This window comes from Xanthomonas sp. A1809 (genome assembly GCF_017746015.1).
Classification (GTDB): domain Bacteria; phylum Pseudomonadota; class Gammaproteobacteria; order Xanthomonadales; family Xanthomonadaceae; genus Xanthomonas; species Xanthomonas euvesicatoria.
The window spans coordinates 170,716-227,368 of sequence record NZ_JAGHWZ010000014.1 but is presented as its reverse complement, the minus strand read 5'-3'; the positions used below and the strand labels follow the sequence as shown (position 1 = coordinate 227,368).

Here is a 56,653-nt window from a genome sequence, read left to right as displayed (position 1 = left end):
TGCGGGAAAACGACGTCGCGTGTGGCCATGTGGCTCTCCATCGAAGTGCATCAGAACGAAGGCACACGTTAGGCGGGTCTGCAGTTGCGATAAATCGGCAGCATCGACCAACACTGTTTGTAGAATCCAAACAATCTTGGCCGCGGGAGCAGTGGTGGATCGATTCGATGCAATGCAGGCGTTTGCGCGCGTGGTCGAGACCGGCAGTTTCACCAAGGCGGCCGAACACCTGGACATGAGCCGCGCCAGCGTGACCCAGCTGGTGCAGCAACTGGAAGCGCGCCTGCGGGTGAAGCTGCTCAATCGCACGACGCGCCGGGTGCAGGTCACTGCCGATGGCGCGGCCTATTACGAGCGCGTGCTGCGCCTGCTGGCAGACCTGGACGATGCCGAAACCAGCCTGTCGGTTGCAGCCAGCTTGCCACGCGGGCGCCTGCGCGTGGACGTGCCCAGCCCATTGGCGCGGCTGATCCTGATGCCGGCGTTGCCGGCATTCCATGCGCGTTATCCGGAGATCCAGCTGGACATGGGCGTGAGCGACCGCCGCGTGGATCTGATCGGCGAAAACGTCGATTGCGTGATACGCGGCGGCACCATCACCGACCAGTCGCTGATCGCGCGTCACGTGGGCGACCTGCAGGCCGGCGTGTACGCAGCGCCCGATTACCTGCAGCGGCTGGGTACCCCGACGCATCCAACCGAGCTGGAAAATACACGGCATCGTTGCGTCGGCTTCATGCGCTGGGGCAGCAGCACAACCGTGCCATATGTGATGCAACGCGGCGACGAGGCGGTGCGCGTGCATGGCCGCCACGTGGTGGCCGCCGACGATGGCAATGCCTATCTGGCCGCCGGCCTGGCCGGCATGGGTGTGCTGTGGCTGCCGGTGTATATGGCCAACGCGCATGTCGCCAGCGGCGAACTGGTGGCGATCTTTCAGGACTGGCAGCTGGAAGCGATGCCGCTGTCGATCGCCTTCCCACCCAACCGCCATGTCAGCGCCAAGCTGCGTGTGTTCATCGATTGGGTGATTGCGCTGATGGCCGAGCATGCGCCAGTGATGGCGCCCGCACCGCGGTGAGCGCCACAGGGATGCGCGGCGCTATTGCCTCACTTCGCGCCGCACCGGATACCGCCAGCCGCTGATCGCTGCATAGGGCGAACGTGCATAGACCCACTGCAGGCGCGCATCGCCATCGGCGCGGAACGCCGCATCGTTGGCCAGTTTTTGCTCGAACGCGCTGCGTAACGCGGCATCGCTGCGCAACATGCGTTCGCTGAATTCAACCAGCTCGGTGGCATACAGCCCGCTGTCGGGGCTGCCGGCATGGCGGAAACGTCCGCTGGCCAGCAACGAATCGCTGCTGCGCGGTTCCAGCAAGGCGGCGGCCAGCATGCGCATCGGTTGATCGGCCGGCACGCGGACGCTGCCGGCGGGAAAGACTTCTTCGACGTCGTGGGTGTGCGGAACCTGATCGCTGCCGGTCTTGCTGATGCGTATCTGCTGCACCGCGCGCCGGGCCGGCTGTTGCAGACGGTCGTAGCCGATGCCATGCGCATCGAGCAAGGCGAGCACATCGTCGTTGCCGGGCGGAATCCACCACGCCACCGGGTACTGCACCGCCTGCGTCTGCCGGTAGCCGATCACCGGCATCGTCCAGGTTTCGTCGCGGCCTTCCCAGCGCAATTCCGGCCGGCCGGACACCGGCGACAGGGCGCGGGTGTAGGTCACGCCCTTGAACGGAATATGGTCGATCGGCTGCGGCAGGCGTTCCCACGCCACCATCAATTCCTGCGGGCGCGCCGCGCGATCGGCACGCTTGGCGGCATCGATGGCGTGTGCATCGCGGCCGACCACGCGCAGGGCTTCTTCCAGCAGCACGTAATCGCCGAGCACGCGTTGCCGGTATGACTTCAGGCGGTGGTTTTCCACCAGCACGGTGGGGATGCCGGCGAAGTCGCCATAGCCGGTGGAATAACGCGGGCCTTCGGGCGAATAGCGCAAGCCCGAGCGCGGCGCGTCTTCGTCGATCAGGCTGGGATAGATCGCAGGTTCATGACCCTGGCGGCGCAGTGCGGCGTCGACGGCTGGCGTGAAGCGCTGCTGCAGCCAACCGGCCGTGGCGCGCGAGCGCGCGTAGGTGCCCCAGCCGGCGAAGGTGAAGGTGATGTCGTACTGATGATCGAGCCCACCGCTGACATGCAGGTCGATATACAAGGCGGGGTCGAGCGTGTGCAGCAGCCTGACGATCGCGCGCGTCTCCGGCGCTTCTAGGTTGAGATAGTCGCGATTGAGGTTGATGCCGCGCGTGGTGGTATTCCAGCCCATCTGCTGCGGGCCGCGCAATGCGGCGCCGATGAGCGGGCCGCGTTGTTCGTGCCCATCGCTGTTGAGGATGGGCACGAATACGAAATCGACCTCGTCCAGCAGATCGTCCTTGCCGCGTTGTGCAATATCGCGCAGCAGCATCAGGCCGGCGTCCTTGCCATCGATCTCGCCGCCATGGATGCCGGCCTGTGCCAGCACGACCGGTTTGCCGGGCTTGCCCTTGCGCGCGCGTACCAGCAGCAGATCGCGTCCTTCGCCGGTCTTGCCGAACACCTCCAGCGACAGCAGCGGCGAAGCAGCAACCAGCCGTTGCAGCCACGCACGCGTTTGCGCGTAGCTGGGCGTGCTGACAAAGTCGCTACGCTCGGCCGGCGTCATCCACGGATCGTCCGGTGCCACGATCAATGCTTCGCTGGCACCGTGCCATGCGCGGACCGGCGGCAACGGGGCGCTGGTATCGATGGTCTGCGCGTTGAGCTGTGCGGCAGCGAACAATGCGATGGCCAGCCCGTTGGCGAGGCGTCGGGTGCTGCGCGCGGTGTTGCAGGCCTTGGCGTCAGCGGGAGCGTGGCGGTCGAAGTCATGGAAAGCATCGGGCGAATGACAGCTGCGCGTTTCGAAGGTCATTGGGGTGTGAGGGTCTCGAGTGGTGGGCGACGGTGTCTGCTCGTGCGGGTCAGCCGTGTCGGCGCAGGCGCCTGGCTGGATGCTCACGCCGCAAGGCGCTGGCCGCAGGCGCGATGCGCGGCGCGGCGGTTATTAGTGCCGGCCGGGCTCCTGCCCGCGACGGCGGGCGGATTTTGGCGGTGCAAGCAATGTGATAACGTATCACTTCCTGATATGTCTGTGTCCACGCCCTTCAATTCTTCAATGACCCACGCGATTTCAATCTCCAACCTGTACGTGGCCTACCGTGGCCGCGCGGTGCTGCAGGGGCTGAACCTCGGCGTCGCGCCCGGCAGCGTCTACGCCTTGCTGGGCGGCAATGGCGCCGGCAAGTCGTCCACGCTGTCCACGTTGCTGGGCTTCGTCAAACCCGTCTCCGGCAGCCTGCGCGTGGACGCCGTGGACCCGGTCGCCGACCCCGGCAAGGCGCGCGCGCGCTTGGCCTATCTGCCGGAAAACGTGGCGCTCTACGAGCATCTGAGCGCATTGGAAAATGCCGACTATCTGCTTGCCCTGGCCGGCCAGCGTCGCAGCCAGGCCGCCATTGGCGAGGCATTTGCGGCCGCTGGCCTGCAGCGCGATGCCTGGGCGCAACGGCTGGCAGGGTTCTCCAAGGGCATGCGGCAGAAGGTGGCCATTGCCGTGGCCACATTGCGCGAGGTGCCGGTGCTGCTGCTGGACGAGCCCACCTCCGGGCTGGATCCGCGCGCCATCGCCGACTTCAATCGCCTGGTCGGCAGCGTGCGAGAACGCGGCGCCGCGGTGCTGATGGTCACCCACGATCTGCTCGGTGCGGTGGATGTGGCCGACCGCATCGGGTTTCTGGAAAACGGCCGGATTGCCGAAGAGATCGGTGCCGGCGACAGCGGCTTCGACGTGCGCACCCTGCATGCGCGTTTCGCGCGCCCGCAGGATCGCGCTGCGTGAGGCTGCACGTATGAGCCCGGTGTTGCTGGTCGCACGCGAAGAACTGCGCTATATGGCGCGCAACCGGTCCGCTGCCATCGGTGTGGTGCTGCTGATGTTGCTCACCCTGGTGGCGGCGTTGACCGCTGCGCACCACCAGCGCGAAGTGGCCGATTTCCGCACGCGGCAGCAACAGGCAGCGCAGCAGGCGTTCCAAGCGCAGCCGGACCGGCATCCGCACCGCGTGGTGCACTACGGCCATTTCATCTATCGCCCGTTGCCGGCACTGGCTGCATTCGATTCCGGCGTGGATGCGTTCACCGGCAACAGCATGTTTCTGGAAGGCCATCGCCAGAACACTGCCAATTTCGGCGATGTGCGTCAGAGCTCGTTGCTGGTGCGTTTCGGTCAGCTCACGCCCGCCTTCGTGCTGCAGGTGCTGGCGCCGCTGATGTTGGTCTTCCTGGGCTATGGCGCAGTGGCGCGCGAGCAGGAAACCGGCACCTTGCGCGCGCTGTTGTTGCAGGGCGCCACGCGCCGGCAGTTGCTTGGCGGCAAGTATCTGGCGCTGGCGACGGTGGCCGGCGCCTGCCTGCTGCCGGCCTTGATCGGCCTGGCACCGATCGCGTTGTTGCCAGGGCAAGCGCCGCTGGTTGCGCTGCTGGTGCTGGCCTATGGCGCGTATCTGTTGGTGTGGTGTGCGCTGGTGCTGGCGGTGTCGATGCGGTGCCGGCGCGGCCGCGATGCGCTATTGGTGTCGCTGGCGGTATGGGTGTGGCTGGCCCTGCTAGTACCGCGCGTGGCGCCGGACGCGGCCAATGCCGCGTACCGCCTGCCGACGCGGTTGGAAACCGATGTGGCGATCCAGCGCGACCTGCGCACGCTCGGCGACAGCCACAATCCGGACGACCCGCACTTTGCGCAATTCAAGCAGCAGACGCTGGCCCATTACGGCGTGCAGCGCGTGGAAGACCTGCCGGTGAACTACAAGGGCTTGCTGGCACTGGAAGGCGAGCGGCTGAGCGCAAGCCTGTTCGAGCGGTATGCGGGCCGCGATGCATCCATCCAGCAGCAACAGAACCTGCTGGTGCGTGCGTTTTCCTTGCTCAGCCCGACGGTGGCGCTGCGCGAGGTGTCGATGACGCTGGCAGAAACCGACCTGCGCGCGCATCTGCGGTTCCTGGCCCAGGCAGAGCACTACCGCTACACGCTGGTGCAGCAGCTCAACCAACTGCAGGCCGACGCGGTCAGCATGGCCGACGACACCGCCCAGGATGCAGGCGCCGATCGGCGCAAGCGGATTTCGTCCGAGCACTGGCATGAGATTCCGGTGTTTGCGTTCCAGCCGGCGCCGGCGACCGAGGTGATCGGCACGGCAGGTGCGGCGTTCGGCCTGATCGGGGCCTGGCTGCTTGCTGCGCTGTGCATGCTGGTGGCAGCCGGGCGAGGTGTGGGAGTGGCGCGCTGATGGTGCTGTGGAAATACGAACTGCTGTTGCTGCTACGCGCGCGTGCGGCGCTCGCCGGATTGCTGTTGCTTGCGCTGCTCACCGTGTGCAGCCTGCTGTCCGGGCAACATGTGATGGCGACGCAGCGCGACAACATCGCCAGGATTGCAGCGCTGCAGCGCGAAGACAGCGCGGCGGTAGAAGACTATGTGGCGCGTTCCAACGATGCCGGCAGCGCGGCTTATTACAGCTTCCACCCCACCTGGGACCCGCCATCGCCGCTGGCGTTTGCGGCGGTCGGCATGCGCGATGTCTCGCCGTATATCTTGCGCGTGCGCGCGCTGGGGCTGGAAGCGCAGATCCATGACGGGGACAGCTACAACCCCGAGCTCGCATTGGCTGGCCGCTTCGACTACGCGTTCGTGCTGGTATTCCTGCTGCCGCTGTTCGTGATCGCGCTGCTGTTCGATCTGCGTTCGGGCGAGCGTGAAGCGGGGCGTGCACGCATGCTTGCCGCACTGCCCGGTGCGGGCGCTGCGCTGCTGGTACGGCGCGTGGTGGTGCGTGCAGCGGCGGTGTTTGTGTGCCTGAGCGTGCCGTTCGTCATGTTCGCCACGTTCAATGCGGTGCCGTGGTTGCAGCAACTGGCGGTGCTGGCACTGGGCGGTGCGTACCTGTTGTTCTGGGTGCTGCTGTCGGTGCTGGTCGGGCGCCTCCAGTGGCGGCCTGCCGCGCATGCCACGGCGTTGGCCACCTGCTGGGTTGTGCTGGCGTTGGTGGCGCCGGCGCTGGCGCACGTGGCAATCAATCAGGCGGTGCCGGTCAACCAGGGTACCGAGATTGCGCGGTTGCAGCGCGAGGCGGTCAACCATGCCTGGGACATTCCGCGCCAGGACACCATGCAGGCGTTCTACGCGCGCAATCGGCAATGGGCCGACTCGGCGCCGCTGACCACGGCGTTCCACTACAAGTGGTACTTCGCATTTCATGAAAATGGCGACCAGCAGGTAGCGCCGCAGGTGGCAGCGTATCGCCAGGGGCTGCAGCGTCGCCAAGCGTTGGCGCAACGCGTGGCCAGCGTGCTGCCCCCGGTTGCGCTGCAGGCGGCGCTGACGCGCCTGGCCGACACCGATCTGCAGGCACAGCTGGCCTATCAGGATCGCATTCGCGCTTATCACCGGGCGCTGCGCACGTTCTACTACGGCTATCTGTTCCGCGACCGGCCGTTCACGCGCGACGATTTCGGGCGAGCGCCACGCTTCGAAACAACGGCCGGCCCCACTTCATAGCGGTATCTGCGTATCACCTTTTCCTTGCGTCTTTTACTTGCGCCCCGGATGCACTGCGCCGGGGCGCTTCAGGAGTTCTGCCCGATGCCCGTGTTCCCGCGCCACCGCACGCTGCGCGCGCTGCCCTTGCTCAGCCTGCTGGCCTGCACCTGCGGCACTGCCTGCGCGCAGGCTGCGCAGTCGCAGTCGCAGGCGCGCGACCTGGATGCGGTGCAGGTGCGCAGCCAGTACACGCCGTACCGCGCGCTGAGCATTACCGGTGCCACCAAGACCGATGCGCCGCTGCGTGACCTGCCGATCAGTGCGCGGGTACTCGACCGGACCTTGCTCGAAGATGCAGGCGTCACCGATCTGGCTGGCGCACTGGAGCTGGCCAGCGGCATCACCAAGGCCAACAACCTGGGCGGGCTATGGGATAGCTATTCGATGCGCGGCTTCACCGGCGACCCGAATTTCAGTTCGGATTACATGGTCAACGGCTTCAATGCCAGCCGCGGTTACAACGGCCTGCGCGATGCGGCCACTACGCAAAGCATCGAGGTGATCAAGGGGCCGGCGTCGGCGTTGTACGGGCGCGGCGAGCCGGGCGGGGCCGTCAACATCGTCACCAAAAAGCCGCTGTTTCAGCCGCAGCACAGCGTGGATGTATCGGCAGGCCGCTTCGACAGCTATCGCGCGGCCATCGATAGCACCGGCCCGCTGAGCGAGAACGTGGCGTACCGTTTGAATGTGATGCACAAGGATCAACACAGCTTTCGCGATACCGTCGCCAGCGACAGCACCTTGCTGGCGCCGTCGCTGTTGTGGATGCCGACGCCCGATACGACGGTGTCGTATGAGCTGGAAGCGGTGCGCCTCCACACGCCCTTCGATCGTGGCGTGACGGCCATCGGTGGCGATGCCAACCGGCTGCCGGCCTCGCGCTTTCTGGGCGAGCCGCACGATGGCGATATCGACCTGCATTCCACCGGGCACCAGCTGTTCGTGGTGCACGGCCTGGATCAGACCTGGTCGGTGCAGGGTGGGGCGACTTACCGCGACAGTGGCATGCGCGGATTTTCCACCGAGCCCTGGACGCTGCAGGCCGACCAGCGCAGCTTGCGCCGCGAACGCCGCTACCGCGACTACCAGGGCCGCGATATCGCAGCGCGTGCAGAAGTGCTTGGCAGTCTTCAGGCCGGCAGGGTCACGCACAATGTGTTGTTCGGCATCGATGGCAATCGCTTCGACGACAGCCGCTTTCAGCAGCGCGCCCGTTCCGCGGCCACGCCCTACAGCATCGATGTGCTGGCGCCGCGTTATGGCCTGGCACAGCCAGGACGGCTGTCCACCATCACCGATACCGACGAACGCCAGCAGGTGTGGGGTGTGTACGCGCAGGACCAGATCGACCTGGGCGCGCGCTGGAAGGCCTTGCTTGGCCTGCGCTACGACCACTATCGGCAAGGCCTGGACAACCACTTGCGCGGCACCACGCAGCGGTCATCCGACGGCGTGGCGAGCCCGCGTGCAGGCATGACCTTCCATGTCGACGATGCGCTGTCGCTGTACGCCAGTGCGGCGGCGGGTTTTCGCCCCAACAGCGGTGTGGGCGCCAACGGGCAAAGCTTTGCACCTGAGAAAAGCCGCTCGCTGGAGACCGGCTTGAAATACGTGCAGCCCGGCGATGGCCTGGAAGCCACCGTGGCCGCATTCCGCATCGACAAGAAAAACGTGTTGAGCCTGGACCCGGCCGACACCAGTTTTTCGCTGCCGGTGGGCCAGATGCGCAGCCAGGGCGTGGAGCTGGATCTGCTGGGCAGGTTGAGCCCGCACCTGGCCGCGTCGGTGGGCCTGGCCTATACCGATTCGCAGGTGACGCGCAGCAGTGCTGCTGCCGCCAGTACGGGGCTGGCTGAAGGCCGGCGGTTTCCGAATGTGCCGCGTTTGAGCGGTAACGCGTTCCTGAACTACGAGCAGCCGCTGACCGGCAAACGAAGCGCGGCGCTGGGTGTGGGCGTCTTGCATACCGGCGAGCGGCTGGGCTCGGTGGATAGCAACACCGATTTCGTGTTGCCGGCTTATACCGTGTGGCGAGCGGTTGGCCATTACGATCTGAGCCAGAGGCTACGCCTGTATGCCAAGGTGGAAAACCTCACCGACCGCCGTTACGCGGCGTTTTCGTACAGCGAGCAATGGGTGTATCCCGGTGCGCCGCGGAGTTGGACGGTAGGTGCGCAATTGCGGTTTTGAGCGATGCTCCACGACAGCCGAAGCGGCGATCGGCGCATGCGCCAATGTGGTGGATGCCAGCGTTACCGACGGCCGCCACGTTCCAGTTGAATACGCTTCGCGCTCGGGCGTGACTGCAGTGAGTGACTGCAACGCGCCGGCGAGTGCTTGCTGGACATCGTTGTGCGCTTGCATGCAGCTGCCGCTGCCGCGTGAGCAAGTGCAGCGCGGTTCGCAGCCAGAGGCGTGCAGTGACCTCATGCTCACGGCGGGTGACCTGCCACACGCGGTGATGGGCTGCATCTCCGAGATCGGAGCCTGCGTCAGTCGGCCCGACGTAGATCCGGACCGATCGAGGATCTAACTGCGTCGCTTCGACGGACTCTTGCTGCGTTTCTTGCCCGGCGTCGCCGGCGCAGCCTCCTCGTTGGCCAAGGCGCCGCCGGTGTGCAGCTGCTCCAGCCATGACAACGCATCCACATAGCCGAGAAAGTGCTGCAGATAGCCCGGCGAGCGCTCGCGCATCAGCGTGATGCAGCGATGCACCAGCACGCTGGAGTTGAGCGGGCCGGCGTCCTTGGGCGCATCCTGCAGCGACTGCCGCACCTGGCTGGCGGTGCGCACGGTGGTCCAGGTGCGACGAAAGTCGTCCAGCGCCGGCAGCTCCGGAAACAGCATGGCATCTGCGCTGGCAGTCTTGCGGCTGTCCACTTCCATCAGCGCCGCATGCCCGGCCATCTGCGCAGTGAGCGCACCCAAGGCGCTGGGCTGCGGCGACGCCGGCGTCGGGGAAGGCACTGCCCGGCTCCCGGCACGGCGACGCGCTGTCTGCTGCAGCGCTGTCGCATAGCCATCGACCATCGCGCCGAGCTTGTGTTCCAGCACCTCACGCACCGCATCGGCCTGCGCATCGGCACGCGCTGCCAACGCTTCCATCAGATGGAAGCGCACCGGATCCAACCGATCGGCGCCCTGGCTGCGCCAGCGCTCCAGTTGCGCGCGTGCGGGCAGTGCCGGCTTGCTCATCGCGGTGCGGCGGTTGCTGCGGGCGGCGCCGATGCGCCTGCGTGCGACGACGGACGCGCGATCGGCGCGATCTCCACGCGGCGGTTCTTCGCGCGGCGGGCTTCGTCGGCGTTGGAATCCACCGGTTGCTGCGAGCCGAATGCGGCGGCGAACACCGATGACGCCGGCACGCCTTCGGCGATCAAGGCACGGGTCACCGTGAGTGCGCGTTGTGCGGACAGTTCCCAGTTGTCGGCGTAGCGGCGATTGCCGCCCAGCACCGGGCGGTCGTCGGTAAATCCGCTGACCATCAGGATCTCGTCGCGCGCGCGCAGGTAGTGCGTCAATGGCGTGGCCAGCGACTTCAACACCTCGCGTCCTTCCGGCTGCAGTTCGTCGGAGTTGAACGCAAACAGCACATTGCCGCGAATGCCGATACGGCCATCGACCAGGGTCACGCGGCCGGCAGCCAACGGTGCGGCCAGTGCCTGTTCCAGCGTCTGCCGACGTTGCGCTTCGGCCTGGCGTTGTTTGACCTCCGCGTCCAGGCGGCTGGACAGTTGCAACTGCACGCCGATCACGCCGACCAGGATCAGCACGAACGCGCCCAGCAACACCGACATCAGGTCGCCGAATGCCGCCCAGATGGGCGTGCCCAGCTCGCCGTCGCTTTCGATCTCGTCGCTCATGCCGTTTCTGCTTGGCCGGGTTCGCCACGCCCGCGATCGAGCTGGCGCAGTTCTTCGATGATCTGCTTCTGCGAGAGCATGCTGAGGTCGACCACTTCGCGCGCCTGTGCCACGTAGTAAGCAAGTTGGTCGTCGCTGCGTGCCAGCGAGGCATCGAGTGCCGTGGCAATGTGCTGCAGGCGCTCATTGAGCTCGCTGGTGGCGCCGCTGAACAACTGCACCGCCATGCCGAACGCTTCGCCCAGGCTGGCCACTTCCACTGCGCTGCCGCTGACATGCGCGGCCACTGCGCCCAGCTTGCCGGTTTCGCTGCCGATCTGTTCGGTGAGCTGGCTGCCCACGCGCTGCAGCAGGTCGGCCGAGGTGGTCACCAAGGCATCCACCGCTTCGCGTTGTTCGGTGGAGGCGTGATTGACTGCGTTGAGCAAGGTGTCCAGGGTGGCAAGCAGCTTGCTGCGTTCTTCCAGCATGGCGGTGTCGCGCACCATGCTCTCGGACAGCGACTGGCGCAGCTCGGCCACGACATCGGCCGCGGCCTTGGGCGCTTCGGAGGCGATCTGCATCAGGCGCGACACTTCGCTGATCGTCGCGCTGGCCTGCGCCTGCGCCTGCGTGGACAGCTCGCTGGCGGTGCTGGCCAGGGTGTCGCAAATGGCCTGCTGTTGCCGGGCGACGCGTTCGCCGGTCTGTTCCCATTGTGCGGTCAGGGCCGTGCTCATCGCGCCGAAGCGCTCGCTCCACAGCGCCAGGCGCTGGGTGTCGCGCGCTTCCAGTGCCGCCTGCAGGTCGGTGTGCGATTGCTGCAAGGTGCCGACCAGGGCCGCCGCCTGCGCCTCGAAACTGGCGGTGGCGGCGGCAAGTGCGCTGTGGTGCTGGCTGGACAATGTGGCGCTGGCGTGTTGCTGCTGAGCCAGTGCATCGCGCCACGCATTGGCAGCGTCGGTGCTGGATTGCTGCATGCGTTGCGAGACCGCATCCACCAACGCGGCGGAGCGTGTCTCGAAGGTGCTGGCAAATTGCGTGAGCGTGTTCTGCAACTCCTGGGTGAGCGTGTGATTGGCGCGCTGCTGCTCGGCCACCGCAGCCGTCCAGGTGGCCGCTGCCGTGGCGGTGCTGGCTTCGAAGCCGCTGCTCAACCCGTCCAGCTGCTGCTGCACGGCCTGCTGCACGCCTTCGTGCAGGGCACTGGTCTGCTGCGTCAGTTGTTCGAGGGTGGTGTGCAACTGCGCGCTGTGCGTTTCGGTGGCACGCTGCTGTTCGGCAAGCACGGCCGCCCAGCTGGCGGCGCTGGCCGCGGTGGTGCTGGCAAAGCCATCGTTGAGTGCGCTCAATTGCTGCTGCACGGCCTGGGTGACGCTGTCCTGCACGGCAACGCTGCGCTGGTCGATCTGTTCCAGTGTGCCCTGCAACTGTTCGGCCAACGTGGCCTGGGTGCGTTCCTGCGCAGCCAGTGCCGCCTGCCAGTGCTCGGTCGCCGTGCGCGCGTTCTGCTCGATGGCTGCACTGACGCCGTGCAACTGCTGCTGCACGGCGCTGCTCACGCTGTCCTGCACGGCTACGCTGTGCGCGGCAATCTGTTCCAGCGCGGTCTGCAACTGCGCGTTGTGGGTCTGCTGCGCGCGTTCCTGCGCCGCCAATGCCGTGCTCCAGTGCTGCGCCGTGGTGCTGGCACTGGTCTGGAAGCCATGAGTAATGCCGTCCAGCTGTTGCTGCACGGCTTGCGTGACGTGTTCCTGCAATGCGGCGGTATCGCGTGCGATGCTGGCCATGGTGGCTTCCATCGCCGGCTGCAATGCCGCACCGACCGCCCGTGCGCTTTCGGCGACACCGGCTTGCAGCGCGTGCTCCATGGCCGTGGCCAGCCGCGCATACGCCGCTTCGCTTTTGGCCTGGAAATCGGCTTGCTGGGCGGCCAGGCGCTGCTCGGCAGCCATGCTGTGCTGTTGGATGCTGTGCACCAGCGTCTGCAGCTGGTCGATCAAGGCTGGCATCAAGGCGCTTTGCTGCTGCTGCAGCTTGAATGCTTCGCCACGTCGGTGCGCGTCCGAATGCGTGTGCAGTTCGGCAGCGATCTTCAGGTCCAGCCGTTGCACCACCTGCAGGCGCTCGCGCCGGCACAGCGCCGACAACAACCCCAGCATGGCCGATGTCGCCACACCGGCGATGGAGGTACCGAACGCGAACGCCAGGCCTTCCACCGGTGCTGCGAGCGAGCCGCGAATGGCCTGCAGGTCGGTGGCGCTCTGCAATGCAAAGCCGGTGCCCTTGAGCGTGGCCATCATGCCGAGCAAGGTGCCGAGCATGCCGAGCAACACCAGCAAGCCGACCAGATACGGCGTCAGCACCGGGGCCGGCAACGCCACGCGCTCGCCCTTGATACGCAGGCGCACCGCATTACGCAGGCCAGGATGAACAGTTTGTAGCCAATCGCCCAGGGCAGAAGGCGCCGTGGCCAGCCCATCGACTGCCGCTTCCAGCGTCGCCGTGGCCTGGCGGTAGCGATACAACTCCAGCGCGCCGGCCACATAGCAGGCACCGATCACCGCCGCGACACAGGCGCCGAGCGGGTTGGAGCCGAGATAACCGATGCCGACCCAGCAAACCGCCAGCAGGCCGACGAGAAACACACACACGTGTACGAGAGTTCTGAACATGACGTCCCAGTTAGCGGGTACGAAGCGCTGCAAGCAGGCCTTCGATCGGGTGAAAACGAACATCCAGTTCGGCGAGCAACACGCTCTGCATGTCCTTGCGGAAGACATCCAGCCAGCCATCGGGCACCGCGCGTGGCGCGGCATCGTCATCGGTCGGCCGGTGCTGCGCCTGTGCAGCATCGCGCAGGCGTTCGAAATGTGCGCCGAGCAGGCTCGGCACGGTGTTCAACAGGCTCTGCTCGCGCGGGCTCAGGGTGAGCTCCATCACCGCATCCACTTCGGCCAACCGCGCCATGTCGGTGGAGGCCAATGCGAGCAGGTCGCGCAGGCGCCCGCGCAGATCGCCGGTGGCGGTACGCATGGCGCGTTGCATGGCCAAGTAGTGCTGCCGGAATGGTGCGAAATCCGGCGCGGCGACGGGTGCGTCTGCGAGCGCGGCGTTGCGCGCCTCGGCACGCACGCGCACAACCAGCGCGTCCAACTCGGTCACGCTGCTGGCAGCAAGACCGGTGCGCACGCGTGCGCAAGCCTCCGCATCGAGCGGGCGCGGTTCGGGCAGGTCGTCGGTGTCGGGCAGCTTGCCGTCCAGCGCCTTGGACACGGCAACCGCGCGCGTCCAGTCGATCCACTGGCTCAGCCGGTCGGCCAGCGCGTGGTTGGACTGGGCGATGTGCGCGTCGCTGAGGCGAGCAAGCAGGCGAATGAACGCCGGGCCCGACAAGGGCGCCCGTGGAGCAACTTTCGCCATTCTTCCGGTCAAAAACCGGGCATTTTACACGGGAACGCATGCCGGTCGGCGCGTCAGGCGGCAGCAGCGAGCACGCTGCCGGAAGCTTGCGTGCTGGCATTCAGCCGGTCCGAGGCGGGCGGCAGGCCCGGGTATGGCGGACGGCCTGACCTGCGGCGCTGCCAGCCACCGGCGCACTCAGGAGGCAGCAAGCAGCCCCAACCAGACGCCCGACATGCAGTATCCGCCAGGCTTTCTAACCAATTCAGGTCCAGGCCTCCGGCCATCCGGCTGACTCGATTTTGTAAGGTGAACGGGTATAAGCTGCGGGCCGGGGAATCCCCATCGAGGTAACACAATGGACCGCTCCGACATGCAAGTGTCCGATCTGCTGGTCTTGGAGCTGCAAGGGTTCCACGATGCCTATGGCAATGGGCCCGACTTCTGGGACGCCTACCAGCGCATCATGGGCATCGCGGCGCAGGCCGGCGGCAACATGGTCGCCTTGGCCAACGAAATGGCCTCACTGGCACAAGGGCTTGGCGCGACCAAGCGCGCGCAACTGCTGTAACTGCCCATGTCCGTGCGGGCGGCGACGCCTGCGCGCGGTGCCTGATCTGTTGAGCACTGAGTCCGCGTGCGCTGACTGCCCAAGCAGCTTCTGCAGTGCGGCCCAGAGTTGCAGCTGCCCTGATCGCGTGGTTGAAGCTGATGGCCGACTACGTCGCATCGCGTCGGTAATGGCGGACGGATGCGCGTAGGCGCCCGCGAGGCATCCGTTGCTGTCTTACTCGGCCTCGGCTGCGACGGCCGGTGTGACTGCGGCGGCTGGCGCAGCCTCTGGCGTGCCGCGCTTTTTTTCGCGACGTAGCGGTGTATCGCCCAGGCGCTCGATTGCGCCGCCGGATTGCTGAAATGCCTGCAGATCGGCGGCCAACCGCTGTTCGGACAACCGCGGCTTGCCCGGCTGGTTACTGACGGTCATCGACTGGCGGCGGGAATGATGCATCGCAAATCCTCATGCGTTGTACAGCGTCAAGGGAATGCCCCGGCGGCGTTGATCGTCGTAGGTGGCACGTACGTCGCGGCAATACGGGCCGGACATGACGAAACGCCGGCAGATCGCCGGTCGCGTCTCGTAAATCGAGCAACACATGCGCGCAGCGTCGATGGCCACGCACCAGCCTTCCTCGTCGCGCGCCATCACATGCCAGCCTTGCGGCGTCACGCTGGTGAGATGGTGTGGGATACGGTCGGATGGATCGACCATGACGGTGAGCCGGCAGCAGACGGCGTCGCAGCGTTCGCAGAGATTGTCGATGGAAAGGGCCAGATGAAATGAGGGCGATACCGGATTCCGGCCGCCTATGCACCATACACCCTGGACGCGTGCGGATGTGAACCCAAGGCGCGTCGTCGCATGGCGGCTGTGCAGGTGCAACTGCGTGGGTGCCGGATGCCGCGTTCGGCGACACTGCTGGTCGCCACAGCGCTGCCTGACTTCATCTGCGCAAGCACAGGTCGCGCCCGGGCGCCGCGCGTGATCGAGAGGGACCATGGTTGCGCCGCATGGGAAGGAATGCGAGACCGCACCTAATGCACTGCATGGCCCGGCATGCACAGTGCAGCACATCCGTTGCCTTTGTCGTTGATGTGCGAAGACGCTTTTCACCTGTGCCAACGCAGCGCACCGTAGCGTAGTGGCTCGCATCACGTCGTAGGAAAACACATGAGCACATCCAACCAGATTTCCTCTGCAAACGACCACGCCGAACAGCGCGATCAAGCGCCGCACGACCAAACGCAGCACGACAAGAAAAAGCAGGACGCGCTGCAGGACGAAGCGGTGGAAGAGACCTTCCCGGCCAGCGACCCGGTGTCCCCGTTCGTGCCGGCCAAGCCGCTGGACTGAGTCTGTTGCCAACACTCAACAGCTATACAACATGCAGACGGCGCGGTCGAAGATCGCGCCGTCTGCGTAGATCCCACTCACGCTTTTACGGCGTGAGCACCACCTTGCGGCAATCGTCCTGCTTCTTGTCGAAGAGTTCGTAGCCACGCGCCGCGTCAGCCAGCGGCATGCGATGCGAAATGATCGAGCTTGGCTTGAGCTGACCATTGCCGATGCATTCCAGCAGATGCGGCATATGCTTTTGCACATGCGTCTGGCCCATCTTGAAGGTCAGGCCCTTGTCGAACGCATCGCCAAACATGAAGGCATGGATGAAGCCGGCATACACGCCGGGCACGCTCACCACACCGCAGCGACGGGTTGCGGCGATGCACTGGCGGATCGCCACGCCGCTGCTGCCTTCCAGTTTCAGGTTGGTCAGTGCGGTTTCGATGGCGCTGCCTTCGGACTCGAAGCCGACCGCCTCGATGCTGGCATCGACGCCCCGGCCATCGGTCTGCGAGACGATCACATCGGCCGGGTCGTCGACCTCGTCGAAATTGATCGGAATCACGCCATAGGTCCTGGACGCAAAATCGAGCCGGTATGCGTGCCGGTCGACCATGAAAATGCGCTCTGCGCCCAGCATGCGGCAGCACGCCGCGGCCATCAGGCCGACCGGGCCGGCGCCGAAGATGGCAACGGTCGAGCCTTGTTTGACGCCTGCATCGACGACGGCTTGATACCCGGTCGGCAGGATGTCGGACAGGAACAGCACCTGCTCATCGTGCAAGGCATCGGGCACCACCAGCGGGCCGACATTGGCCTTGGGCACGCGCACGTATTCGGCCTGGCCGCCGGACAATCCGCCATACAAATGGCTGAAGCCGAACAGCGCGGCGGGCGGGCGCATGTCCTTGTGATTGAGCGCCGCGCCCTTGCCGGTATTGGTGGTTTCGCACGCGGAAAATTCCTGCAGCACGCAGTGGAAACACCGCCCGCAGGCGACCACGAACGGAATCACGACCCGGTCGCCCGGCTTGACCGCCGTGACATCCGGGCCCACCTCTTCCACGATGCCCATGAATTCGTGGCCGAGAATGTCGCCGGGGCGTAGGTCGGGAATCTTGCCGCGATACAGATGCAGGTCAGAGCCGCAAATGGCGGTGGCAGTGACGCGCAGGATCAGGTCGTCGCGTTCGACCAAGAGTGGATCGGGCACGGTTTCCACTCGCACATCGCGTGAACCGTGGTAGTTGAGGGCAAGCATGTCTGTCTCCTGTGGGCATTTAGACGCGGCGGCACACTGCAGTGTTCGTGCAGCGGTGTTAAACCTGTCAGCACACTGCGTGGGCGCGGTGTGGACGCGCCCGATCGCCGACGCGGCGTTGATGCGCAGGTCACGTCTGGATAACCCCCGCGCTCGCAGGCTCATATGACGCGCTGGGACGCAGGCATGCCGCCTTCGCCGTCCCTGCGAACCCAACAATCAACGACCGCCAGACGCGATGAAAGATCGCGCTCAACAGGAGACAGCGATGGGACTTTTCAAGATGGTGACCGCCGGCGCGGTGGGCTATGTGGCGTACAAGGCCTGGCAGCGCCGGCAGGGGCACACGAGCGATCCGCAGGATCTACAGAGCAACGTAGCCACGGTGGTCGGTAGCACGCCGCCTCACGGCGACCCGTTGCGCGATAGCGTGGGCGATGCCCGCGACCGCAAGCAGGCGCTTGGCGCGCTGGCAGTGTTCAACGAGAACGAACGCACGCTTGCGCAACTGGCGGTGGTCAAGGGTGTGGAAGGCGAGGTGCTGGCCTTCGCACGCAAGATGGACGAAGCCCACAGCGCTGCGTTGACGGACCTCAGCCGATTTGCGCCGGATCGCAATGGCACGTTGGCCCAGGCCGCCACCGCGGGCGCCGAGGGCGTGCGCAAGCGCCTGCAGGACTTGCACGGGCAACAGTTCGAATCGCAGTATCTGCAAGCCAGTGTGGACAGCCACGAGCAGGCGTTGGCCCTGCTGGACACACAGCTCAGCAGCGAGCCGGGCTCCAGCGACCTGGGTAAAGAGTTGCAGCGCGCACGCGACACCATCGCCGAGCATCTGGAACACGCCAAGGCGCTGCGCGCCAAGCAGGGCCAGCCCCACTGACCACAGCTCGCCAGACAACGCGTCGATGCGGCAGCCGGCAAACCGTGCGAAGCGCCGGCGTCGCAGCCGGCTCACCAGCTGTCCTACATGGGAGATCGCCATGGGCGAACCACGGGATGCAAATCGTCAACCCATTGACATGCACAATGTAAGCATCAGCGAGGAATGGGAGTTGCAGTACTGGGCGCGCGAACTGGGGATGTCCGAAAACGACCTCAAACGCGCAGTGCAAGAGGTCGGCAACGTGACGACCAGGCTGCGCGACTATCGGCCACCGCATTGAGGCGTTGCGCAGGAAGTGGAACAGGCAGCCAGACGCTGCCTGTTTTTTTTGCGCGCCAGCGATCGCAAACGTGGTTGCTGCCAGGCCGGAAAGTACATCTCATGCCATGCTCGTCGCACTGGGCCAGCCGCTGGCTGCGCCTGCATCGCCGCGCATGACGCAAGGCAAGCAGCGCTTCTGGGCGCAGCCGCCTCACGGTGCTTCCGGTGCCGTCTCGAATCCGGCAGCCTGGCGCTGCCACAAACTGTCGAACACGCCACCGCGGCCGCGCAGTTCCGCAGGGCTGCCATCTTCGACCACACGGCCGTCCTGCAGCACCACGATGCGATCGAAGCCAATCACCGTGGACAGGCGATGGGCGACCGCCAACACGGTGCGGTCGCGCATCAGGTGATCCAGTGCGGCCTGGATCTCCGCTTCCGATTCGGTGTCCAGTGCCGAGGTGGCCTCGTCCAGAATCAGGATCGGCGCATCCTTGAGAAAGGCGCGGGCAATCCCCAGCCGTTGCCGCTGTCCGCCCGATAACATCACCCCGCGCTCGCCCACCTGGGTGTCGTAGCCTTCGGGCAATTGCCGGATGAAGCCATCGCAGAATGCATGCCGCGCCGCGTCGTGCACCTCGGCATCGCTGGCATCGGGACGTCCGTAGCGGATGTTGTCGGCGATGCTGCGATTGAATAACGCAGTTTCCTGCGGCACCACCGCAATTTTTTCGCGCAGGCTGTCCTGGCTGACCCCGCGGATGTCCTGCCCGTCGATCAGCACGCGTCCGGATTCCACATCGTCCAGGCGCTGGATCAGGGCAATCAAGGTGGATTTGCCGGCACCGGAGGGCCCCACGATGCCCACTTTCTGGCCGGCCGGAATATGCAGATTCAATCCTTCCAGCACCGCGGCGCGCTCGGGATAGGCAAAACGCACCTGTTCGAAACGCACATCGCCTTCGGCCGAGGCCAGCGGCACGTCCGCATCGACGATGGCGTGCGGTTGCAGAATGATCTGCAAGGTGTCGGCAATGGCGCCCAGTTGCTGGGTGGTGTCCACCAAGGTCAGCGCCAGATCGCGCGAGCCATGCAGGATGCGGAAGGTCAGCGCACTGACCAACACCACATCGCCTGCACTCACCGCTCCGGAGCGCCACATGCCGATGGCCCAGATCAGCATGCCGCCGGCCATCAGCGACAGGCAGATGTCGTGAATCACCCGCGCCTTTTCCACGTACATCCAGCTGCGCCGATGCGCCACGGCCTCGTGACCGATCTGTTCGGCCAGCCGCGCGCTTTCGCGATCGCGCGCGGCAAACGCCTTGATCGTCCACACGTTGGAAACCGCATCCACCAGCTCGCCACCCACCCGGGCGGCCTGCGCGGCAAAGCGCTGATGCTTGGCGCGGCCGCGAATGCCGAAGCTGGTGATGATGGCCGCCACGATCGCAATGAAGCCGACCAGCGTGGCGGCCATGCGCCAATCCACCGTCAACAGCAGCACGATGGCGCCGACGAAATCCACGATGGGCGGCACGATCTTCCACGCCAGTCCACCGAAGATCTGCCCGGCGGCGCTGCCGAGCGCGGTGATGCGGTTGCCCAGCGCACCGGCAAAATGCTCGGTGAAGTAGCGCATCGGGTGGCCGGTGAGATGGCGGAACAAATCCACGCGGATGTCCACCACGCTGGCCACCACGGTGCGGCAGCCCAGCCAGCCGCCCAGGCGCCACAGCAGGTTTTCCACCGCGATCAGGCTGATGAACAGGCCCAGCGGCAGCCACACGTTTGCCTGGCTGCGTTGATCGGTGGCCATCGCGTCCACCAGCATTTTCATGCCGTATTGCACCGACACCGCGCAGCCGGCCGCGCCCACGATCAGGAGCAGCAAGCCACTGAAATGCCACGGCCGTCGGCCCACGTAGTGCCAGAGAAAACGCGCCGGCGTGTCCGGCAGCAAGGTGGAGTGGGCGGACGTACTCACGGGGCGATATCGGCCAGCGCGAACTGCGGTGCGCGCAGACCGAAACGCGCGTGCTCGCGGCGCAGTTGGTCGGCCAGGCCTTGGTGCAGCGGTCGTTCGCCGTGCTCGTCCGCATAGCCGAGCACGCCGGTGGGGCAATGTCGGTCGTTGTCCCAACCGGGGTAGTCCAGCACCGGATACAGACAGACACCTTCCATCGCCACGCCGTGCTGCAGGGCCAGCGCAACCTCGCTGCCGACATGATCGAGCCAGGGGGCGCGTTGATCGGCTTCGGCACCGGTTTCGGAGACGATCATCGGACGGCGATAGCGCTGCCAGAACTCCAGCATGATGGTCGAGAACGGGCGGTGGTCGGGCGAGTCGCGCAGGATCGGCACGCCGCCCAGATACCACTGATTGTCCGAGTAGTAGTTGAGGCCGATGATGTCCAGATACTCCGGCGCCCCGCCGAGTCCTGGCCACTGCTTGCCGCAGATCATGTCCCAGGCTTCGAACTGCGCCAGCCGCAGGCGTTCGGCTTCGCGGCGCGGGCCGGGCCGGTCGTTGGATGGCACCACATGGATCGCTGGGTCCACCTGCAGGAAGCGGGCGCGCGGATCCACCTGGCGTATCGCGTCGATGGCGGCGATGGTGGCGCGGACCAATTGATGCTTGAGCTCGAAACCACGCCCGCGCGCCATCGGATGCATGCGGGCGTGATCGCCGCCATTCCATGCCCAGAACGAGATCTCGTTAAGCGGCGCGTAGAACGGCACGGCGTCGGAGGCGTCCTTGATGCACTGTGCGGCGGCGGCAGCAAAGCGCGCGAAGCGGTCGACGAACTGCGGCGTCCAGATGTCCACATCGTCCGGCCAGCCGTAATGGCACACGTCCCAGATCACCTGCGTGCCCACGCGGTTGGCCGCGTGCAGCATCGGCAGGAAACTGGACCAGTCGTAATGCCCCGGGCGTGGTTCGATCAGATGCCAGCGTAGGCCATCGCGCGCGGTGCGCAGGCCATGCGCCGCCAACGCCGCGTAGTCCTTGGCGGCCCAACGGTCATGCCCGGTGGCGGCAATCAAGTCGAGCCTGCGCCCGTCGCGGCGGCGATGGGTCGAACACTCGAACCCCGCCATAAAAAAACTTTCGAACAGTGTGGGGGTATGCATCCAACATCCTGCTGCGCGCGCCGCTGGGTTGCAGCGATGCGTCGATAACTGCCCTGCAGCCACGGTGCTGCAGGGCGGGGCGTGCGTTGTCAGACCGCCAGCTCGGCGCGCCGCGGCTCGGCGTCTTCGATGCGCTTGTACAAGGCCAACGCCTGGCCGACCACCTGATCCATGTTGTAGTACTTGTAGGTACCCAGCCGGCCAAGGAAGGTCACCTTGGGCGTCTCGGCGGCCAGGCGTTCGTAACGCCGATACAGCTCTGCGTTCTCCGCGCGTGGAATCGGATAATACGGGTCGCCCTCGGCCGAAGGATACTCGCGGGTGATGCTGGTGTTGGGATGTTGCTGGCCGGTGAGGTGCTTGTATTCGGTGATGCGCGTGTAGGCCACCGCTTCGTCCGGATAATTGACCGTGGCCACCGCCTGGAAGTGCTCCTGATCGAGCGTGCTGTGCTCGAACCTGAGCGAGCGGTACGGCAGCTTGCCGTAGCAATAGTCGAAGTATTCGTCCACCGGCCCGCTGTACACCAGCTGGTCGTACTCCAGCTCGTCGCAGATCTCGCGGTAGTCGGTATTGAGCATCACCTTGATGTTGGGGTGATCGAGCATGCGCTCGAACATGCGCGTATAGCCGTGCAGCGGCATCTGCTGGAAGGTGTCGGTGAAGTAGCGGTCGTCGTCGTTGGTACGGGTGGGCACGCGCGAGGTCACCGACTTGTCCAGCTGCGACGGATCCAGCCCCCACTGCTTGCGCGTATAGCCGCGAAAGAAGGTTTCATAGAGCTCGCGGCCCACCTGATTGACCACCACATCTTCGCTGGTCCGGATATCGGCCACCGGCTCGGCGCGGCTGGCCAGGAACGCTGCGGCCTGTTCTTCGCTGCTGAGTTGCAGGCCGTACAGGCGGTTCAACGTGGTCATGTTGATGGGGATCGGCACCTGCTGGTCTCCCACCTGCGCAAGCACGCGGTGCGCATACGGACGCCATTGGGTGAAATTGGACAGGTAATCCACGATGCGCTGCGCGTTGGTGTGGAAGATATGCGGACCATAACGATGGATCAGCACGCCGGCATCGTCATGGAAATCGTAGGCGTTGCCGCCGATATGCGGGCGACGGTCGACCACCAGCACGCGCTTGCCGAGGCCGGCGGCCAGCCGTTCGGCCAACACGCTGCCGGCAAATCCTGCGCCGACGATGAGGTAATCGAAACCACGCCGTGCATTGCCGCGCGTGCGACGGGCGGCGAGCGGCGCGGCGGCCGGCGGGGTCATTGCGTCCAAGAAAGCGTCTCCTTCATCAGGTCGTAGGTGTGGTCCCAGGACATGTCGCCCAGCACGGCATCGGCGCGGTCGAGCAACTGCGCGCGATCTGCACTGTCCTGCAGTGCGGCTTCGCACGCGGCGACGAACGCGTCGGCGGTCGCGGCAATGCGCACCACGCCGGTGTCGCCATAGGTGCGCACCACATCGTGGATTGGCGTGGACACCACTGGGCAGCCGCCAGCGAGGTATTCGGGTGTCTTGGTCGGGCTGATGAAGCGGGTGGAGGCATTCATCGCAAACGGCATCAACGCCACCTCCCAGCCGGAGAGATAACCAGGCAGTTCGTCGTAGGTCTTGCCGCCCAGATAGTAGATGTTGGTGGCCTGCGGCAGCTCGGAGGGGTCGATCTTGACCACCGGGCCAATCATCACCAATTGCCAGTGCGGCCGCTGCGTCGCGATCGCGCGTAGCAGCTCGACGTCGAACCGCTCGTCGATGACACCATAGAAACCCAGCCGCGGGTGCGCGATGCCGGCCTGGTCGTCAGGCTCCTGCTGCGGCGTGCGCGCGGCGGCGAAGTGCGCCACGTCCACGCTACTGGGGAACGCGTGTGCATTGGCGTGCAACGCGCGCTTGGCCTCCCAAATGCTGTAGCCGCCGGTGAAGACCACATCGGCGCGCTGCAGCAGTGCGCGCTCGCGTTGGACCAGCTCCGGGGGCGCGCCACGAAAGGCCGACAGCTCGTCCATGCAGTCGTAGATGACCATGCGCGCACGCAGATGCGCACTGAAGCTCTGGCTCATCGGCGTGTAGTACCACAGCAGCAGGTCGCGTACGCCAAGCTCGGCCAGGTAGCCGTCCAGCAGGCGCCGTTGCACCTGCACGGCCTCCTCGCCCCCGCACCCGACGGGCAGGCGCGGCACCAAGACGTGCACGCCGTGCTCTTGGCCACCCACCTCCAGCCAGGGTTCGGCTGCATCGCAGGCGATGGGCTCCTCCCAGAACAGCACATTGGCATTGCGTGCAAAGCGCGACATCAGGTGCTGCGGGCGCTGATAGACAAAACTCCAGCGCAGATGCGACAGACACAACAGCGTGGGCCGCGCCGGATCGAACTGCGGCGTGCTGTCGGATGGAACCGCGCGGCGGGTCTTGCCGATCGCGTATTGGAACTGGCCAGCCCAACTCATGGAATGCCCTCGTAGGAAAGAAACGGGTCGTTGCGCATTACGCGCCGGAGAAACCATCGGCGACCGCCAGCGTGCGTACCGGCTCGCTGCGACGGCGCGTGTCCGGACCGGGCGGTCGCCGGCGCGGTGATGTCGGCAGCTCGCGCGCACTGTCGCGTTCGGGCACGGCCGCCGCGGAGCCCGGGCGCGGAAGACGCGAACCGGCGTAGCCATCCGGGTGCATCGATTGCCAGCGCCAGGTATCGCGGCACATGCGGTCCAGGTCGTATTCCGCGGTCCAGCCCAGCAGCCGGTTGGCCAGCGCAGTGCTGGCGAAGTACACCGCCACATCGCCATCGCGACGTGGCGCAATGCTCAGCGGAATGCGCCTGCCACTGGCGCGCGCGAACGCGGCCGCCACCTCGCGCACGCTGTAGCCGCGCCCGGTGCCCAGATTGACCACCAGGCCCTTGCGTTCGCGCTGCAGGTAATCGATGGCATCCACATGCGCGCGCGCCAGATCCATCACATGCAGATAGTCGCGCACGCCGGTGCCGTCGTCGGTGGGATAGTCGTCGCCGAAGACCTGCAATGCCGCGCGACGCCCCACTGCCACCTGTGCGATGTAGGGCATCAGGTTGTTCGGTACGCCTCGCGGATCTTCGCCCAGATACCCGCTGGGGTGCGCACCCACCGGGTTGAAGTAGCGCAGCAACGCCGCGTTGAAATCCGGCCACGCGGCGCTGAGGTCGCCGATCATTTCTTCCATCATCAGCTTGGTGCGCCCGTAGGGGTTGATCGCCTTCAGCGGCGCGCTTTCGTCGATCGGGCTGCGGTTGGCGTCGCCATACACGGTGGCCGACGAGCTGAACACCAGGTTGCACACCTTGGCAGTCCGCATCGCGCGTAGCAGCGCCAGCGTGCCGGTGACGTTGTTGTTGAAGTACAGCAGCGGCTCGCGCACCGATTCGCCAACGGCCTTGAGTGCGGCAAAATGCAGGACGGCGTCGATGCGCTCGCTGATCAACAAGTCGGCAAGCTCGGGCGCACGCACATCCATGCGATGAAACTCCGGGCGGAACCCCATCAGATGCTGCAGATGGTCGAGCACGCGCTCGGAGGAGTTGCTCAAATTATCGACAATGCACACGTCATGACCGCGCCGCGCCAGTTCCACGCAGGTGTGTGAGCCGATATAGCCGGTGCCGCCGGTGACCAGAATTCGCATTGTTGTCTGCCTTATGGGGGCGCTACTGCGCTGGCCTGCCAATGGCGCGGATGCATCACGCCGCATGCGTCGATGCATGGGGGCGATGTCGTTGCGCCAGCAGTGGGTTCGCGCCTGCGCCACGCAGGCGTGGCGGGCAGCACTGTTTGGAGAGGTGTGGTGCATCACGTTCCAACGCCACCTACGGTAGGAGGCCGACCGTGAGAGCAATCGCAGGAACGGGTGCGTGCCACGCGAGCGCAACGTTGACCGGAAACTCACCTTGGCTGTGCGTTTTTTGCGCGCTGTCGCAATGCGCCCGAACGACTGCACGGGCAAGCAGACGCGACGTGGCATGCGCTGGTGAGCGCTGAGCGTTCACCTAAAAGATTGAGCCAATAAAAAGCCCGCGTCGCTCGATCAGCGACGCGGGCGTGGCAATAATGCGACAGCGTTACAGCGTTACAGCGTTACAGCGTTACAGCGTTACAGCGTTACAGCGTTACAGCGTTACAGCGTGACTGCGCCGCCAGAAATGGTCAGCAAGGTGCCCGATGTGTAACTGGCCGTGTCGGCCGCCAGCATCACGTAAGCCGATGCCAGCTCGACCGGCTGACCTGGACGCCCCATGGGCGTCTGCCCGCCGAAGTTTTCCACCGACTCTTCATCCATGCCGGAGGGAATGAAGGGTGTCCAGATTGGGCCCGGCAGCACCGCATTGACGCGGATGTTCTTCTCCGCCAGCACGCCGGCCAGGCCGATGGTGAGGTTGGCCAGCGCACCCTTGGTCGCGGCGTAGGGCAGGATGTTGGGCGTGGGTTTCTTCGATTGCACCGAGGCGGTATTGATGATGGAGCCGCCATCGGTCATCAACGGTACCGACAGGCGTACCAGATTGAAGGCCGCATGCACGTTGGTGTCGAAGGTCTTGCGCCATTCGTCCAGGGTGATGTCTTCGAAGGTCTCGAAGTACTTCTGGTAACCGGCGTTGTTGACCAGGATATCCAGGCCGCCCAGCGTGCTGTTGACCTTGTCGATCAAGGCCGCTGCCTGGCCGGGGTCGCTGATGTCGCATCCCACCAGCAGCGCCTTGACGCCGGCCTTTTCGATCAGCGCGCCAATGCGCGCTGCATCTTCCTGCTCGTCGGGAAGGAAGGCGATGGCCACGTCTGCGCCTTCGCGTGCATAGGCGATGGCAACCGCAGCGCCGATGCCGCTGTCGCCACCGGTAATCAATGCGCGCTTGCCCTTCAACTGGCCGTGGCCAACGTAGCTGTCTTCGCCATGGTCCGGGCGCGGGTCCATCTTCTCGGTGCGTCCGGGAAAGCTCTGCTGCTGTGGCTTGAAGGGGGGGCGTGGATAGTTGGGTACGGGCATCGTGGTCTCCTGGCAGTGGAAGTCGTTGGTTGCACGCCAGTGTGGTCGCGCAAACGTAAACGTCCGGGCTAAACGATGTGCGCGTGGTGTGTTGCGGGTTGCGCCCTGTGCGTGGCAGTCAGCCATCGCGCGGCATGCGGAACAGCGCGGTTGCACGCAAACTTCATGCGGTTTTGCCCAGGACGCTCGATACTGCGCGCATCGTCAGGAGGTCATCCATGTTCTTGCGTCGTAACGGGCTGTCGTTGTGTCTGCTTGCGTTGACCATCTTCTTCATCGGTTGCCAGATCTATGCCGGGTTGCATGCATACAACGACGAATTGCGCGAGCAGGGGCAGCCGACGCTGCTGCTGTCTGCGTATCTGCACAGCCCGCATTTCATGTCGGCACTGTTCGAAAACTGGGAGAGCGAGTTCCTGCAGATGGGCATGTACGTGTTGCTCACCGTGAAGTTGCGGCAGGTGGGCTCTGCCGAATCGCGCCCGCTCGATCCGGCTGAAGAAAGCGTTGAGATCAAGCCTGGCACCACGCCCTGGCCGGTGCGTGCCGGCGGGATATGGCGACGGCTGTACGACCATTCGCTGGCCATCGCGTTCGGAGCGCTGTTCCTGATGAGCTTTGCGCTGCATCTGGTCGGCAGTTGGCGACTGGAGGTGGTGGAACGTGCGCAGAAGGGCTTGCCGCCCATCACGGTCTTGGAGCATTTCACCAGCGCAGCGTTCTGGTTCGAATCGATGCAGAACTGGCAGAGCGAGTTCCTGGCGGTGTTCTCGCTGGTGGTGTTGACCATCTGGTTGCGGCAGAAGGATTCGCCGCAGTCCAAGCCGGTCGAGGCGCCGCATTCGCAGACCGGCGGGTAACGCGGCTTGAGCCCTTTGCGAGGCGGCGAAGGGTACGCAGCCGGAGCCTGTGCTCTCCGGTGCGGGGAGTACATCGCCACACGCACTTCACGCCACCACCGGGCTTCGTTCACCACCTCGCAATGCCTGCGCGCCTAGCGTTGGGTCATGACGACCACGCAGGAGACGAGCATGAGCAGCGAACCGAAAAAACCATGGGGCCCGGAAGACGATCAGAAAAAGCCGTTTACGCCACAGGAGCGTCGCAACGAGGATGTCGAATGGAAGGTGCACGACATGCCCGACGAAGATCCCGAGGTCAACAAGGCCGACCCCGAACACGACTACGAACGGCCGGACGGATCGGAAAAACGCTGAAGCACACCGCCCGCAACGCGGGCGCTGTTGGGTTGTCTGAAGACATCTGCCGCAACGCCTCGCATGGTGCACACGCCTGCGTGCCGCACTCTCGCTCAGTGATGATGGTGATAGCCCACATCGGCGGTGATCTTGCCGCGGAACACGCGGTACGACCACACCGTATAGCCGAGCACCAGTGGCAGCAGTACCGCCAGGCCCACCATCGGAAAGATTTGCGAAGAGGGTGGCGAGGCCGCCTGCCAGATCGTGTAGCTCGGTGGCACCAGATACGGCCACATGCCCAACACCAGGCCGATGAAGCCCAACACGAAGATCGCCAGCGTCAGCAGGAAGGGCCACGCATCGCTGCGCGAGCTGTCGCTGCTGCGCCAGAGCGCAAGCGCTACGGCTGCGGTCATCAGCGGAATCGGCGACAGCCACCAGAAATTGCCATGTTCGAACCAGCGCGCCATCACATGCGAGCTCAGGAACGGCAGCCACGCGCTGACCAGCACGACGAAGGTGACCACCACGCCCACCAGCGGCTTGGTCAATTGCCGCGCCAAGGTATGGGTGCGCCCATCGGTCTTGAGGATCAGCCAGGTGCTGCCGAGCAGCGCATAGCCGAACACCAGCGCAGCACCGGTGAGGATGGTGAACGGGCTGAACCAGCCGAACACGCCGCCGGTGTAGCGCCCGTTGTCCAATGGCATGCCTTCCACCAGCGCGCCGAGGATGATGCCTTGCGCGAAGGCGGTCAGAATCGAGCCGGCGATGAACGATAACGTCCACAATCGACGCGAGCGCTGCGCCTTGAAACGGAATTCGAACGCCACCCCACGAAACACCAGCGCCATCACCATCAACAGCACCGGCAGATATAGGCCGGACAGGATCACCGCATACGCCGTGGGAAACGCAGCGAACAGGCCGGCGCCGCCAAGCACCAGCCAGGTTTCGTTGCCGTCCCAGATGGGCGCGGCGGTGTTCATCATCAGGTCCACTTCCTGTTCGTCGCGCGCGAAGGGCGCCAGCATGCCCAGCCCGAGCACGAAGCCGTCCAGCACCACGTACATCAGCACGCCGAAGCCGATCACGCCAAACCACACCACCGGCAACCAGTAGTTCAGTTCCATGGCGTGTTCTCCTGTTCCAGTGATGTATCTGCCGCGGACAGCGGGCGTGCCGGCGTGTGTTCGCCGCCGGCCACATCCGGCCCGTCGCGGCTGGGTTGCGGCCCGGCACGGACCAGCTTGGTCAGATAAAAGATTCCGAAGCCGAATACGAACGCATAGCCCAGCAGATACACCAGCAGCGAGACCGCCACTGTCGCAGTCGATTGCGGGCCCACCGCATCGGCAGTACGCAACAGCCCGTACACCACCCACGGCTGGCGCCCGATCTCGGTGACGAACCAGCCAGCCACCAGCGCCATGAATCCAGCCGGCAGCATGAGGTTCCAGGCCAGGATCAGCGGCCTGGCATGCAGGCGTCCACGCCACCAGGCAATGGCCGAGATCCACGCCAGCAACAGCATCGCCATCCCCAGGCCCACCATGATGCGGAAGGCAAAGAACACCGGAGCCACCGGCGGGCGTTGATCGCGCGGCACCGACGTCAGCGGCGTAATGTCGCCGTCTGCACTGTGGGTCAGGATCAGGCTGCCCAGGCGCGGGATGGCCACCTCATAGTCGTTGCGCTCGGCCTGTGCGTTGGGCAGCGCAAACACCACCAACGGCACGCCGGCGCCATCGCTTTCGCTGTGCCAGTGCGCCTCCATCGCGGCGACCTTGAGCGGTTGATGCTCCAATGTGTTGAGCCCGTGCTGGTCGCCTACCAGGACCTGGATGGGCAACACGATGGCGGCAAATGCCACCGACAAGCGCAACATGCGGGCGCCGGCATCCACATGCAGCCCTTTGCGCAGGTAGTAAGCGCCGACGCCGCCAACCACAAAGCAGGTGGTGATGAACGAACCCAGCGCCATATGGACCAGGCGATACGGAAACGACGGGTTAAAGATGATCTGCAGCCAGCTGACCGGCTGCACGATGCCGTTGACCATCGCGTAGCCACGCGGGGTGTGCAGCCAGCTGTTGGACGACAAGATCCAGAACGTGGACACCAGCGTGCCGATCGCCACCATGCAGGTGGCGAAAAAGTGCAGGCGTTCGGAGACCCGGCCCCAGCCGAACAGCATTACCCCCAGGAAGCTGGCTTCCAGGAAGAAGGCAGTGAGCACTTCATAGCTCAGCAGCGGGCCGATCACGCTGCCGGCAATGCGGCTCAGCTCGGGCCAGTTGGCGCCGAACTGGAAGGCCATGACGATGCCGCTGACCACGCCCATGCCGAAAGACACCGCAAAGATCCGCAACCAGAAGAAGTACAGCCGCTTCCAGGCCTCGTCGTGCGTGCGCAGCCAACGCCATTCCAGAAACCCGAGCAGGTTCGCCAGGCCGATGGTGAAGGCCGGAAACAGCACATGGAACGAAATGACGAAGGCGAACTGGATACGGGACAGCAGCAGCGCTTCCACAGGTTTCTCCTATGCCTGGCGGTATGCGGCGGCGCCGACACCACGGCCGCGGCATGCGGCGCAGGCCGGGCAAGCGCAGCTGGCACCTGCAGCGTGCGCGAACAACGGGCACCTGGGCACGCATGCCGCCACCGCGTGCAGACGCGTGGTGCCAATGACAAGCCTGCGCCCATCACGCGCGAAAAAGAGTGAACTGACGCACCGTGCGATACCTTGCAGGCCCGAAGAGCCCCTTCCAAGCACGGCAGGCGTGCACCGCACCAATCAAGCGGGCCCAACCTGTAGCTGCATCACGCTTGGCGGAGGTGGCGCAGGCAACGCGGCGCCAGCCAATCGGCGAGCACGGCATTCATCGAGCCGGGAGTCAGGCACAGCGCATCGCGCACGGCCTTGACCGCTTCTGCATCGGTCAGGTCGGGGCGTGCGTTGTATGCCGCGCAGACCGCCCGGATCGTGCCTTCGGGAATGCCGTCGAAGGCGTGATAGCCAAGCTGGCCCCGGCGGTGCTCGCCACGCCAGTACTCCAATTCGGTTTGCACATCGGCCTGCACGGGCGCCGAGACTGCGTGCATGGGACACCTCGCTCGCTGGATCGAGCGAGTGTTCGCCGCACCGTGGAAGGAACGCGTGAGTGCGTTGTGCACGCCCTCTCCACGAGCGGTGCGTAGGCTGTGGGTAACCCAGTGGACCGATGCAGTTTCCTGACGGGTTCATGCGGCGCCATGGTGGCGTCGGGTTACGTCAGCCCCGGCTGGTATCCTGGCTCCGATGCAGGCACGCAAGCGAGCTCAGCCAGCGCTCGATCAAGACCGCACCCGTCGGTGGACCGGCGGCTGCCGCGGCAAACCTTGCACTCCTTGGCGTTTCGGCATTCTCGAAGCGGCGACCGACCCAGAGCGTGACGCTTGGCACTGGCGCAATCGAGCGCTTCCATGCGTACTTCGCCCACAGCCGTCAGGGCGGGCTCGACTGGGGGAAGAGCGCCGCACCACAGAACGTGACAGCAGCAGGCAATTTCCGATGTGGTGTGTCAGCGCATTTCGCGCGGCCGTCACAATTCTCAACTGAACATGTATCAGTCATTGCGGACAGAAGCGCTCATGGACCGTCTTTCCTGCGCCATCATCGACGACGACGTGGAGTTTTGCGATCAGGTGGTTGAACTCGCCACCGATAGCGGCTTCCGTGCCAAGGGCATCCACACCCTTGGCGAAGCCAGCCGCTGGCTGGACAGCAACTTTCCCGACCTGTTGGTGGTGGATGTTGGCCTGCCGGACGGCAGCGGTTTCGACCTGATCGAGCGGCTCGACCCGGACCACACCCCGCAGATCGTCGTGGTCTCGGGCGATTACGCGCGCGAAACCCAGGGTCGGGCGCAGCAGTTCGGGGTCAGCGAATTCCTGACCAAGCCGTTCGCGCCCGAACGCCTGGAGCGGGTGCTCGGGGGACTGCGCGAAGCGCAGCAGGGCAACCTGGGCATCGTTGGCAACAGCGACAGCATCGTCATGCTGCGCAAGGACATCGTGCGCGTGGCGCCGACCGATCTGAATGTACTGGTGACCGGCGAAACCGGTACCGGCAAGGATCTGGTGGCGCGCGCCATCCACCGTGTGTCCGGTCGCCGCGGCCGTTTCGTGCCGGTCAACTGCGGTGCCATTCCGGAAGAGTTGCTGGCCAGCCAGTTGTTCGGCCACGAGCGCGGCAGCTTCACCGGCGCCGACCGTCGGCATGCCGGATTCCTGGAGCAGGCCGCAGGCGGCACGCTGTTCCTGGATGAAATCGGCGAGATGCCCAAGCGGCTGCAGGTGTATCTGCTGCGGGTGATCGAATCGCGCAGCTTCATGCGCGTGGGCGGCAACGAGGAAATCGCACTGGATGCGCGCGTGGTGGCAGCCACCCACCAGCACGTGCAGCGCGAGCAGGCGGTGCTGCGTGAAGACCTGTTCTACCGTCTCAATGAATACCCGATCCAGGTGCCGCCGCTGCGCGAGCGCCGCGGCGATGCGCGCCTGCTTGGCTTACGCGTGATCGACGAGCTCAACGTCAAGTATGGCAAGCGCAAGTTGCCGACCAAGTCGTTGCTGCGCTACTTGGCATACCATGCCTGGCCAGGCAACGTGCGCGAACTGCGCTCGTTCATCCACTACCTGTATCTGCGCTCCGATGGCGATCTGTTGAGCGCCCCGGATGTGGAGCAGACCGTGCCGCAGGCCGACCAGGACGGCTTGCTGATTCCTGCCGGCTGGACCATGCGTCAGGCCGAAGACGCGATGATCGAATCGGCACTGGCGCGCACCCGCTTCAACAAGAAGGCCGCCGCACGCGAACTGGGCATCAGCGTGCGCACCTTGCACAACCGTCTCAGCGACAAGGGTGCGGAGTGAGCGAGGCACCGCGTGGGCAGCGGCGTGAGCTGCTGCACCAGTTGCGCAACCGGCTCAACGTGATGGGTTTTGCGTTGTATGCGTTGCGCAACGAAACGTCTAAGCCGCTGGAGACGCTGCGCACGGCGCATCAGTCCGCCGTTGAACTGCTCAACCAGCTTGGCGAGCAGGAGCGCGCCTTGCAGCAGCCCGGCGTGGAACCGGGCGAGAGCGCCCAGCCCGCCTGCACCGATCAGTGATCGGCCAACTCGGTCTGGTGGCTGAGCAAGCTGGTGATCGTGCGCGGGTTGTAGGGCTTCATGCAGTACGACAGATGCGCAAAGCGCTGCGGCAGCGTATAGCGGTCGTAGCCGGAGCAGAACGAAAACGGCACGCCGCGCTCCATCAATGCATCGGCGACCGGAAACACCGCCTGGCCGCGCACGTTGACATCCAGCAAGGCACCATCGATGGCCTGACCTGACGCTACCAGCGAAAGCGCGTCAGGCACACTGCCGACCGGCCCCACCACGTTGATGCCAGCTTCCACCAACAAGTCGTTGAGCGATTCGGCCAGCAAGTAATCGTCCTCGACAACAAGAATGCGGCGGCCGGCAAGTGCAGTGTCGTGCATGACAGGCTCCAAAGCAGTGGCGTTTCGGACAACACGCGTGCGCATGGTGCTCGCACTGCAGGTTAACGCCGCGCGCAAGCAGACGCTTCCAGGACCGGTCTCTGCAATGTGCGCACGCGATGACGCATGTGCTGCATGGTAGTCCGCCGCGCTTTACGCGATCATGGCCGATTGCGCTTGAATCCAGCATTGCAACGATAGTGCCGCCATGACCGACGACGAAACTTCCAACAACGACATCGCTACGGATGCGAACACGCAGCCGCCCTTGTTCGTGCTTGGCGTGGGCGCCGCCGGCATGGACGCCGATCGCCTGGCAGAATTGCTCGATGCGATTGCTGGCGCGTCGAATCTGGCCATCATGCTGCTGTTGCGCGACCGCCAATTATTGGATGAGGCACGCCTGCGCGAACTGCTTGGCAGTCAGGCCACCCTGCTGTCGGTACCCAGCGATGGCGACCGGCTGCAACCGGGGCGCTTCTATCTGCCGCCGGCCGATACGGTCGTCACGCTGGAGGAAGGGCGCATCCGTCTGCGCGCCTTGCCCGGTGGGGAGAGCGACCACGGGTTGATCGACAGCTTCTTCGTCTCGATGGCGCACGATCAGGACGGCAATGTGATCGGCCTGATCGTGGGGCGCTTCGACGGCGACGGCACGCTGGGGACCGCGGCGATCCGTGAGTGCGGCGGTCTGGCGCTGGCCGTGGACGATGCCGCACTGCATGGGCTGGACCTGCGCAGTGCCAGCAACCCGGCCGCCATCACCGACGACATCCTGCCCCTGCCACAGATCGCCGCGCGTATCGCGGCGCACATGCAACGCCATCACGGCTACGGTCATCCGGTGCCGACCGGCGTGCGCAATGGCAGCGAGAGCGACAAGCTCAGCCAGGTCGCCGCCATCCTGCGCAATACCACCGGCCACGATTTTCATGGCTACAAACGCGCCACCTTCCTGCGCCGCGTGCAGCGGCGCATGCAGGTCGCGCAGGTGGAAACGCTGGAGCAGTATCTGGAGGTGTTGCGCAATCGTTTCGACGAACCGTTGCAGCTGTTCAACGACCTGCTGATCGGCGTGACCAAGTTCTTTCGCGACCGCCGCGAGTTCGAATTCCTCGAGCAGCAGGTGATTCCGCGGTTGTTCCAGGGCAAGCACACCGGCGACAGCCTGCGCATCTGGGTGCTGGGCTGCTCCACGGGCGAAGAGGCCTATTCGCTGGCGATGCTGCTGCGCGAACACGCCGAAACCCTGGACACCGCGCCACGCATCCAGATCTTCGCCAGCGATATCGACGGGCGCGCACTGGCCACTGCACGGGTGGGGCGCTATGCCTCCAGCATCGTCGGTGAAGTTGCACCCGAACGGCTGCGGCGCTGGTTCGTCAAGGAAGGCGACACCTATGTGGTGAGCAAGGAGCTGCGCGAGCTGTGCGTGTTCTCCCAGCACAGCATCGTCAAGGACCCGCCGTTTTCGCGGCTGGATATGGTGTCGTGCCGCAATCTGCTGATCTATCTGGATGCCGAATTGCAGAATCGGGTGATCCCGATCTTTCATTTCGCCATCCGTCCGGGCGGCTACCTGTTCCTGGGCAATGCCGAAAACGTCTCGCGGCACGCGCAGTTGTTTACGCCGGTCGAGCGCAGCTTTCGGGTCTTCCAGCGCATCGATGCGCAGAGCAACGTGCATGCAACATTCCCGACCATGCAGCCGGCTGCGGCCGCCAGGGTGCCTGCACCACCGCAGCGGCAGCGCACGTCCAGCAATGCGTTGGTGCGCGCCGGCGAGCGCATCGCCGACCGTTATGCGCCGGCGTATGCGGTGCTGGACGAGCAGTTCGAGGTGCTGCATTTCTCGTCGCAGGCGGGGCGCTTCATCCGTCCTGGCGGCGGCACCCCCAGCCTCAACCTGCTCAACCTGATCCATCGCGATTTGCGCCTGGACTTGCGCAGCGCGCTCAGCCGCGCCGAACGCGACCGCTCACCGGTGCACGTCAAGGGCATCCAGGTGCACGAAGATGCGGCGACCTGGGCGGTGAACCTGTTCGTCGAGCCGACCGCCGACTCGGAGGTGCCGCGCGGCTACGTGGTGCTGTTCCAGGAAGTGGAAGCGCGCGAACCGGTGGAGCTGCCCGCCCCACACGACAGCGTGCACGACGATGGGCATGTGCAAGTGCTGGAGAACGAGCTGCGCATCACCCGCGAGCGCCTGCAATCGATGATCGAAGAGCTGGAAAGCACCAACGAGGAGCTCAAGTCTTCCAACGAGGAATATCAGTCGCTCAACGAAGAACTGCAGAGCGCCAACGAGGAGCTGGAAACCTCCAAGGAAGAGCTGCAATCGGTCAACGAGGAAGTGACCACCGTCAACGGTGAGCTGGCCCATCGCGTGCAGGAGCTGGCGCATGCCAACAGCGATCTGAAGAACCTGCTGGAAAGCACCCAGATCGCTACCGTGTTTTTGGACAACGAATTGCGCGTCACCAACTTCACGCCGGCCGTCACCGACATCCTGCCGCTGGTGGAAAGCGATATCCATCGCCCGATCAGCCACATCAAGCTGCATGTGGATTACGACGAACTGCAAGACGATGCGCGCCGGGTGATCCGCACCCTGGCGGTGCTCGATCGCGAGGTCGAAAACCCCACCACGCATGCGCGCTACATGGTGCGCGTGCTGCCGTATCGCACCGTGGACAATTTCATCGGTGGTGCGGTGCTGACCTTCATGGACGTCACCCCGCTCACGCGCGCCGAGCGTGCGCTACGCAGCAGCGAGCAACGCCTGCGCACCTTGATGGAAGGCATCCCGCAGCTGGTGTGGCGCTCGCTCGATGGCGGCCGCTGGACCTGGTCCAGCCCGCAGTGGTCCAGCTACACCGGCCAGGGCGATGCCGAAAGCCTGGAGCTGGGCTGGTTGCAGGCGGTTCACCCGGACGATCGCCAGCCGACCATGAATGCCTGGCTGGGAAGTGCGTCCAGCGGCGGGCTGGATATCGAACACCGCCTGTTCAATGCGGCCGAACAAGGTTACCGCTGGTTTCATACGCGCAGCGCTCCGGTACGCGATGAACGCGGCCAGGTGCTGGAATGGCTGGGCACCTCCACCGAGTCGGACAACCTGCGCCGCCTGCAGGAAGAACAGCGCGTATTGGTGGCCGAGTTGCAGCACCGCACGCGCAATCTGATCACGGTGGTGCAGTCGGTGGCCAAGCAGACCGTACAGGCCAGCCAGAGCATGCCCGAGTTTGCGGCCAAGTTCGAAGACCGGCTGGCCGCGTTGTCACGCGTGCAGGGGCTGCTGTCGCAATCGGACAATATGCCCACCACCATCGGCGCCTTGCTGCGCATGGAACTGGATGCGCTGGGGGCCGAGCCGGATCAAAGACGCATCGTGGTGGAGGGACCGAACGTGGCGTTGCGCAAATCCGCCGTACAGACGCTGGCATTGGCGTTGCACGAATTGGCCACCAACGCGCTCAAGCATGGCCCGCTGGCGGTGGAGACCGGCACCTTGTCGATCCGTTGGGAGGTCGTCTCCGGCGGCGATACGCCTGCGCGCCTCAAGCTGTTGTGGATCGAAGAAGGCGCCAGCCAGCAGCTGCGCGGCGACCGTGATGAGGCCGGCGGCTTCGGGCGCCGGCTGATCGAAAATGCCTTGCCCTATAGCCATGGCGCGCAGACGCGCTACGAGCTCAGCGACACGCGCCTGGAATGCGAGATCCAGTTGCCGCTCAATCCGGTGAACGGGTGAGTTGGACCGCAGACCTCGGGCCTGCGGGGACATGGCCGCTGGGGTGAGCAGCGGATGCACATGCATCGCCTGCCCACGCTGCAATGCGCAGGTCTGAGTGCCGGGCACGCGCCCTCGCGACGATGAAGACGTGCGCGACCATCGAAACCGCCAGTGAAAGAGCGCTGTGCTGCACGCAAGACGCCCGTGCAGTGCACATGTGCGGTTGACAGCAAACGCTGCTGCACGTGCATCTGCATCCAACGGCGTTGCCGCGCGCTGTACACGCGCAGCCAACGGCAAATACTGCGCGATGGTGCAGAACCTGCGACCGATTCGGCTTTCGTAGTGCATGTTGCGCAACTGAAGCCGCGTCAAACGCTTGCAGCACCGACTTTTGCGAACGTCAGAAAGTTGGCGCGCATTGTGCGTAACCACCTATGTCATCGAGATGCACATAGTGGAGTAGGCATGATTACGCGCATTCTTCAGTTGTCCGCCCGCATGGCGAGCAACGCATGGGTCGAAGTCGGGGTGGGCGCCGATGCCGACATCTTCGTCGCCGACCGTGGCGGCAAACGCGAGGAGCGCGCGACCTTCGGCCGCCGCGCACCGGGGCAGCAGCGTTCGATCCATTTGCAGGAGCCCGGCGGATTGGGCGGCGTGGATCTGGCCATCTGGGAAACCCAACGCTGCGCCATTGCGCTATGCGGTTTCGTCTGCACTGCATCGGCCGATGGCACCACCGCCGCGACCTGGTTGAGCCAGGATGGCAGCGCGGTGTATGCCGCCGGATTGCGCAACGTGATGGACATCGGCGGACGCCTGCAGATGGGATTCTCGCTGCTCGTCGCCTCATCGGCGAGCATGCCCACCTACCGGCCGCTGTGTATCGACGCGGACCTGAGCAAGTGGCTGCACATGGGCGGCGCCGAAGCCATGCGCCATCTCACGCCCTGGCGGCTGGAACGCTGCGCCGCTGCGGCAGGCGTACGCCCGGAGTGGGCGAGCGAAGGGGCCCCGGCACCGATTGCGCGAGCATAAGCGCGTGCGCCATGCAGCCCACAAAGAAGGGGCCCAGCGGGCCCCTTCATCGTTTCGGTAGTGTGGGTCGATCCTGATCGCTGCCTGCCAACGATCGCGCCGCGAACAGGTCAACCCACCGACGGCAGGCTCGCAATCGATCAGTTGTCTTCTGCTTCCTCGGCGCTGTCGTCCAGGGCGCGTTGCTGCGCGTCGATGTGTTGCTGCTTGCCGTAAGTGCCGCTCTGGCCGAAGTTGGGTTGCGTGCTGCCGTCACGTTCCGGGTGGCCGTCGGGTTCGCCTTCGCCCAAGGTGCCGCCGCGGCCATGACCGCGTTGATGCAACGCTTCCGGCGCGTCGTCACGCGGCGGCAGTGCATCGCGGGTCTGGACAGCCGATGGATCGTTGCGGCCCTGGCCATCCACCGATGCGTCGGTACCGTTCCCGCGATAGGCCGATTGGCGTTCGTCGTGTGTGTCGAGCGTGGATTTTTCGTTCATGGCAACTCCTGTGCAGTGCAATGAAAAAGCCCGGAGCGTACTGGCTCCGGGCTGGTGATGGGTGCAGCTGCACCCATCAGGTCTAACGCTGGATATCGCCGGTGGTGGAACCGGCGCCCGGGCCCGCACCCAGGTCAGCGCCGGTCACGCGGTCCAGCTCGGGATTGGAGAGCAGCCGCTCGGACATGGCATCCAGTGCCGCGGTTTGCGTGGCATCCAGCGCGACCGTGGCAGAGCCGTCGCCACCATCCACGGCGGCCTGCGCCTCGCGGTCGGCCACCACTTCCCACTGCTCGCCGGCATTCCACGGACCGATCATGTCGCCCTCGCCCTGGGAGGTGTTGTAGTACTTGTCGGTGAAGCGCGGATCGCCCGGCAGCTTACCCGGCGGGAAATTCGGCTCGATCGAGTACAAGGCCTTTTCGAACGACTTCTGATGCGCCACTTCGCGCGTCATCAGGAAACGCAGCGCATCCACGATCCCCGGATCGTCGGTGACGTTGATCAGGCGCTCATACACCAGCTTGGCACGCGCTTCGGCCGCGATATTGGAGCGCATGTCGGCCGTGGGGCAACCGATGCTGTCGACATACGCCGCCGTCCACGGCACGCCGCTGGAATTGACCAGGGCCGGGCCACCGCCATACAGAATCTGCTGGGTATGGCTGGTGCTGTTCTGGGTCATGTTGCGCATGTCCATGGCCTCTTCCATGCCCTCGGAGAGCACCGCCTTGGGCCCCTTGTTGAGCATGGCGATGATCGAGCCGATGATCTCCAGGTGGCTGATCTCTTCGGTGGCGATGTCGAACAGCAGGTCCTTGCGGCCCGGATCGTCTTCGCCCAGTGCCTGGGTGAAATAGCGCATTGCAGCGGCGAGTTCGCCCTGCGGTCCGCCGAACTGTTCCAACATCAGCGTGGCCAGATCCGGATTGGGCTGGGCGACGCGGACGGTGTACATCAAACGCTTGTTGTGCATGAACATGGGTGGTGCTCCATGGCTGACGCCCGGCAACTACGACCACTCAGCGAGCGGGCAGAAACGTGGGGCTTTGGCTTCGGGGGGATGCCCGCAGGGATGCAAGCAACGCAGGACGGCAGTGCCGTCCTGCGCGGTGACTCAGGCGGCCTTGCTGGCCTTGGATGCCTTCTGGTTGCCGCCTTGCTCGGCGAGCAGGGTCAGCTTTTCGTCGGTGGCCTTTTCTTCTTCCAGCGTGGCCAGCAGCAGCGGCAATGCATCGGCATAACCCAGTTGCTTGGCCATGGCGGCAATGGTGCCGTACGAGGCGATTTCGTAATGCTCCACCTTCTGCGCGCCGCCGATCAGTGCAGCGTCGCGCACCGGGCCGGCCTCGATTTCGTCGATGACCTCGCGGCTTTCTTCGACCAGGCCTTCCATCGCAGCGCACTTGATGCGCTTGAGCTTGATGCCCAGTGTCTCCACGACCTGATCGATGCGTTCGATCTGGCCCTGGGTCTCTTCCAGGTGGGTTTCAAAGGCCTGCTTGAGTTTCGGCTCGGTGGCCGCGCGCGCAAGACGCGGCAGCGACTTGGTCAGCTGCTTCTCGGCGCTGTAGATGTCCGACAGTTCGTGGATGAAAAGTTCTTCGACAGTCTTGATCGCCATGTGTGGCTCCTTGGGGTTGGTCAGAGGATGGGTTGCTGCGGTTGGCCATGTTGGTGGCGATGCCTTGATGAGCTCGCGTTGCACGCCTGCGAACAAGCGTGCCGATGCAGCACGTGCGACAACTCCGAAATCGTCGTGGTGCGTGTCACTCGCCTGCAGCGCAGGGTCGTGCGCACTTCACCTGACGTTCTTCGAAGTACACCGTGGTCATCGCGTCGATCTCCAGGCAGTACCGCGTGGTCGCTACGCTAGCCCTGCGAGTGTTAGCGGGATTGGTGGAAACGGTGATCCCGATGCGATGGCGACCTGTGCTGTGGTGCAGGCCGCGCTCGCTGCGCCTGCAATGAAGGGGTGCAATGACGCGCCTGCTATGGCCATCAGCTCGGCGCCGATGCGGCTAGGCTTGCGCATCGCTGCACTCCAGCATCGATCCACGTCGATGCGGTACAACGACGATCGAACCTTTTGCGAGACCGTGCGATGACGCCGCTGGACAAACCCTTACGTCGCGAACTGCAGATCGGCGATCAGGCATATACCTTGATCATCGATCCGCAAGGTTTGAAATTGGTCGAGAAAGGCAGGCGCAAAGGCGTGACCTTGCGCTGGGAAGAACTGGTCAGCGGCGACGCTGCGCTGGCCAGTGCATTGCAGGCTTCGCTTGAAGATCGTTAGCGTGGCGGTGCCGAGCAGCGTGTGAAGCGCGAATGGAACAACTGCGCGCACTGCCTGGCGGCTGCGGCTGGTGACCGTGCGGTCGCGCGTCCCCCGCGGTTCGCCTGCGCCGTCCATGCCGACCTGAGGCGTGCTTGATGGTTGTCGACGCTGCGCTTGGCGTGGCTCGACCTTCCAACGACCAACAAGTGCACTGCTGGTTCGGCACGACCACCTGCAATGCTGGCGTCCGGTAGAGGACTTTGCATGTCATTGCCAGCACCGATGCGCTCTGCAATGCACGCAGGCCACCACCGCGCTCGCGTCGCTCAGCGTGTGGCAAACAGCCGCGCCAGTTCGCGCACCGCCGCTTCCGTTGCGGCGCGGTCGGGCATGGCGTCTGCGTTATTGAAGTCGTGTGCGCCTTGCGCCTGCACCAACAACCCGTCGCGTCGCGGCACGACGTTGAGATTGTGGCCGCGCCAGACCAGGCCATAGGTGACTTCCGGCTGCGGGATCAGGCGTGCGGTCTGGCCGCGCACCGGAATCACGCTGTCGTCGCCCAGCAAGGCGCGCGCCCCGTAACCGGTGGCGTTGATCAGGATCTTCTCGCGCAGATCGCCGAATTGGCGCGGATGCTCGAACTCGCGCGTGTAGAGCTCGCCGCCTGCCTGCAGGAAGTCATCCATCAACAAGCGCGCATACGCGCTGAGGTTGAAGGTGAGCTGGCTGTAGCGGCGCACGAACGCCACCGGAAATGGATGATCACCGGGCGCCACCGGCTGCGAGCGCGGGCCCAGATCATCGAGCAGTTCGCGCTCCAGCGGCGGATAGTCCGGCTCATGCGCTTCGGCAGAGGCGACAGGTTGATCGAAGGGCACGTCCGAGAGCACGTAGCCATCGCGCCATTCAATCGGCTCGCCGGGCAGGCCCAGCAAGGTCTGGTAGCGGCGAAACGACGTGCGCGCCATTTCTTCCCAGCGCCTCTTGAAGTCGGCAGTGGCGTGGTCGCTGGTGCACACGCGCGAATCCGGCGACCACACGCCGGTGGCATAGAACGAGCGCACATCCGGCAGGCGCTCGCGCGCGTAGATGCGCACACGCAGGCCGGCGCGTTGCGCCACCAGGGCAGTGGTCAAGCCGATCGCGCCGCAGCCGATCACCGCCAGCGTGCGCGCGGCCGGGTCGGCGGCACGCACCAACCGTAATGCCTGTTCGGCGGCACCCCACGAGAGCGACCACCCGCTGCCGCCATGTCCATAGTTGTGCACCACCGTCTTGCGGCCGATGCGCTCGGCTTCGATCCGCGGCCCCTGCGCGCGGAACGGACGCGTGCACCCGTTGATGGCGATGATGCGATCGACCGAGGCGCGCATCGGCGCCAATGGCGGGGCAGCCGCGAACGGCGCAGGCAGACCACCCGGCAGCGCGACCGGCTGGGTGGCGGGCGGGACGGCGAGCGCCTTGTTCGTTGCTGCCCAGCTCGCGGTGGAGGCGGCCGCCAGCGCAACACCGGCGCTGCGTAGAAAATGACGACGGTGCATGCAACTCCCTTACAAGGTGTGGTGGGTGATGGGGTCGCCATGATGCGGCTCCCCACGCCTGCGCGGAGGCATGCCGAGGCCATCTTCAGATGCTGTCTGCCGCGTGGCAGCAACCGAGCGCGGCATGCGCAGCGCAAGCGTGCATCCAGCATAGCGCGCGCATCTGCCGCGGCCATGGCCCGGCACCAGGGTTTCGCACCGCAATCCTGACGTTTGATGCCGCGCTGGCGGCCATTCGTCGCCCGGGGCTTTCGCAGTGGCGCGCGCCGGCTATGCTCGCTCCCGTCCCATCCCAACGAGCTGCCCACCCGTGTCTGCCAGTGTCTTCCTGATCGTGCGCATCGTGTTCGCCTGGGCCGCCGCGTTGGTGGTGGCAGGGATCATGTGGACGCAGTTGTTCGGCTCCATCGGCCCGATCTTCGCGCTGGCCTGCATGGTCTTGCTGACGCTGGCGTTGATGAGTTCGGTCACCCATGTGCGGCGCGTGCGCCTGATCGCCGATCGGCTGGACCACACCACCTTGTCCACCCGCCAGCGCCGCCAGATCGAAGTACCGCTGGATGTGCAGGCCAGCTTCGCGGTGATGGAAGAGGCGGTGCGTGCGCTACCGCGTGTGCAGGACATCGAATGCGCGCCGGGCAGCCTGCTGATTCGCGCCAAGGTGCGCCGCATCGACCCGTACGCAGGTCGCCAGCCCTCGCGCTGGAACCTGTTCGCGCGCTTTGCCATCACCCACAACCAGATCCTGGCGACGATCGCGCCGGGGCAGGGCACCAGCAGCGTCACCGTGTTGTGCGAGCCCGACGCTGGCGCCTGGGTGGATCTGTTCGCGGTGGACGAAGGCAGCAACTACGAAAACGCCGAGGCGATCAATCGCGCGGTGGTGCGCCGGGTCGGTGAGCAACGTCGTGACGAACAGGCCGCCGCCGAGCAATCGGTCATGGAAAAGGAACTGGCCGTGGCGCGCCTGAATCTGCTGCACGCCCAGGTCGAGCCCCACTTTCTTTACAACACGCTGGCCAGCGCGCAGGTGCTGGCGCGCACCGACCCGCCGCGCGCCGAGATCATGATCGGCCATCTGATCCAGTACCTGCGCAGCTCGCTGCCCAGCGCCGACGGTGCCATCGCCACCCTGGGCGAGGAACTCGAACGCACCCAGGCGTATCTGGAGATCCTGCGCATCCGCATGGGCACGCGGCTGGCACTGCAGGTGGAAGTGCCCTACGAACTGCGTGCGTTGCCGCTACCGTCGATGATGTTGCAGACCTTGGTGGAAAACGCCATCAAGCACGGGCTGGAAGCCAAGCCCGGTGGCGGCACCGTGTGGATCCTGGCGCGTCGCCACGATGACCATGTCACGCTCACCGTGGCCGACGACGGCCAGGGCTTCAACACGCACAGCCACGGCACCGGCATTGGCTTGAAGAACCTGCGCGAGCGGCTGAAGCTGATTTATGCCGACAAGGCGAGCTTTGCCATCGTGTCCAACTTCCCCAGCGGGGTGGCGGCCACCTTGAGCCTGCCGCTGCCGACGCAGTTGGGTGCCGCGCCACCGCCGCCGCCACCGTTGCCCGTTGCGGGCGCACAGGCCGCACACGCCGCACAGGTGCGGGCATGAGCGCGCTGCGCGCCGTGGTGGCCGAAGACGAGGCCTTGCTGCGGCAGTCGTTGCTGACGCTGCTGGCCGAGGTGTGCCCGCAGTTGCAGATCGTGGGCGACTGCGAGGACGGTGCCAGCGCGTTGGAGACCATCGCCGCGCAGCAACCGGAGGTGGTGTTTCTGGATATCCGCATGCCCGGCCTCACCGGCATCGAGGTGGCGCGTGCGATGCGCGAGGTCAGCCCGCGCAGCCAGGTGGTGTTCGTCACCGCCTACGACCAGTACGCCATCGATGCGTTCGAACACGGCGCGGTGGATTACCTGCTCAAGCCCATCGGCCGCGAGCGGCTGCAGGCCACCTGGCAGCGCGTGCAACAACGCGCTACTGCCGGCCAGCCGGATGGCGCGCTGCTGGAGGCTTTGCTGCAGCGTCTGTCCGCGCGCCCGGCCGCTGCCAGCCACACGCCGCCGCTCGCCTGGCTGACCGCCAGCAGCGGGCGCGAGACGCGCTTGATCGCGCTGGACGAGGTGGCGTATTTCCAGGCCGATCAGAAGTACACCACGGTGATGACTGCGGCCGGCGACGCGGTGTTGCGCACGCCATTGCGCGAACTGCTGGATGTGCTGGACCCGCAGGTGTTCAAACAGATCCACCGCTCGACCATCGTCAACATGAAGGCAGTTGCCTCGGTGGTGCGCGAGGACACCGGCAAGGGCCGGCTGGCGCTGCGCGGCCGCAGCGAAACGCTGACCGTCAGCCAGCCGTTCATGAGCCTGTTCCGCGGCATGTAAGTGCGACCTGCAAGACATCTGGCGTAGTCCCGGATGGATGCGACAGCGCGCATGGAACCTACGTATGCGCGTGAGTGCCACAGCGTTCCGATGACCGACAACCGCTGCCTGACGCGCTGCAGCCTGCTTTGATTCCCCCGTTTGCATCGACTGAAAGGACTGTCTCCATGCGCCTGATCGCCTCCCTGGTGTATTGCCTGCTTGCCCTGGCCGGCTGCCATGAACGCAATGGCACCACCTCGATCACCCGTGCCACCCGCGATGGCCACGATGTGATCTTCAGCAAGACGCTGATCACCGCGAGCAGTACCAGCGTGCATTGCCTGGCCAGCGATACCGGCCATTGCTACTACCTGATCTTTGAGGAGCAGTGCGGCGCTCGCGGCAGCGGTGATGGCGCAAGCGCACCGACGTGTGCCCGCAAGACCTTGGACAGCTTTGTGCTGGTGCCAGGGCAGGTGCGCGAAGTGCGCGGCGTTCCCGGCCAGGCGCACACCTGCGTGGAGACCACCGCACCGCAGGCCGATTGCCGCGGCTGAGGAAGGCGCACGCACGCACCGAGCTGTGGTTGGGCGTGCGTGCGTGTGCGTAGGCCACGCGCAGAAGCCTTAGTGCCCATCGCGGGTGCCTGCGGGTTCCGGGCACCGGCGGGGCCAGCCTGGCGGCTGTGCAGGCACTGCTGGTCGCTGCTGCAGACAACGAGCCCTGGCGTGCGTGGATCTGCCGCGCACTGCCGGATCGGCAGGATGTCGGCAGCGACGCCCCGGTCGTGCCTGAATACGCACTGACGGCAAGCGGTCGCTTCTGCGATCATTACCGGCTTGTTGCCGGTTCACGGCGTCCTCACTGCCAGGCTCCTCATGTCCGAACACTCGCTACGCCGCGACGTTGGCCCCTTCGCCCTCATGCTCACCGGCCTGGGCTCGATCATTGGCTCTGGTTGGCTGTTCGGCGCCTGGCGCGCGGCCGGCCTGGCCGGCCCCGGCGCGATCTGGGCCTGGGTGCTGGGCGCGGCGATCATCACCACCATCGCGCTGTCGTATGCCGAGCTGGGCGCCATGTTCCCCGAATCCGGCGGCATGGTGCGCTACAGCCATTATTCGCACGGCTCGCTGGTGGGTTTCATTGCCGGCTGGGCCAACTGGATCGCCATCGTCTCGGTGATCCCGGTCGAGGCCGAGGCCTCGGTGCAGTACATGGCGTCCTGGCCATGGGCCTGGGCGCAGGGCTTGTATGTGCAGGCGCCTGGTGGGGCAGGCGAGCTCTCTGTGCCCGGCCTGCTGATTTCCGCGGTGCTGGTGCTGGTGTATTTCTTTCTGAATTTCTGGAGCGTCAAGCTGTTCGCACGCTCCAATACGCTGATCACCGTGTTCAAGCTGGTGGTGCCTGCCGCCACTGGCGTGGCGCTGATCGCCAGCGGCTTCCATAGCGAAAACTTCAGCGTCGGCATCCACGGCGATTCGCATGTGCTCGACCTGGCTGCGGTGCTCACGGCGGTGGCCACCGCCGGCATCGTCTTCAGCTTCAACGGCTTCCAGAGCCCGGTGAATCTGGCTGGCGAGGCGCGTAACCCCGGCCGCAGCATTCCGTTCGCGGTGCTGGGTTCGATCGCGCTGGCCACGGTGGTGTACGTGATCCTGCAGGTGGCCTACATCGGCGCCGTGCCGCCGGATCTGCTGGCCAAGGCCGGCTGGCACGGTATCGATTTCCGCTCGCCGTTCGCCGAGCTGGCCATCATCGTCAACCTGCATTGGCTGGCGATGCTGCTCTACATCGATGCGTTCGTCAGCCCCAGCGGCACCGGCATCACCTATACCGCGACCACTGCACGCATGGTCTACGGCATGGAAAAGAACGGCACCATGCCGGCCGTGCTGGGCAAGCTGCACCCGGTCTGGGGCGTGCCGCGCATGGCGATGTTCTTCAACCTGGCCGTGTCGTTCGTGTTCCTGTTCTTTTTCCGCGGCTGGGGCACGCTGGCGGCCGTGATCTCGGTGGCCACCATCATTTCCTACCTCACCGGCCCGATCAGCGCGATGGCGCTACGCCGGCACGCGCCGGAACTGCACCGCCCGCTGCGTATCGCCGCACTGCCGGTGCTGGCCGGCGTGGCCTTCGTGATGGCCACCGAACTGCTGTATTGGGCACGCTGGCCGCTGACCGGCGAGATCATCCTGCTGATGGTCGTGGCGCTGCCGGTGTACTGCTATTACCAGGCCAAGCAAGGCTGGCCGGATCTGCGCCGCAACCTCAAGGGTGCGGCCTGGATGATCTGCTACCTGCCCACCATTGCACTGGTCTCGTGGGCCGGCAGCACCGATTTCGGTGGACATGGCTACCTCAGCTACGGCACCGATCTGGTCGTGGTCGCAGTCGTGGGCGCGGTGTTCTACGTCTGGGGCGTGCGCAGCGGCTGGCGGACTCCCTCGGTGGAGAAGGCGGTTGCGCAGGCGTGAATGCTCACAGGCGCTAGCCGGCGCCGACTCCCGGCAACCGGCTGGCGGTCACCGCTGGGAATAAACAAGAACGGCCGGCGCAGTGCGCACCGGCCGTTCCTGTTTGCAGCCGAATCATTGCTGCAGGTAGCGTGTTTCTCGGTCAACGCGTCGCTGCATCGCCACGGGGGGCCTGGTCAGGAATTGACCACCAGCCGTGGCGCGCCATCGAAGCGGTCGAGGTCGCGCAGCAGTTCGGTATAGCGGCGTAGCCGGCCCATTTCGCGCATGTTGACGATGTCTTCGTGGCGCAACTCGCGCTTGGACGTGACCTCCTGCTTGTAGCGCAGCACCTCCGGGTAGCGGCGCGTCATGTCCAGCGCGTCGGCAACGCATTCGACCGAGTCGGCGTCCGGCGTCACCCGCGCGCGGCTGTTGAAGGCGCGTAGCCAGCGTTCGAAACCGGCGCTGTGGTCGAACAGGTCGGCGATGTACCACATCACGAACAGGATCGACGCCCACGAGGTGAAGATGATCACCACCCGGCTGAAGGTCAGGTGGTAGTCGTTCTGCCACAGCTGGTGCGTGATCACGCCCAACAATATCAGCGAGATCGCCTGCCAGCCGATGATCGAGGCGATCACCCACTGCTTTTTGGCCACCTTGAGCAGCGAGAGCTCTTCGTCGAGCTGCGCGTCGGTCTTGTCGCGCCAGTGAGCCACCTGCTCGTCGAAGGGGAGCCGATGGAGTGCGTTGTCCTGCAATAGCAGGCCTAAACCCTGGAACAAAGCGATCATGACAAGCTCCTGACGGATGGCTGGTACGAACGACTTGCTGCACTGGCCGCGGCCGGTGCCCTGGAGCGTCCTCAACGTGCTGGCGAAGCAGTGCGTCGACGGACGGCCTTAGTTCTAGCACTTTCGCTGTGCATGGCAATGCCTCAAACGAAGCGCTGGCCGCGCAATTCTGCGCGGACGCGCACAAATTGCTGAATTCAGGCGGATTTGCGGTCATGCCGCCGCCGCGTGCCTGCGCGGCGCCTTCGATCTTGCTGCACTGCACACTCGGCGCTGCGGCAATTGCCGGGTTCCAAGGACAGGCAAGCCGGCTTGCCGGACATGCTGGAAGGGCGTTCGGCGACGCCGGGCCCGTTGGTAGAAAGCTCAGCGGGCCTGATCGCCCGGATGGGCAGTACCCCACCCAGGTGCCAGGTCGCGTTCTTCCGGCCGCGCGCTCACGATGCCCGTCAGCATCTGGTCGCCACCGCCGCGCTGACGTGCCGAACGAATGCTGGTCAGCGCTACGCTGACCTGGTGTTGCAGATGAGCTGCGTATCATTGCCGCATGTCAGCCGTCCTGCGCACTCTCACTGCCCCCGCCGCCAAACAGATCCATCGCTGGGTGCTCGACGCGTTTCCGCGTGGTCAGAGCACCATCGAATACGATCAGCCGCTGGGCGATCCCGGCATCTTCGGGCCCGACAGCATCACCTGGCGCATCCACTCCGAATTTCCGGGCATGCTGTCCGGCGGCCTGTGCGCATTGATGTTGCAGTTGTTGCATCCGCGCGCGCTGGCCGGGGTCTACGACCATTCCAACTTCCGCACCGATTTGATCGGGCGGCTGCGGCGCACCACCAACTTCGTCGCCGGCACCACTTACGCGCCAGCCGCGGAAGCCGAACAGCTGATTGCGCGCGTGCGCAAGATCCACTCGCAGATTCGCGGCCACACTGCCGACGGTGTGCCTTACGAGGCCAACGACCCGCAGTTGCTCACTTGGGTGCATGTGACCGAGGCCTATGGGTTCTTGCAGGGATGCCGGCGTTATTGCCGCCAGGTGCCTGCTGCCATCGCCGACCGCTACTACGACGAAGCGCGACGCGTGGCCGAGGCGTTGGGCGCAGCCGATGTGCCGGCCAGCGAGGCGCAGGTGGATGCGTATTTCGCATCGGTGCTGGGAGAGTTACGCATGGACGCGCGCTCGCGCGAGGTGCTCGACATCCTCACCAGCATCCAGCTGCCGGTGCCCGCCGCGGGTCTGTCGCGGGGGGTATTTCTCGGCGCCGGCACGGCCCTGTTGCCCGGCTGGGCCAGCGACATGCTCGGCCGCACCGCCACCCAACGCGCGCAGGCGCGCGCATCGGCACGGTTGCTGCGCAGCCTGTCGCCGCTGTTCCGCACGGCCTTGCGCGACGGACTGTCTGCGCGCGCATGCAGGCGCATGCAATTGCCGCCGGCGATGTTGCTGGAGTGGCCTGACAGCGTGTAACGGCGGTGGGCCGGGCGGAGCGGGTGTTCTGAGGTGCGCTGGTGGCGCGATAGGCAATCGCTGGTCGTGCCGCTTTTTCGACGGCAACCACGACGTGGGTACTCACGCACTTCGCCATCCCCCGGCATGGCACTGCCGCGCGCCACGACAAACAATGCCGCAGACACCAGCTCCATTGGCGCTGCATCGACCTCGACCAGCACCTACCAGATCCTGACCCGCTGCTCCGGCGCCAGATACAGCTGCTGACCCTGTGTCACATCGAAGGCCGGGTACCAGGCATCCAGGTTACGCACGGTTTGCGCGCGGAAGCGGCCGGGTGCATGCACATCGGTGAGCAGCGCATTGCGCAGTGCCGCGTCGCGATACTTGCCGCGCCAGGCCTGCGCAAAGCCAAGGAAAAAGCGCTGATCCGGGCTGAAACCGTCCAGGGTCCGGGGCTGCTTGCCCTGCAGCGACAGCTGGTAGGCGTCGTATGCAGTGGCCAGGCCTGCAACGTCGGCGATGTTTTCGCCCAGCGTCAGCTTGCCGTTGACCGACAAGTCGTCGAACGGTTGGTAGGCGCTGAACTGCGCGGCCAGGGCATTGCCGGCGCTCTCGAATTTTTTCAGGTCTTGCGGTGTCCACCAGTTATGCAGCTCCCCGTGTTCGTCGAACAGCGCGCCCATGTTGTCGAAGCTGTGGCTGATCTCGTGGCCGATCACCGCGCCGATCGCGCCATAGTTCACCGCATCGTCGGCGGCGGGATCGAAGAACGGCGGTTGCAGGATCGCCGCCGGGAAGATCAGGCGGTTTTCCAGTGGTACGTTCAGCGCGTTGACCTCCTGCGGCAGCATGTACCACTCGCGATGATCGACTGCCTTGCCCAGCTTGGCCAGGTTGCGGCGGTATTCGAAGACCTCGGCGCGTTGCACGTTGCCGAGCGCATCATCGCGGCGCACGTCCAGCCCGCTGTAGTCGCGCCAGGTGTCCGGGTAGCCGACCGCCACCGTCAGGCCGGCGATTTTCGCCTTGGCATGCTGTTTGGTTTCGGCGCTCATCCACTCCAGTGCGTCGATGCGTTTGCCGAACGCGGTGATGATGTTCTTCACCATCTCTTCGGCACGCGTCTTGGTCTGCGCGCTGACGTACTTCTGCACGTAGCGCTTGCCGACCGCTTCGCCCAATGCGGCGTTGGTCGCGTCGATGCCGCGTTTCCAGCGCTGGCGCTGCTGCGGGGTACCTTCCAGCGTGGTGCCGTAAAACGCGAAGCGCTCGTCGGCGAAGGCCTTGGACAGGTAGGGCGAGGCGCGATCCAGCGCGCGGAAGCTCAGGTAATCCTTCCAGGTCTGCAGCGGCTCGGACTGCACCAACGCCGACAACCCACTCACCGCGCGCGGCTGCCATACGATGAAATCCTGTTGTGCGTTGAGGCCGGCTGCCTCGAAGAACACCGCCCAGTCCAGGCCGGGCGCATTGCGCGCGAAATCGGACTGCTTCCAGGCATTGGCGCCGGCCTGCACGTTGTTGGTCTGCTCGGGAGTCGCGTGCACGCGTGCCATGGCGATTTCCAGCGCCAGGATGCGCTCGGCCCTGGCGGGCGCATCGTCGATGCCGGCCAGCTCCAGCAAGGTGACGATGTGCGCGCGGTAGGCTTCGCGCAGCTGCGCCATACGCCCGCCGTCCAGGTAGAAACTGCGCTCGGGCATGCCCAGGCCGCCTTGCACCAGATAGGGCACGTAGCGGCCCGGATGATGCAGGTCCTGCGACACCCACAGGCCGAACAGCCGGTCGGTATGGAAATTGGTGGCGTTGAGCAGATCGACATCGGCACGCAGCTGGCCGCCCAAGGTGCGCGCCAGGGCCTGCTTGTCGTCGAGCTGGGCGATCGCTTCCAGTTCCGGTTGCACCGGGCGCACGCCCTTGGCCTCGATGCTGGCTTCGTCCATGTAGGCGGCGTAGTAGTCGCCGATCTGCTTGTCTTCGCCGGTGACGCGGTCGTTGGCGGCAGCGCCTTCGATGATGTCGCGACTATGCCGCTCGGTCTCGATGGCGATGGAAACGAAACTGTTGAAGCTGGCGCGATCTTCCGGGATCTGCGTGCGCTTGACCCAGTTGCCGCTGGCGTAATCGAAGAAGTCGTCGCCCGGCGCCACGCTGCGATCCATACCGGCCGCATCGAAGCCGAAATCGCCGAGCTTGGGCTTGCTAGGGGGCGGCGTTGGGTGCGTGCTCGCGACCGGTGTCGCGCCATCGCGGTGGCATGCGGCGTTGGTCAGCAGCGCGGCAGACATGGCGGCGATGAGGACGGGGCGATGCAAAGAAGCCATGCGGCGCAGCTCGTATAACCAAAACGGACAGCACAGTGTAGTGGCCTGCAGTGCCGGGTGCCGGTTCCAGCGTAGGCTTCGCCGCGGATCGCGGTGATGCGGACACGCTCGGTTCAGCGCCGGCGTTGATACCAGAAGCCGAGCGCGTCGCGGGTCTGCAGCATGCGCCGCCCGCGCCACAGAAACCGCAACAGCAGGCTCAGGTGCTCGCGCTTGGAAAAGCTGCGCAGCTTGCGGTCGGAGGTGTGCACGGTCTGGCGCAAGATCACAAAGCGTCCGCAGCGCGCCAGGGCGCGGCTCAGTGCCACGTCTTCACCGGCGTAGTAGCGCGTGTTGAAGCCCCCTGCACTGACGAAGGCCACCCGCGTGCAAAACAGAAAGCACCCGGGCGCAATGCCGGAAACACGGAAAAACCAGCCAAACACCGCCTGCGCCATGCGCTCGGACCACACCCGCTTGCCCTGCAGATGCACCTGCGCCCCACCGCCTACCGCGCCGGCATCGAGCGCAGCCAGTGCTGCGCCAACGACGTGCGGGTTGATCAGTGTGTCGGCATCCAGAAACAACAGGCGCTCGCCTCGTGCGGCCTGTGCGCCGGCATTACGCGTGGCGGCGATGTGGCGCAACTGCACCTCCAGCACCTGCGCGCCATGGCTGCGTGCGATGGCTGCCGTGGCGTCTTCGCAGGCATCGGCCACCACGATCACTTCATAGTCCAGCTGCATGGCCTGCGCGCAGGCATGCAGGCACTGCAGCGTGTCGCCGATCAGGGCAGCCTCGTCATGGGCGGGAATCACGAACGACAGCATGGGGCAATAGGCGTGTGAACTGCAGCCAGTGTGCAAGGGGCTGCGAAGCGGGAGTGTGAGCAGGGGCGGTCAGCATCCAGTACGCGCGATCGACGAGCGCTGCGAAACACACACGCATCTATCGATTGCGGTGTGACAGTTGGATGGCAGCAGTGGCGCGCGGCAAGCTCCACCGGCGCTAGCGCAGTGCCGCAGCGCTGGCTGTGTCCAGCAAAGACACGCAGCACACCGCAAGGCGATTGCGCTCACCGTCATGCGGGCGCGGCCGTGCCCGGAATCGGCATGTGCCACGTTCGTACACGCCGGTTCCAAGCGCGCCGTCCGCAGCCACCTGGCAGCCGCCGCTGCGTGTCAGCCAACCTAGGCCACGCAGCACGGCTCAGCGGTTGACCGCGCCCATCATCGCTTCCGGGTAGCGCGTGCCAGCCGCAGCTTGCGGCGGGAAGATGGCATCGATGCGGGCCAGTTCGTCCGGCATCAGGGCCACATCCAGCGCAGCGATGTTTTCTTCCAGATAGGCCAACCGCTTGGTGCCCGGGATCGGAACCAGGTCCTGGCCTTGCGCCAGCACCCAGGCCAGTGCCAGTTGCCCCGGTGTGATGCCCTTGTCGGCAGCAATGGCCCTGACCTGCTCCACCAGTTGCAGGTTGCGGGTGAAGTTTTCGCCTTGAAAACGCGGCGAATGGCGGCGGTAATCGTCGGCATCGAAATCGTCCGGCGACGAAAACGCGCCGGTCAAAAAACCGCGCCCCAGCGGCGAGTACGGCACGAACCCGATGCCGAGTTCGCGCACCGCGGCGAATACGCCGTTGTCTTCCGGCTCGCGCGACCACAGCGAATATTCGGTCTGCACCGCAGTGATGGGGTGCACCGCGTGCGCACGGCGAATGGTGGCTGCGGCCGCTTCCGATAAACCGAGAAAGCGCACCTTGCCCTGTTCGACCAGGCGCGCCATCGCGCCTACGGTGTCTTCGATGGGCACGTTGGGGTCGACGCGGTGTTGGTAGTACAGGTCGATATGCTCCACGCCCAGCCGACGCAGGCTGGCTTCGCACGCGGACTGCACATACGCCGGGCTGCCATCGATGCCGCGCACCGACGGGTCGTTGGGGTCGAGCTTGATGCCGAATTTGGTGGCCAGAAACACTTCATGCCGGCGCGAGGCAATCGCCTTGCCGACCAGCACTTCATTGGTGTGCGGGCCGTACATGTCGGCGGTGTCGAGCAAGCTGATGCCACGATCGAGCGCGCGGTGGATCACCGCGATCGAGGCGGCCTCGTCGCTGCGGTCGCCATAGAACGCGCTCATCCCCATGCAGCCAAGGCCCAGGGCCGAAACGGTGGGGCCGGAACGGCCAAGCGTGCGGGTTTGCATGGGGGGACTCCGTGCAGCAAAAAGGTCGGGAGACAATGGCGTGAAAGGCGTTAGCGCGATGTGGCCCACGCGCTAACGCACGGCCCGCGCAGATCGGCAGGCCAAGCTGCGATCTGCGCGGGCCGGCGCGGTGTGCAATCAGCCCTTGAGCTTGGCGGCCACTTCGGCCACGCGCTTGCCGAACAGCTTGGCCGTTTCCAGGTCGCCGCGACGCGGCGCTTCGTCCGGCGACGCGTCCGATGGCGAGATCGCCAGTGCACCGCCCCAGCCGCCAGTCCAGTTCACGTCCTGCGGCCCATGCGCCTTGGTGTTGGCCGGCGGCAGCCCGGTGCCCACCCAGATCTGGCCATGCTGTTGCGACAGCGTCCACAAGTACTGGATGGTGGCGGCCTTGTCGCCGTTGGCCGATGCCGAATTGGTGAAGCCGGCAGCGACCTTGTCCTTCCAGGCCTGCGCAAACCACGGTTTGGAGCTGGCATCGGCAAATTTCTTGAACTGCCACGCCGGGCCGCCCATGTAGGTGGGGCTGCCGTAGATGATGGCGTCGGCGGCACTGATGGCATCCCACGCGTCGTCGGGCAGGTTGCCGTCCTGGTCGATGCGGTACAGCGTGGCCTCACCAACGCTGGCCGCGCCCGCGTGCACGGCTTCGGCCTGCTTGACGGTGTGGCCGTAGCCGCTGAAATACACGATGGCGATCTTGCTCATGGGCACTCCTGTTGAACGGGGAGCCGGATTGTGCGCACACCGGTCGCGACAGCAGAATGACCACGCACGGGACGAACTGTTGCCGCGGTCGTTTGCCGCCGCGGGTGAACCGGGATGCGTTTGTCGAAATGTCGCGTGCTTGCGCGCCCAGTTCCCCGATCCCACATCCCGGCCGCATTGGCTCACGTGCCGGATCAGCGACCTGTTTCTTGGCGTCGCCGCTGGCTCAACCAGGTCCGGGCTCGGCCATGCATTCGATCAGGTAATCGATGAAGCTGCGCACCTTCGGTGCCAGGTGGCTGCGGCTGGTGTACACCGCAAAGATGCCGATTTCGTCCAGTGCGTAGTCCGGAAGGATGCGCACCAGCCGCCCTGCGGCGAGGTGCGGCTCGGCCAGGAAATCCGGCTGCATCACGATGCCTTGCCCGGCCAGCGCGGCAGCGTTCAGCACATGCCCGTTGTTGGCGCGCAGGCCGCCGCGCAGGCGCACGTCGATATCGCCCTCCGGGCCCTGAAAGCGCACCTCGTCGCCGCTGGGGGAGTAGTGGTAGAGCAGGCATTCGTGGCCGGCCAGATCGGATGGGTGCCGGGGTGTTCCGGCACGCGCCAGATAGGCCGGCGATGCACATGCCAGGATGCGGACCTTGCCCAACTGCCGGGCGATCAACATCGGCGCCGGCTGGCGGGTGATGCGGATGGCGACGTCGAAGCCTTCTTCGACCATGTCCACCAGGCGGTCGGACAGCGACAGGTCCAGTTCCACCTGCGGGTAGCGTGCACGAAAGCCCGGCAGCAATGCGCCCAGGCGCTCGATGCCATAGCTCACCGGCGCGTTCACCCGCAGTACGCCGGCTGGCTCCAGCGCTTGCGCGCCGATGGTGGCCTCCAGGTCGTCCAGATCGGCCAGCAGCTGCCGGCAGCGCTGGTAGTAGGCGCTGCCGGCACTGGTCAGGCTGACCCGGCGGGTGGTGCGGTTGAGCAGGCGGGTGTCGAGCCGCTGTTCAAGCGCGGCGACCTGGCGGGTGACGCTGGCAGTGGAGCGGTCCAATGCATCGGCGGCGGCGCTGAAGCCGTTGCGCTCGGCCACCGCGGCGAACACGCGCATCGCATCGAGGGTATCCATGGCGGGTCCGATTGTTACCTCAAGTGAAATAATTTATCTGAAGTAACTGTATTTATCAGAATTCTGTAACGAATAGGCTGGTGTGGTGCCTACTGGAGTCCGCCATGACGGCTGGCCTTGCATCTTCGCGTCCCCATCGGCACGGCTGTCTGCATCAGCGTGTGCGTTTGCGGTGCCCGGCATGACCTGCGTGATGGCGTGCGCTCCGGCCGGCTTGCGCCCGCTGCCTGGCGCTTGTGGGCTTGCCGCCGCCGACAGACACGCTTGTCACCGTGGCTGGCGCCCGAAACCCGGGCGGCGACCGGGGACCTGGCGTCATGGGCGGAGTCGGTGATCGCCCGGGCCTTGCCCGACCAGGCGCATTCGCCATGAGGCCGTCGCGCCGATGCTGTTTTCATCGATCAAGGAGCTGTCCATGACCCGCTTGCCTTCCCTGTACATCTCGCACGGCTCGCCGATGACTGCGCTGCAGCCGGGGCAGGTCGGCGAGCGCCTGGCCGACCTGCGGCACGCGTTGCCGCGGCCGCGTGCCATCGTGGTGGCGAGCGCGCACTGGCTGGGCCGTCGCCCGCTGGTCAGCGGTGCGCTGCGGCCGCCGACCATTCACGACTTTGGCGGCTTCCCGGCGCCGTTGTATGCGCTGGACTATCCGGCGCCCGGCGAGCCGGCATTGGCGCAGCAGATCGTGCGCCGGCTGGAACAGGCCGGCCTGCATCCGCAGCTGGACCCGCAGCGCGGCTTCGATCACGGCGTCTGGGTGCCGCTGCGCCTGCTGTATCCGGACGCCGACATCCCGGTGGTGTCGCTATCGATCCAGCCCGAGCTGGGACCGGCGCACCAGTTCGCGTTGGGGCGTGCGCTGGCGCCATTGCGCGATGACGGCGTGCTGGTGGTCGGCTCAGGCAGCATCACCCATAACCTGCACGACTTGCGCCACGGCTACAGCGCCGAGCGGCAAGCGCCGTACGTGCGGCCCTTCATCGAATGGACCGAACGCAAGCTGCTGGACAACGACATCCCCGCGCTGCTGGACTACCGCCG

The 56,653-nt window shown here is 65.4% G+C and carries 51 protein-coding genes, 1 other RNA gene and 1 pseudogene (2 of these 53 running past the window's edge); 24 read left to right on the top strand and 29 right to left on the bottom strand.

What is annotated here, in order from left to right:
• Window positions 1-29, bottom strand: partial view of a Rid family hydrolase gene (locus tag J7396_RS18065; RefSeq protein WP_011348740.1) — the 5' end (the start) only. The gene continues 373 nt to the left of window position 1, outside the view; 29 of the gene's 402 nt are visible here — the first part of the coding sequence; the start codon lies at window positions 27-29; the stop codon falls past the left edge of the window.
• Window positions 30-136: 107 nt separating this feature from the next.
• Between J7396_RS18065 and J7396_RS18060 the strand changes: the two genes are divergently transcribed.
• Window positions 137-1,081, top strand: coding sequence for a LysR family transcriptional regulator (locus J7396_RS18060; RefSeq protein ID WP_057680877.1), 945 nt, complete (start codon window positions 137-139; stop codon window positions 1,079-1,081).
• Between the two features lie 21 nt (window positions 1,082-1,102).
• Here the strand turns inward: J7396_RS18060 and J7396_RS18055 are convergent, their stop codons facing one another.
• Window positions 1,103-2,956, bottom strand: a complete 1,854-nt coding sequence (locus J7396_RS18055; RefSeq protein WP_209261833.1) for a M14 family metallopeptidase — start codon at window positions 2,954-2,956, stop codon at window positions 1,103-1,105.
• A 243-nt stretch (window positions 2,957-3,199) separates the two neighbouring features.
• Here J7396_RS18055 and J7396_RS18050 point away from each other — a divergent pair, with 243 nt between their 5' ends.
• From J7396_RS18050 to J7396_RS18035, 4 genes are all read left to right on the top strand, one after another.
• Window positions 3,200-3,922, top strand: a complete 723-nt coding sequence (locus J7396_RS18050) for an ATP-binding cassette domain-containing protein (protein ID WP_014091179.1) — start codon at window positions 3,200-3,202, stop codon at window positions 3,920-3,922.
• Window positions 3,923-3,932: 10 nt separating this feature from the next.
• The gene (locus J7396_RS18045) at window positions 3,933-5,369 is read left to right on the top strand and encodes a DUF3526 domain-containing protein (RefSeq protein ID WP_033479371.1); all 1,437 of its coding nucleotides are present in this window, start codon (window positions 3,933-3,935) and stop codon (window positions 5,367-5,369) included.
• Window positions 5,369-6,637: a DUF3526 domain-containing protein gene (locus J7396_RS18040; RefSeq protein ID WP_209261832.1), complete on the top strand. Its 1,269-nt coding sequence runs from the start codon at window positions 5,369-5,371 to the stop codon at window positions 6,635-6,637. Before J7396_RS18045 ends, J7396_RS18040 begins: the two co-directional genes overlap by 1 nt.
• Before the next feature lie 84 nt (window positions 6,638-6,721).
• Complete coding sequence (locus J7396_RS18035) at window positions 6,722-8,869, top strand: TonB-dependent siderophore receptor (protein WP_209261831.1); 2,148 nt, start codon at window positions 6,722-6,724, stop codon at window positions 8,867-8,869.
• A gap of 339 nt (window positions 8,870-9,208) precedes the next feature.
• Here J7396_RS18035 and J7396_RS18030 read toward each other — a convergent pair whose 3' ends face one another.
• From J7396_RS18030 to J7396_RS18015, 4 genes are read right to left on the bottom strand one after another with little or no spacing between them, the layout of a single operon-like run.
• Window positions 9,209-9,874, bottom strand: a complete 666-nt coding sequence (locus J7396_RS18030; RefSeq protein WP_014091175.1) for a DUF2894 domain-containing protein — start codon at window positions 9,872-9,874, stop codon at window positions 9,209-9,211.
• The gene (locus J7396_RS18025; RefSeq protein ID WP_029820397.1) at window positions 9,871-10,542 is read right to left on the bottom strand and encodes an OmpA family protein; all 672 of its coding nucleotides are present in this window, start codon (window positions 10,540-10,542) and stop codon (window positions 9,871-9,873) included. Before J7396_RS18025 ends, J7396_RS18030 begins: the two co-directional genes overlap by 4 nt.
• Window positions 10,539-13,196 (bottom strand): DUF802 domain-containing protein, encoded by a 2,658-nt coding sequence (locus J7396_RS18020; protein ID WP_209261830.1) that lies wholly within the window; start codon window positions 13,194-13,196, stop codon window positions 10,539-10,541. Before J7396_RS18020 ends, J7396_RS18025 begins: the two co-directional genes overlap by 4 nt.
• Window positions 13,197-13,206: 10 nt before the next feature.
• A complete protein-coding gene (locus tag J7396_RS18015; protein WP_014091172.1) occupies window positions 13,207-13,956 on the bottom strand; it encodes a DUF3348 domain-containing protein in 750 nt (249 codons plus the stop codon).
• Between the two features lie 325 nt (window positions 13,957-14,281).
• Between J7396_RS18015 and J7396_RS18010 the strand changes: the two genes are divergently transcribed.
• On the top strand, window positions 14,282-14,494 hold the full coding sequence (locus J7396_RS18010) for a hypothetical protein (RefSeq protein WP_008577678.1): 213 nt from the start codon (window positions 14,282-14,284) through the stop codon (window positions 14,492-14,494).
• 216 nt (window positions 14,495-14,710) lie between these two features.
• Here the strand turns inward: J7396_RS18010 and J7396_RS18005 are convergent, their stop codons facing one another.
• Together J7396_RS18005 and J7396_RS18000 are read right to left on the bottom strand one after the other, a co-directional pair.
• The gene (locus J7396_RS18005; RefSeq protein WP_014091171.1) at window positions 14,711-14,932 is read right to left on the bottom strand and encodes a hypothetical protein; all 222 of its coding nucleotides are present in this window, start codon (window positions 14,930-14,932) and stop codon (window positions 14,711-14,713) included.
• 9 nt (window positions 14,933-14,941) lie between these two features.
• Window positions 14,942-15,292 (bottom strand): YkgJ family cysteine cluster protein, encoded by a 351-nt coding sequence (locus tag J7396_RS18000; protein WP_005911307.1) that lies wholly within the window; start codon window positions 15,290-15,292, stop codon window positions 14,942-14,944.
• A 360-nt stretch (window positions 15,293-15,652) separates the two neighbouring features.
• Between J7396_RS18000 and J7396_RS17995 the strand changes: the two genes are divergently transcribed.
• Window positions 15,653-15,835 (top strand): hypothetical protein, encoded by a 183-nt coding sequence (locus J7396_RS17995; protein WP_008577683.1) that lies wholly within the window; start codon window positions 15,653-15,655, stop codon window positions 15,833-15,835.
• An 85-nt stretch (window positions 15,836-15,920) separates the two neighbouring features.
• On the opposite strand, the gene J7396_RS17990 is transcribed toward J7396_RS17995, so the two are convergent.
• Window positions 15,921-17,084 (bottom strand): zinc-dependent alcohol dehydrogenase, encoded by a 1,164-nt coding sequence (locus J7396_RS17990; RefSeq protein WP_127167226.1) that lies wholly within the window; start codon window positions 17,082-17,084, stop codon window positions 15,921-15,923.
• Window positions 17,085-17,352: 268 nt separating this feature from the next.
• Here J7396_RS17990 and J7396_RS17985 point away from each other — a divergent pair, with 268 nt between their 5' ends.
• Together J7396_RS17985 and J7396_RS17980 are read left to right on the top strand one after the other, a co-directional pair.
• A complete protein-coding gene (locus tag J7396_RS17985) occupies window positions 17,353-17,967 on the top strand; it encodes a DUF4142 domain-containing protein (protein ID WP_014091169.1) in 615 nt (204 codons plus the stop codon).
• 100 nt (window positions 17,968-18,067) lie between these two features.
• Window positions 18,068-18,250, top strand: coding sequence for a DUF3606 domain-containing protein (locus J7396_RS17980; protein WP_014091168.1), 183 nt, complete (start codon window positions 18,068-18,070; stop codon window positions 18,248-18,250).
• 192 nt (window positions 18,251-18,442) lie between these two features.
• Here the strand turns inward: J7396_RS17980 and J7396_RS17975 are convergent, their stop codons facing one another.
• The 6 genes from J7396_RS17975 to J7396_RS17950 all read right to left on the bottom strand — a co-directional run bounded on the left by J7396_RS17975 (window position 18,443) and on the right by J7396_RS17950 (window position 26,384).
• Entirely contained in the window at window positions 18,443-20,218 is a 1,776-nt protein-coding gene (locus J7396_RS17975) for an ABC transporter ATP-binding protein (RefSeq protein ID WP_033479363.1), read from the bottom strand.
• Window positions 20,215-21,366, bottom strand: coding sequence for a beta-glucosidase (locus J7396_RS17970; protein WP_071117782.1), 1,152 nt, complete (start codon window positions 21,364-21,366; stop codon window positions 20,215-20,217). The genes J7396_RS17975 and J7396_RS17970 overlap by 4 nt, the downstream gene beginning before the upstream one ends.
• Before the next feature lie 89 nt (window positions 21,367-21,455).
• Window positions 21,456-22,640, bottom strand: coding sequence for a UDP-galactopyranose mutase (gene glf / locus J7396_RS17965; protein ID WP_008577697.1), 1,185 nt, complete (start codon window positions 22,638-22,640; stop codon window positions 21,456-21,458).
• The gene (locus J7396_RS17960; protein ID WP_209261829.1) at window positions 22,637-23,821 is read right to left on the bottom strand and encodes a glycosyltransferase family 1 protein; all 1,185 of its coding nucleotides are present in this window, start codon (window positions 23,819-23,821) and stop codon (window positions 22,637-22,639) included. The genes glf and J7396_RS17960 overlap by 4 nt, the downstream gene beginning before the upstream one ends.
• A 37-nt stretch (window positions 23,822-23,858) precedes the next feature.
• Window positions 23,859-25,028, bottom strand: a complete 1,170-nt coding sequence (galE, locus tag J7396_RS17955) for a UDP-glucose 4-epimerase GalE (RefSeq protein ID WP_209261828.1) — start codon at window positions 25,026-25,028, stop codon at window positions 23,859-23,861.
• 489 nt (window positions 25,029-25,517) lie between these two features.
• The gene (locus J7396_RS17950) at window positions 25,518-26,384 is read right to left on the bottom strand and encodes an SDR family oxidoreductase (RefSeq protein ID WP_008577702.1); all 867 of its coding nucleotides are present in this window, start codon (window positions 26,382-26,384) and stop codon (window positions 25,518-25,520) included.
• Between the two features lie 218 nt (window positions 26,385-26,602).
• On the opposite strand from J7396_RS17950, the gene J7396_RS17945 reads away from it, so the two are divergent.
• Complete coding sequence (locus J7396_RS17945; RefSeq protein ID WP_008577704.1) at window positions 26,603-27,244, top strand: DUF6766 family protein; 642 nt, start codon at window positions 26,603-26,605, stop codon at window positions 27,242-27,244.
• Between the two features lie 147 nt (window positions 27,245-27,391).
• Complete coding sequence (locus tag J7396_RS17940) at window positions 27,392-27,601, top strand: hypothetical protein (protein ID WP_029820384.1); 210 nt, start codon at window positions 27,392-27,394, stop codon at window positions 27,599-27,601.
• A 95-nt stretch (window positions 27,602-27,696) separates the two neighbouring features.
• Here the strand turns inward: J7396_RS17940 and cydB are convergent, their stop codons facing one another.
• From cydB to J7396_RS17925, 3 genes are all read right to left on the bottom strand, one after another.
• The gene (gene cydB / locus J7396_RS17935; RefSeq protein WP_209261827.1) at window positions 27,697-28,719 is read right to left on the bottom strand and encodes a cytochrome d ubiquinol oxidase subunit II; all 1,023 of its coding nucleotides are present in this window, start codon (window positions 28,717-28,719) and stop codon (window positions 27,697-27,699) included.
• Window positions 28,710-30,119, bottom strand: coding sequence for a cytochrome ubiquinol oxidase subunit I (locus tag J7396_RS17930; protein ID WP_057680885.1), 1,410 nt, complete (start codon window positions 30,117-30,119; stop codon window positions 28,710-28,712). Before J7396_RS17930 ends, cydB begins: the two co-directional genes overlap by 10 nt.
• 290 nt (window positions 30,120-30,409) lie before the next feature.
• Window positions 30,410-30,691: a hypothetical protein gene (locus tag J7396_RS17925; protein ID WP_008577712.1), complete on the bottom strand. Its 282-nt coding sequence runs from the start codon at window positions 30,689-30,691 to the stop codon at window positions 30,410-30,412.
• A gap of 528 nt (window positions 30,692-31,219) precedes the next feature.
• Between J7396_RS17925 and J7396_RS17920 the strand changes: the two genes are divergently transcribed.
• Window positions 31,220-32,503 carry a sigma-54 dependent transcriptional regulator gene (locus J7396_RS17920; RefSeq protein ID WP_014091160.1) on the top strand — a complete coding sequence of 428 codons (1,284 nt, stop codon included), beginning with the start codon at window positions 31,220-31,222 and terminating at the stop codon, window positions 32,501-32,503.
• Window positions 32,500-32,742 (top strand): hypothetical protein, encoded by a 243-nt coding sequence (locus J7396_RS17915; RefSeq protein ID WP_008577714.1) that lies wholly within the window; start codon window positions 32,500-32,502, stop codon window positions 32,740-32,742. The genes J7396_RS17920 and J7396_RS17915 overlap by 4 nt, the downstream gene beginning before the upstream one ends.
• On the opposite strand, the gene J7396_RS17910 is transcribed toward J7396_RS17915, so the two are convergent.
• Window positions 32,736-33,116: a response regulator gene (locus tag J7396_RS17910; RefSeq protein WP_008577717.1), complete on the bottom strand. Its 381-nt coding sequence runs from the start codon at window positions 33,114-33,116 to the stop codon at window positions 32,736-32,738. The genes J7396_RS17915 and J7396_RS17910 overlap by 7 nt on opposite strands.
• Window positions 33,117-33,324: 208 nt before the next feature.
• On the opposite strand from J7396_RS17910, the gene J7396_RS17905 reads away from it, so the two are divergent.
• The 3 genes and pseudogenes from J7396_RS17905 to J7396_RS17895 all read left to right on the top strand — a co-directional run bounded on the left by J7396_RS17905 (window position 33,325) and on the right by J7396_RS17895 (window position 37,890).
• Complete coding sequence (locus J7396_RS17905; RefSeq protein WP_209261826.1) at window positions 33,325-36,867, top strand: CheR family methyltransferase; 3,543 nt, start codon at window positions 33,325-33,327, stop codon at window positions 36,865-36,867.
• Between the two features lie 231 nt (window positions 36,868-37,098).
• Window positions 37,099-37,284 (top strand): annotated as a pseudogene (locus tag J7396_RS22800) (hypothetical protein); the annotation flags it as partial.
• A gap of 33 nt (window positions 37,285-37,317) precedes the next feature.
• Window positions 37,318-37,890 (top strand): hypothetical protein, encoded by a 573-nt coding sequence (locus tag J7396_RS17895; protein WP_209261851.1) that lies wholly within the window; start codon window positions 37,318-37,320, stop codon window positions 37,888-37,890.
• 140 nt (window positions 37,891-38,030) lie between these two features.
• On the opposite strand, the gene J7396_RS17890 is transcribed toward J7396_RS17895, so the two are convergent.
• From J7396_RS17890 to J7396_RS17880, 3 genes are all read right to left on the bottom strand, one after another.
• The gene (locus J7396_RS17890; protein WP_209261825.1) at window positions 38,031-38,369 is read right to left on the bottom strand and encodes a hypothetical protein; all 339 of its coding nucleotides are present in this window, start codon (window positions 38,367-38,369) and stop codon (window positions 38,031-38,033) included.
• A gap of 82 nt (window positions 38,370-38,451) precedes the next feature.
• The gene (locus tag J7396_RS17885) at window positions 38,452-39,351 is read right to left on the bottom strand and encodes a manganese catalase family protein (protein ID WP_008577723.1); all 900 of its coding nucleotides are present in this window, start codon (window positions 39,349-39,351) and stop codon (window positions 38,452-38,454) included.
• A 135-nt stretch (window positions 39,352-39,486) separates the two neighbouring features.
• On the bottom strand, window positions 39,487-39,993 hold the full coding sequence (locus tag J7396_RS17880; protein ID WP_008577724.1) for a ferritin-like domain-containing protein: 507 nt from the start codon (window positions 39,991-39,993) through the stop codon (window positions 39,487-39,489).
• A 480-nt stretch (window positions 39,994-40,473) separates the two neighbouring features.
• Here J7396_RS17880 and J7396_RS17875 point away from each other — a divergent pair, with 480 nt between their 5' ends.
• On the top strand, window positions 40,474-40,668 hold the full coding sequence (locus tag J7396_RS17875) for a hypothetical protein (RefSeq protein ID WP_008577726.1): 195 nt from the start codon (window positions 40,474-40,476) through the stop codon (window positions 40,666-40,668).
• Window positions 40,669-40,976: 308 nt separating this feature from the next.
• On the opposite strand, the gene J7396_RS17870 is transcribed toward J7396_RS17875, so the two are convergent.
• Window positions 40,977-42,191 carry an FAD-dependent oxidoreductase gene (locus tag J7396_RS17870; protein ID WP_209261824.1) on the bottom strand — a complete coding sequence of 405 codons (1,215 nt, stop codon included), beginning with the start codon at window positions 42,189-42,191 and terminating at the stop codon, window positions 40,977-40,979.
• A gap of 310 nt (window positions 42,192-42,501) precedes the next feature.
• Between J7396_RS17870 and J7396_RS17865 the strand changes: the two genes are divergently transcribed.
• The 4 genes from J7396_RS17865 to J7396_RS17850 all read left to right on the top strand — a co-directional run bounded on the left by J7396_RS17865 (window position 42,502) and on the right by J7396_RS17850 (window position 47,038).
• Window positions 42,502-43,809 (top strand): histidine kinase, encoded by a 1,308-nt coding sequence (locus J7396_RS17865; RefSeq protein ID WP_029820374.1) that lies wholly within the window; start codon window positions 42,502-42,504, stop codon window positions 43,807-43,809.
• Window positions 43,806-44,582, top strand: coding sequence for a LytTR family DNA-binding domain-containing protein (locus J7396_RS17860; protein WP_011348706.1), 777 nt, complete (start codon window positions 43,806-43,808; stop codon window positions 44,580-44,582). The genes J7396_RS17865 and J7396_RS17860 overlap by 4 nt, the downstream gene beginning before the upstream one ends.
• Before the next feature lie 167 nt (window positions 44,583-44,749).
• Window positions 44,750-45,121: a hypothetical protein gene (locus J7396_RS17855; protein WP_122272287.1), complete on the top strand. Its 372-nt coding sequence runs from the start codon at window positions 44,750-44,752 to the stop codon at window positions 45,119-45,121.
• A 321-nt stretch (window positions 45,122-45,442) separates the two neighbouring features.
• The gene (locus J7396_RS17850; protein ID WP_011348704.1) at window positions 45,443-47,038 is read left to right on the top strand and encodes an APC family permease; all 1,596 of its coding nucleotides are present in this window, start codon (window positions 45,443-45,445) and stop codon (window positions 47,036-47,038) included.
• A gap of 176 nt (window positions 47,039-47,214) precedes the next feature.
• Here J7396_RS17850 and J7396_RS17845 read toward each other — a convergent pair whose 3' ends face one another.
• Entirely contained in the window at window positions 47,215-47,814 is a 600-nt protein-coding gene (locus J7396_RS17845) for a hypothetical protein (RefSeq protein WP_007972961.1), read from the bottom strand.
• A gap of 547 nt (window positions 47,815-48,361) precedes the next feature.
• On the opposite strand from J7396_RS17845, the gene J7396_RS17840 reads away from it, so the two are divergent.
• Window positions 48,362-49,288: an oxygenase MpaB family protein gene (locus J7396_RS17840; RefSeq protein ID WP_029820372.1), complete on the top strand. Its 927-nt coding sequence runs from the start codon at window positions 48,362-48,364 to the stop codon at window positions 49,286-49,288.
• Window positions 49,289-49,491: 203 nt separating this feature from the next.
• On the opposite strand, the gene J7396_RS17835 is transcribed toward J7396_RS17840, so the two are convergent.
• A complete protein-coding gene (locus tag J7396_RS17835; RefSeq protein WP_057680893.1) occupies window positions 49,492-51,561 on the bottom strand; it encodes a M13 family metallopeptidase in 2,070 nt (689 codons plus the stop codon).
• Window positions 51,562-51,710: 149 nt separating this feature from the next.
• The gene (locus J7396_RS17830) at window positions 51,711-52,406 is read right to left on the bottom strand and encodes a glycosyltransferase (protein WP_008573318.1); all 696 of its coding nucleotides are present in this window, start codon (window positions 52,404-52,406) and stop codon (window positions 51,711-51,713) included.
• A 282-nt stretch (window positions 52,407-52,688) separates the two neighbouring features.
• Here J7396_RS17830 and J7396_RS17825 point away from each other — a divergent pair.
• A non-coding RNA gene (locus tag J7396_RS17825) (sX9 sRNA) lies at window positions 52,689-52,763 on the top strand.
• Between the two features lie 22 nt (window positions 52,764-52,785).
• On the opposite strand, the gene J7396_RS17820 is transcribed toward J7396_RS17825, so the two are convergent.
• From J7396_RS17820 to J7396_RS17810, 3 genes are all read right to left on the bottom strand, one after another.
• Window positions 52,786-53,781, bottom strand: coding sequence for an aldo/keto reductase (locus J7396_RS17820; RefSeq protein WP_057680894.1), 996 nt, complete (start codon window positions 53,779-53,781; stop codon window positions 52,786-52,788).
• Between the two features lie 138 nt (window positions 53,782-53,919).
• Window positions 53,920-54,489 (bottom strand): flavodoxin family protein, encoded by a 570-nt coding sequence (locus J7396_RS17815; RefSeq protein WP_127167855.1) that lies wholly within the window; start codon window positions 54,487-54,489, stop codon window positions 53,920-53,922.
• Between the two features lie 226 nt (window positions 54,490-54,715).
• Window positions 54,716-55,612 (bottom strand): LysR family transcriptional regulator, encoded by an 897-nt coding sequence (locus J7396_RS17810; protein WP_209261823.1) that lies wholly within the window; start codon window positions 55,610-55,612, stop codon window positions 54,716-54,718.
• A 385-nt stretch (window positions 55,613-55,997) separates the two neighbouring features.
• Here J7396_RS17810 and J7396_RS17805 point away from each other — a divergent pair, with 385 nt between their 5' ends.
• Window positions 55,998-56,653 carry the 5' portion of a class III extradiol ring-cleavage dioxygenase gene (locus J7396_RS17805; protein ID WP_208596945.1) on the top strand. 193 nt of this gene lie beyond the right edge of the window, so the window shows 656 of its 849 coding nt (coding positions 1-656); the start codon lies at window positions 55,998-56,000; its stop codon lies off the right edge, out of view.

Coding starts and splice junctions, on each gene's coding strand:
- J7396_RS17845 (WP_007972961.1), bottom strand. CDS start 47,814: ATGATCGCTTTGTTCCAGGGTTTAGGCCTGCTATTGCAGGACAACGCA.
- J7396_RS17860 (WP_011348706.1), top strand. CDS start 43,806: ATGAGCGCGCTGCGCGCCGTGGTGGCCGAAGACGAGGCCTTGCTGCGG.
- J7396_RS17885 (WP_008577723.1), bottom strand. CDS start 39,351: ATGTTCATGCACAACAAGCGTTTGATGTACACCGTCCGCGTCGCCCAG.
- J7396_RS17855 (WP_122272287.1), top strand. CDS start 44,750: ATGCGCCTGATCGCCTCCCTGGTGTATTGCCTGCTTGCCCTGGCCGGC.
- J7396_RS17910 (WP_008577717.1), bottom strand. CDS start 33,116: ATGCACGACACTGCACTTGCCGGCCGCCGCATTCTTGTTGTCGAGGAC.
- J7396_RS17810 (WP_209261823.1), bottom strand. CDS start 55,612: ATGGATACCCTCGATGCGATGCGCGTGTTCGCCGCGGTGGCCGAGCGC.
- J7396_RS17880 (WP_008577724.1), bottom strand. CDS start 39,993: ATGGCGATCAAGACTGTCGAAGAACTTTTCATCCACGAACTGTCGGAC.
- J7396_RS17985 (WP_014091169.1), top strand. CDS start 17,353: ATGGGACTTTTCAAGATGGTGACCGCCGGCGCGGTGGGCTATGTGGCG.
- J7396_RS17850 (WP_011348704.1), top strand. CDS start 45,443: ATGTCCGAACACTCGCTACGCCGCGACGTTGGCCCCTTCGCCCTCATG.
- J7396_RS17970 (WP_071117782.1), bottom strand. CDS start 21,366: ATGCATACCCCCACACTGTTCGAAAGTTTTTTTATGGCGGGGTTCGAG.
- J7396_RS18050 (WP_014091179.1), top strand. CDS start 3,200: ATGACCCACGCGATTTCAATCTCCAACCTGTACGTGGCCTACCGTGGC.
- J7396_RS17995 (WP_008577683.1), top strand. CDS start 15,653: ATGAGCACATCCAACCAGATTTCCTCTGCAAACGACCACGCCGAACAG.
- J7396_RS17925 (WP_008577712.1), bottom strand. CDS start 30,691: ATGCACGCAGTCTCGGCGCCCGTGCAGGCCGATGTGCAAACCGAATTG.
- J7396_RS17820 (WP_057680894.1), bottom strand. CDS start 53,781: ATGCAAACCCGCACGCTTGGCCGTTCCGGCCCCACCGTTTCGGCCCTG.
- J7396_RS17840 (WP_029820372.1), top strand. CDS start 48,362: ATGTCAGCCGTCCTGCGCACTCTCACTGCCCCCGCCGCCAAACAGATC.
- J7396_RS17920 (WP_014091160.1), top strand. CDS start 31,220: ATGGACCGTCTTTCCTGCGCCATCATCGACGACGACGTGGAGTTTTGC.
- J7396_RS17895 (WP_209261851.1), top strand. CDS start 37,318: ATGATTACGCGCATTCTTCAGTTGTCCGCCCGCATGGCGAGCAACGCA.
- J7396_RS17980 (WP_014091168.1), top strand. CDS start 18,068: ATGGGCGAACCACGGGATGCAAATCGTCAACCCATTGACATGCACAAT.
- J7396_RS17870 (WP_209261824.1), bottom strand. CDS start 42,191: ATGCACCGTCGTCATTTTCTACGCAGCGCCGGTGTTGCGCTGGCGGCC.
- J7396_RS18020 (WP_209261830.1), bottom strand. CDS start 13,196: ATGTTCAGAACTCTCGTACACGTGTGTGTGTTTCTCGTCGGCCTGCTG.
- J7396_RS18035 (WP_209261831.1), top strand. CDS start 6,722: ATGCCCGTGTTCCCGCGCCACCGCACGCTGCGCGCGCTGCCCTTGCTC.
- J7396_RS17815 (WP_127167855.1), bottom strand. CDS start 54,489: ATGAGCAAGATCGCCATCGTGTATTTCAGCGGCTACGGCCACACCGTC.
- cydB (WP_209261827.1), bottom strand. CDS start 28,719: ATGGAACTGAACTACTGGTTGCCGGTGGTGTGGTTTGGCGTGATCGGC.
- J7396_RS17945 (WP_008577704.1), top strand. CDS start 26,603: ATGTTCTTGCGTCGTAACGGGCTGTCGTTGTGTCTGCTTGCGTTGACC.
- J7396_RS18040 (WP_209261832.1), top strand. CDS start 5,369: ATGGTGCTGTGGAAATACGAACTGCTGTTGCTGCTACGCGCGCGTGCG.
- J7396_RS18005 (WP_014091171.1), bottom strand. CDS start 14,932: ATGCATCATTCCCGCCGCCAGTCGATGACCGTCAGTAACCAGCCGGGC.
- J7396_RS17905 (WP_209261826.1), top strand. CDS start 33,325: ATGACCGACGACGAAACTTCCAACAACGACATCGCTACGGATGCGAAC.
- J7396_RS17960 (WP_209261829.1), bottom strand. CDS start 23,821: ATGAGTTGGGCTGGCCAGTTCCAATACGCGATCGGCAAGACCCGCCGC.
- J7396_RS17835 (WP_057680893.1), bottom strand. CDS start 51,561: ATGTCTGCCGCGCTGCTGACCAACGCCGCATGCCACCGCGATGGCGCG.
- J7396_RS18030 (WP_014091175.1), bottom strand. CDS start 9,874: ATGAGCAAGCCGGCACTGCCCGCACGCGCGCAACTGGAGCGCTGGCGC.
- J7396_RS17940 (WP_029820384.1), top strand. CDS start 27,392: ATGACGACCACGCAGGAGACGAGCATGAGCAGCGAACCGAAAAAACCA.
- J7396_RS18055 (WP_209261833.1), bottom strand. CDS start 2,956: ATGACCTTCGAAACGCGCAGCTGTCATTCGCCCGATGCTTTCCATGAC.
- J7396_RS17950 (WP_008577702.1), bottom strand. CDS start 26,384: ATGCCCGTACCCAACTATCCACGCCCCCCCTTCAAGCCACAGCAGCAG.
- J7396_RS17990 (WP_127167226.1), bottom strand. CDS start 17,084: ATGCTTGCCCTCAACTACCACGGTTCACGCGATGTGCGAGTGGAAACC.
- J7396_RS18025 (WP_029820397.1), bottom strand. CDS start 10,542: ATGAGCGACGAGATCGAAAGCGACGGCGAGCTGGGCACGCCCATCTGG.
- J7396_RS17890 (WP_209261825.1), bottom strand. CDS start 38,369: ATGAACGAAAAATCCACGCTCGACACACACGACGAACGCCAATCGGCC.
- J7396_RS17830 (WP_008573318.1), bottom strand. CDS start 52,406: ATGCTGTCGTTCGTGATTCCCGCCCATGACGAGGCTGCCCTGATCGGC.
- glf (WP_008577697.1), bottom strand. CDS start 22,640: ATGACCCCGCCGGCCGCCGCGCCGCTCGCCGCCCGTCGCACGCGCGGC.
- J7396_RS17875 (WP_008577726.1), top strand. CDS start 40,474: ATGACGCCGCTGGACAAACCCTTACGTCGCGAACTGCAGATCGGCGAT.
- J7396_RS18010 (WP_008577678.1), top strand. CDS start 14,282: ATGGACCGCTCCGACATGCAAGTGTCCGATCTGCTGGTCTTGGAGCTG.
- galE (WP_209261828.1), bottom strand. CDS start 25,028: ATGCGAATTCTGGTCACCGGCGGCACCGGCTATATCGGCTCACACACC.
- J7396_RS18045 (WP_033479371.1), top strand. CDS start 3,933: ATGAGCCCGGTGTTGCTGGTCGCACGCGAAGAACTGCGCTATATGGCG.